Annotated in this window: 44 protein-coding genes and 1 pseudogene (1 of these 45 running past the window's edge); 18 read left to right on the top strand and 27 right to left on the bottom strand. The window is 72.4% G+C overall.

Annotated elements, in window-relative coordinates:
• On the bottom strand, positions 1-710 hold the 5' portion of the coding sequence (locus tag AB0958_RS10545) for an SDR family NAD(P)-dependent oxidoreductase (protein WP_366889961.1). 241 nt of this gene lie to the left of the window's left edge; only the first 710 of its 951 coding nucleotides appear in the window; the start codon lies at positions 708-710; its stop codon lies off the left edge, out of view.
• A gap of 255 nt (positions 711-965) precedes the next feature.
• Here AB0958_RS10545 and AB0958_RS10540 point away from each other — a divergent pair, with 255 nt between their 5' ends.
• Positions 966-1,229, top strand: coding sequence for a hypothetical protein (locus AB0958_RS10540; RefSeq protein WP_366889960.1), 264 nt, complete (start codon positions 966-968; stop codon positions 1,227-1,229).
• 66 nt (positions 1,230-1,295) lie between these two features.
• Here AB0958_RS10540 and AB0958_RS10535 read toward each other — a convergent pair whose 3' ends face one another.
• The 6 genes from AB0958_RS10535 to rsmI all read right to left on the bottom strand — a co-directional run bounded on the left by AB0958_RS10535 (position 1,296) and on the right by rsmI (position 8,057).
• Positions 1,296-2,249, bottom strand: a complete 954-nt coding sequence (locus AB0958_RS10535; RefSeq protein WP_366889959.1) for a 4-(cytidine 5'-diphospho)-2-C-methyl-D-erythritol kinase — start codon at positions 2,247-2,249, stop codon at positions 1,296-1,298.
• On the bottom strand, positions 2,246-3,163 hold the full coding sequence (gene rsmA, locus AB0958_RS10530) for a 16S rRNA (adenine(1518)-N(6)/adenine(1519)-N(6))-dimethyltransferase RsmA (protein WP_366889958.1): 918 nt from the start codon (positions 3,161-3,163) through the stop codon (positions 2,246-2,248). The genes AB0958_RS10535 and rsmA overlap by 4 nt, the downstream gene beginning before the upstream one ends.
• A 270-nt stretch (positions 3,164-3,433) precedes the next feature.
• Complete coding sequence (locus tag AB0958_RS10525; RefSeq protein WP_366890030.1) at positions 3,434-4,894, bottom strand: ubiquitin-like domain-containing protein; 1,461 nt, start codon at positions 4,892-4,894, stop codon at positions 3,434-3,436.
• Positions 4,895-5,363: 469 nt separating this feature from the next.
• The gene (locus AB0958_RS10520; protein ID WP_366889957.1) at positions 5,364-6,269 is read right to left on the bottom strand and encodes a TatD family hydrolase; all 906 of its coding nucleotides are present in this window, start codon (positions 6,267-6,269) and stop codon (positions 5,364-5,366) included.
• Positions 6,270-6,316: 47 nt separating this feature from the next.
• Positions 6,317-6,757: a hypothetical protein gene (locus tag AB0958_RS10515; protein WP_366889956.1), complete on the bottom strand. Its 441-nt coding sequence runs from the start codon at positions 6,755-6,757 to the stop codon at positions 6,317-6,319.
• 451 nt (positions 6,758-7,208) lie between these two features.
• The gene (rsmI, locus tag AB0958_RS10510) at positions 7,209-8,057 is read right to left on the bottom strand and encodes a 16S rRNA (cytidine(1402)-2'-O)-methyltransferase (RefSeq protein ID WP_366889955.1); all 849 of its coding nucleotides are present in this window, start codon (positions 8,055-8,057) and stop codon (positions 7,209-7,211) included.
• A 95-nt stretch (positions 8,058-8,152) separates the two neighbouring features.
• Between rsmI and AB0958_RS10505 the strand changes: the two genes are divergently transcribed.
• The 3 genes from AB0958_RS10505 to AB0958_RS10495 all read left to right on the top strand — a co-directional run bounded on the left by AB0958_RS10505 (position 8,153) and on the right by AB0958_RS10495 (position 13,453).
• Positions 8,153-9,931, top strand: a complete 1,779-nt coding sequence (locus AB0958_RS10505; RefSeq protein ID WP_366889954.1) for a phospholipid carrier-dependent glycosyltransferase — start codon at positions 8,153-8,155, stop codon at positions 9,929-9,931.
• A gap of 143 nt (positions 9,932-10,074) precedes the next feature.
• Positions 10,075-11,685, top strand: coding sequence for a penicillin-binding transpeptidase domain-containing protein (locus AB0958_RS10500; protein WP_366889953.1), 1,611 nt, complete (start codon positions 10,075-10,077; stop codon positions 11,683-11,685).
• Between the two features lie 97 nt (positions 11,686-11,782).
• Positions 11,783-13,453, top strand: a complete 1,671-nt coding sequence (locus AB0958_RS10495; protein WP_366889952.1) for a penicillin-binding transpeptidase domain-containing protein — start codon at positions 11,783-11,785, stop codon at positions 13,451-13,453.
• A 160-nt stretch (positions 13,454-13,613) separates the two neighbouring features.
• Here AB0958_RS10495 and AB0958_RS10490 read toward each other — a convergent pair whose 3' ends face one another.
• Both AB0958_RS10490 and AB0958_RS10485 read right to left on the bottom strand, forming a co-directional pair.
• Positions 13,614-14,615, bottom strand: a complete 1,002-nt coding sequence (locus tag AB0958_RS10490; protein WP_366889951.1) for a CorA family divalent cation transporter — start codon at positions 14,613-14,615, stop codon at positions 13,614-13,616.
• A 96-nt stretch (positions 14,616-14,711) separates the two neighbouring features.
• Positions 14,712-16,196 carry a PucR family transcriptional regulator gene (locus tag AB0958_RS10485; protein ID WP_366889950.1) on the bottom strand — a complete coding sequence of 495 codons (1,485 nt, stop codon included), beginning with the start codon at positions 16,194-16,196 and terminating at the stop codon, positions 14,712-14,714.
• A 111-nt stretch (positions 16,197-16,307) separates the two neighbouring features.
• On the opposite strand from AB0958_RS10485, the gene AB0958_RS10480 reads away from it, so the two are divergent.
• The 4 genes from AB0958_RS10480 to AB0958_RS10465 all read left to right on the top strand — a co-directional run bounded on the left by AB0958_RS10480 (position 16,308) and on the right by AB0958_RS10465 (position 21,473).
• Positions 16,308-16,766: a nucleoside deaminase gene (locus AB0958_RS10480; RefSeq protein WP_366889949.1), complete on the top strand. Its 459-nt coding sequence runs from the start codon at positions 16,308-16,310 to the stop codon at positions 16,764-16,766.
• Positions 16,759-17,742 carry a 2-oxoglutarate and iron-dependent oxygenase domain-containing protein gene (locus AB0958_RS10475; protein WP_366889948.1) on the top strand — a complete coding sequence of 328 codons (984 nt, stop codon included), beginning with the start codon at positions 16,759-16,761 and terminating at the stop codon, positions 17,740-17,742. The genes AB0958_RS10480 and AB0958_RS10475 overlap by 8 nt, the downstream gene beginning before the upstream one ends.
• A 93-nt stretch (positions 17,743-17,835) precedes the next feature.
• A complete protein-coding gene (locus AB0958_RS10470) occupies positions 17,836-19,926 on the top strand; it encodes a hypothetical protein (protein ID WP_366889947.1) in 2,091 nt (696 codons plus the stop codon).
• Positions 19,926-21,473, top strand: a complete 1,548-nt coding sequence (locus tag AB0958_RS10465) for a hypothetical protein (RefSeq protein ID WP_366889946.1) — start codon at positions 19,926-19,928, stop codon at positions 21,471-21,473. Before AB0958_RS10470 ends, AB0958_RS10465 begins: the two co-directional genes overlap by 1 nt.
• Positions 21,474-21,545: 72 nt before the next feature.
• On the opposite strand, the gene AB0958_RS10460 is transcribed toward AB0958_RS10465, so the two are convergent.
• The 8 genes from AB0958_RS10460 to hemL all read right to left on the bottom strand — a co-directional run bounded on the left by AB0958_RS10460 (position 21,546) and on the right by hemL (position 29,580).
• Positions 21,546-21,893, bottom strand: a complete 348-nt coding sequence (locus tag AB0958_RS10460; protein WP_366889945.1) for an SRPBCC family protein — start codon at positions 21,891-21,893, stop codon at positions 21,546-21,548.
• A 25-nt stretch (positions 21,894-21,918) separates the two neighbouring features.
• Positions 21,919-23,019: a c-type cytochrome biogenesis protein CcsB gene (gene ccsB, locus AB0958_RS10455; RefSeq protein WP_358981156.1), complete on the bottom strand. Its 1,101-nt coding sequence runs from the start codon at positions 23,017-23,019 to the stop codon at positions 21,919-21,921.
• Positions 23,016-24,740 carry a cytochrome c biogenesis protein ResB gene (locus tag AB0958_RS10450; RefSeq protein ID WP_366889944.1) on the bottom strand — a complete coding sequence of 575 codons (1,725 nt, stop codon included), beginning with the start codon at positions 24,738-24,740 and terminating at the stop codon, positions 23,016-23,018. Before AB0958_RS10450 ends, ccsB begins: the two co-directional genes overlap by 4 nt.
• A gap of 3 nt (positions 24,741-24,743) precedes the next feature.
• Positions 24,744-25,520, bottom strand: a complete 777-nt coding sequence (locus tag AB0958_RS10445; protein ID WP_366889943.1) for a cytochrome c biogenesis protein CcdA — start codon at positions 25,518-25,520, stop codon at positions 24,744-24,746.
• 1 nt (position 25,521) lies between these two features.
• Entirely contained in the window at positions 25,522-26,112 is a 591-nt protein-coding gene (locus AB0958_RS10440) for a TlpA disulfide reductase family protein (protein WP_366889941.1), read from the bottom strand.
• Positions 26,113-26,178: 66 nt separating this feature from the next.
• Positions 26,179-27,432: a hypothetical protein gene (locus AB0958_RS10435; protein ID WP_366889940.1), complete on the bottom strand. Its 1,254-nt coding sequence runs from the start codon at positions 27,430-27,432 to the stop codon at positions 26,179-26,181.
• Between the two features lie 133 nt (positions 27,433-27,565).
• Positions 27,566-28,255 carry a histidine phosphatase family protein gene (locus tag AB0958_RS10430; RefSeq protein ID WP_366889939.1) on the bottom strand — a complete coding sequence of 230 codons (690 nt, stop codon included), beginning with the start codon at positions 28,253-28,255 and terminating at the stop codon, positions 27,566-27,568.
• On the bottom strand, positions 28,252-29,580 hold the full coding sequence (hemL, locus tag AB0958_RS10425) for a glutamate-1-semialdehyde 2,1-aminomutase (protein WP_366889938.1): 1,329 nt from the start codon (positions 29,578-29,580) through the stop codon (positions 28,252-28,254). The genes AB0958_RS10430 and hemL overlap by 4 nt, the downstream gene beginning before the upstream one ends.
• A gap of 277 nt (positions 29,581-29,857) precedes the next feature.
• Here hemL and AB0958_RS10420 point away from each other — a divergent pair, with 277 nt between their 5' ends.
• Entirely contained in the window at positions 29,858-30,532 is a 675-nt protein-coding gene (locus tag AB0958_RS10420; protein ID WP_207921793.1) for a hypothetical protein, read from the top strand.
• Between the two features lie 66 nt (positions 30,533-30,598).
• Here AB0958_RS10420 and AB0958_RS10415 read toward each other — a convergent pair.
• Positions 30,599-30,838, bottom strand: a pseudogene (locus AB0958_RS10415) (site-specific integrase); the annotation flags it as partial.
• A 602-nt stretch (positions 30,839-31,440) separates the two neighbouring features.
• Between AB0958_RS10415 and AB0958_RS10410 the strand changes: the two are divergent.
• The 3 genes from AB0958_RS10410 to AB0958_RS10400 all read left to right on the top strand — a co-directional run bounded on the left by AB0958_RS10410 (position 31,441) and on the right by AB0958_RS10400 (position 34,411).
• On the top strand, positions 31,441-32,415 hold the full coding sequence (locus tag AB0958_RS10410) for an STAS domain-containing protein (RefSeq protein ID WP_366889937.1): 975 nt from the start codon (positions 31,441-31,443) through the stop codon (positions 32,413-32,415).
• A 160-nt stretch (positions 32,416-32,575) separates the two neighbouring features.
• Positions 32,576-33,088: a DUF5994 family protein gene (locus AB0958_RS10405; RefSeq protein ID WP_366889936.1), complete on the top strand. Its 513-nt coding sequence runs from the start codon at positions 32,576-32,578 to the stop codon at positions 33,086-33,088.
• Positions 33,089-33,217: 129 nt separating this feature from the next.
• Positions 33,218-34,411, top strand: a complete 1,194-nt coding sequence (locus AB0958_RS10400; protein ID WP_366889935.1) for a PP2C family protein-serine/threonine phosphatase — start codon at positions 33,218-33,220, stop codon at positions 34,409-34,411.
• A 445-nt stretch (positions 34,412-34,856) separates the two neighbouring features.
• On the opposite strand, the gene AB0958_RS10395 is transcribed toward AB0958_RS10400, so the two are convergent.
• Both AB0958_RS10395 and AB0958_RS10390 read right to left on the bottom strand, forming a co-directional pair.
• The gene (locus tag AB0958_RS10395; protein ID WP_366889934.1) at positions 34,857-36,314 is read right to left on the bottom strand and encodes an MFS transporter; all 1,458 of its coding nucleotides are present in this window, start codon (positions 36,312-36,314) and stop codon (positions 34,857-34,859) included.
• Entirely contained in the window at positions 36,311-36,919 is a 609-nt protein-coding gene (locus AB0958_RS10390) for a helix-turn-helix domain-containing protein (protein ID WP_366889933.1), read from the bottom strand. The genes AB0958_RS10395 and AB0958_RS10390 overlap by 4 nt, the downstream gene beginning before the upstream one ends.
• A 276-nt stretch (positions 36,920-37,195) precedes the next feature.
• Between AB0958_RS10390 and AB0958_RS10385 the strand changes: the two genes are divergently transcribed.
• Positions 37,196-37,789 (top strand): TIGR00730 family Rossman fold protein, encoded by a 594-nt coding sequence (locus AB0958_RS10385; RefSeq protein ID WP_366889932.1) that lies wholly within the window; start codon positions 37,196-37,198, stop codon positions 37,787-37,789.
• 77 nt (positions 37,790-37,866) lie between these two features.
• On the opposite strand, the gene AB0958_RS10380 is transcribed toward AB0958_RS10385, so the two are convergent.
• From AB0958_RS10380 to leuC, 6 genes are all read right to left on the bottom strand, one after another.
• Positions 37,867-39,117 (bottom strand): class I SAM-dependent methyltransferase, encoded by a 1,251-nt coding sequence (locus tag AB0958_RS10380; RefSeq protein ID WP_366889930.1) that lies wholly within the window; start codon positions 39,115-39,117, stop codon positions 37,867-37,869.
• Positions 39,101-43,126 (bottom strand): amino acid adenylation domain-containing protein, encoded by a 4,026-nt coding sequence (locus tag AB0958_RS10375; RefSeq protein WP_366889929.1) that lies wholly within the window; start codon positions 43,124-43,126, stop codon positions 39,101-39,103. The genes AB0958_RS10380 and AB0958_RS10375 overlap by 17 nt, the downstream gene beginning before the upstream one ends.
• Entirely contained in the window at positions 43,123-44,391 is a 1,269-nt protein-coding gene (locus tag AB0958_RS10370; protein ID WP_366889928.1) for a Zn-dependent hydrolase, read from the bottom strand. Before AB0958_RS10370 ends, AB0958_RS10375 begins: the two co-directional genes overlap by 4 nt.
• Positions 44,388-45,497 carry a branched-chain amino acid aminotransferase gene (locus tag AB0958_RS10365; protein ID WP_366889927.1) on the bottom strand — a complete coding sequence of 370 codons (1,110 nt, stop codon included), beginning with the start codon at positions 45,495-45,497 and terminating at the stop codon, positions 44,388-44,390. Before AB0958_RS10365 ends, AB0958_RS10370 begins: the two co-directional genes overlap by 4 nt.
• Positions 45,498-45,586: 89 nt before the next feature.
• Entirely contained in the window at positions 45,587-46,627 is a 1,041-nt protein-coding gene (leuD, locus tag AB0958_RS10360) for a 3-isopropylmalate dehydratase small subunit (RefSeq protein WP_366889925.1), read from the bottom strand.
• Positions 46,628-46,782: 155 nt separating this feature from the next.
• Positions 46,783-48,162 carry a 3-isopropylmalate dehydratase large subunit gene (gene leuC / locus AB0958_RS10355; protein WP_366890028.1) on the bottom strand — a complete coding sequence of 460 codons (1,380 nt, stop codon included), beginning with the start codon at positions 48,160-48,162 and terminating at the stop codon, positions 46,783-46,785.
• Positions 48,163-48,420: 258 nt separating this feature from the next.
• Here leuC and AB0958_RS10350 point away from each other — a divergent pair, with 258 nt between their 5' ends.
• A complete protein-coding gene (locus tag AB0958_RS10350; protein ID WP_366889924.1) occupies positions 48,421-49,416 on the top strand; it encodes a TauD/TfdA family dioxygenase in 996 nt (331 codons plus the stop codon).
• 307 nt (positions 49,417-49,723) lie between these two features.
• Here the strand turns inward: AB0958_RS10350 and AB0958_RS10345 are convergent, their stop codons facing one another.
• Positions 49,724-50,890 carry a pyruvate carboxyltransferase gene (locus tag AB0958_RS10345; protein ID WP_366889923.1) on the bottom strand — a complete coding sequence of 389 codons (1,167 nt, stop codon included), beginning with the start codon at positions 50,888-50,890 and terminating at the stop codon, positions 49,724-49,726.
• Between the two features lie 239 nt (positions 50,891-51,129).
• Here AB0958_RS10345 and AB0958_RS10340 point away from each other — a divergent pair, with 239 nt between their 5' ends.
• The 4 genes from AB0958_RS10340 to AB0958_RS10325 form a co-directional block, all read left to right on the top strand.
• Entirely contained in the window at positions 51,130-52,410 is a 1,281-nt protein-coding gene (locus AB0958_RS10340) for a glutamate synthase-related protein (protein ID WP_366889922.1), read from the top strand.
• Complete coding sequence (locus AB0958_RS10335; protein WP_358984878.1) at positions 52,388-52,612, top strand: MbtH family protein; 225 nt, start codon at positions 52,388-52,390, stop codon at positions 52,610-52,612. Before AB0958_RS10340 ends, AB0958_RS10335 begins: the two co-directional genes overlap by 23 nt.
• Entirely contained in the window at positions 52,609-54,426 is a 1,818-nt protein-coding gene (locus tag AB0958_RS10330) for an amino acid adenylation domain-containing protein (RefSeq protein ID WP_366889921.1), read from the top strand. The genes AB0958_RS10335 and AB0958_RS10330 overlap by 4 nt, the downstream gene beginning before the upstream one ends.
• A 75-nt stretch (positions 54,427-54,501) precedes the next feature.
• Positions 54,502-57,671, top strand: a 3,170-nt coding sequence (locus AB0958_RS10325) for an amino acid adenylation domain-containing protein (RefSeq protein WP_366889920.1), incomplete at its 3' end; no start/stop codon positions are given.

Below are 57,671 nucleotides of genomic sequence, written 5' to 3'. Positions count from 1 at the left end.
CCCAGCCGTGCGCCCGCCGTCCGCGTGTGCACGGGCGGCCGTGCGGGGGTGAGGGAGTCCAGCGCGCCGCCGGGATGGACCACCACGCTCGACACCGTGCTGCCGACGGCGCGCAGGCGGCGGTCGAGTTCGACGCCGAAGTACATCTGCGCCAGTTTGGAGCGCCCGTAGGTGCGCTTGGGCCGGTAGTCCACGCGGGACTGGAGGTCGTCCAGGTCGAGTCGCTCGGACTTCGCCGCGAAGCTGCCCATGGTCACGACGCGGGCCGCGGGCGCGGCCGACAGCAACGGCATCAGCCACCGGGTCAGAGCGAAGTGCCCGAGGTGGTTCGTGCCGAACATGAGCTCGTGGCCGTCCCCGGTCTCCTGGCGCGGGGGGTCGTCGAGCGCGACACCGGCGTTGTGGACCACCGCGTCGAGTCGTCCCGGCTCCAGTGACTCCACCGTCTCGCGGAGCGAGGGGAGGTCGGCGAGGTCCATCCGTACGGCCCGCACCCGCGCGCCGGCGACCCGCCCGCGTATCGAAGCCATGGCGTTCTCGGCCTTCGCCGGATTCCGGCTGCCGAGTACGACGGTCGCTCCGGTCGCCGCCAGCTGCTCCGCGACGAAGTACCCGATGCCGGCGTTGCCGCCGGTGACCAGGAAGACGCGGCCGTCGGCGCGCGGCAGGCGGTGGACGTTCCAGGGCGGGGTGGAGGATGCGGACGACATGGCGACGGGGCTCCCTTGCCGGGTGAGGTCGGCTGCGGCTGACTGCCGGGCAACTCGGTTCCCACGGTTCCAGCGGACGCCGACACGTCGCCTACAGATCACCTACAGCCCGGACGGACGGCGCCGACAGGGCTCAGGGCGGCGAGAACAACAAAGGTCGAAATCTGAGCGAATCTCGCGAATGGGGCAAAAGCTGCGCGTTACTCCGATACGTGCTCCCGTAGAGGTGATCCCGTACAGAACGGAGACAGCTCTATGGTGATCAAAAAGCTTCACGACATGGGCGTACGCAGCGAGCACGCCTACATCGCCGGCCTGGCGTCGATCGGGCTGAGCTTCGCCTCGTGGCTGACCAGCCTCCAAGCCGAGAAGGCCGGTGTCGAACGCGCCGACCGCTGGGGCATTTTCGTCGGCGAGTGGGCTCCCACCTTCATCGGTCTGGGCCTCGCCCTGTCCCACTACGAGCAGCAGGAGGGCACGCTGAGCGGATCCCTGCACGCCGTACGCCAGGCCGGCTGACCGGCACACCCACCCCGGTACGGTCCGGCCCCCGCCGGGCCACGCCGGGGTGCGCGGCGCCGGGGCTCACGCGCCGACCGGGGCGCCCGGGTCCTGCATGGGGGTCTTCGTGGGGGCCTGGGCAGGGGTGAGCACCCGCGCACCCGGTGCGGGGGACGTCGCCGTGCGTACCGCGCGGCAGGTGCCCGAGGCGCGCAGGGCCTCGGAGACCGCTGCCGCCCCCTCGGCGTCGCGGACCAGGAACGCCGTCGTGGGCCCGGAGCCGGAGACCAGCGCGGCGAGGGCACCGGCCGCCCTGCCGGTGTCGAGGGTGGCCGCGAGCTCCGGGAAGAGGGAGAGCGCGGCGGGCTGGAGGTCGTTGGAGACGGCGGCGGCGAGCGCGTCCGGGTCCCCCTTGGCGAGCGCGGCGAGGAGGTCGGCGGAGGCGACGGGCTGGGGGATGTCGTGGCCCTCGGCGAGCCGGTCGAACTCGCGGAAGACGGCCGGGGTGGACAGACCGCGCCCGGCCATCGCGAACACCCAGTGGAAGGTGCCGCCGACTTCAAGTGCGGTGAGGCGTTCACCGCGGCCGGTCCCCAGTGCGGCGCCGCCGACCAGGCTGAACGGCACGTCGCTGCCCAGCTCGGCGCAGATGGCGAGGAGTTCGTCGCGGGAGGCGCCGGCGCGCCAGAGCTCGTTGCACGCGAAGAGCGCGCCCGCCCCGTCGGCACTTCCCCCGGCCATGCCGCCGGCGACCGGGATGTCCTTGACGATGTGGATGTGCACGGCCGGTTCGACGCCGCGGCGGGCGGCGAGGGCGAGCGCGGCGCGCGCGGCGAGGTTGGTGCGGTCCAGGGGGACCTGGTCGGCGCCCGGACCCTCGCAGGTGATGCGCAGCTCGTCGGCGGGGGTGACCGTGACCTCGTCGTACAGGCCGACGGCGAGGAAGACGTTGGCGAGGTCGTGGAAGCCGTCCGGGCGGGCGGCGCCGACCGCGAGCTGGACGTTGACCTTGGCGGGCACGCGCACGGTGACGCTCACTTGCCGGACTCCTCTGCCTGGGACTCGGGGGACGCCGGGGGCGCCTCGGGGGCCGCGGGCGCGGACTCGGCGATTCTTGCGAACTCCGCCACCGTCAGGGACTCCCCGCGGGCCTGCGGCGAGACCCCCGCCGCGACCAGGGCCGCCTCGGCGTTCGCCGCGGACCCGGCCCAGCCGGCGAGCGCCGCCCGCAGGGTCTTGCGGCGCTGCGCGAACGCCGCGTCGACGACCGCGAAGACCTCTTTCCTGGACGCCTTCGTCTTCAGCGGCTCGGCGCGCCGGACGAGGGAGACCAGCCCGCTGTCGACGTTCGGCGCGGGCCAGAAGACGTTGCGGCCGATGGCACCGGCGCGCTTCACCTCGGCGTACCAGTTGGCCTTGACGGAGGGCACGCCGTACACCTTGTTGCCGGGCGCGGCGGCGAGCCGGTCGGCGACCTCGGACTGCACCATCACCAGCGTCCGCTCGATGCTGGGGAAGGTCTCCAGCATGTGGAGCAGGACGGGGACGGCGACGTTGTAGGGGAGGTTCGCGACGAGCGCGGTCGGCGGGGGCCCAGGCAACTCGGTGACGTGCATCGCGTCGGAGTGGACCAGCGCGAACCGGTCCGCGCGCGCCGGCATGCGCGCCGTGATCGTCGCGGGCAGGGCGCTCGCCAGGACGTCGTCGATCTCGACGGCGGTGACCCGGTCGGCGACCTCCAGGAGGGCGAGGGTGAGGGACCCGAGCCCCGGCCCGACCTCGACGACGACGTCGTCCGGGCGGACCTCGGCGGTGCGGACGATGCGGCGGACCGTGTTGGCGTCGATCACGAAGTTCTGGCCGCGCTGCTTGGTGGGGCGTACACCGAGCGCTGCCGCGAGCTCACGGATGTCGGCGGGGCCGAGGAGGGCGTCGGGGGTGGGGCTGCTCACGGGACAAGGGTACGGGCCGCCGGGGACGCCTCCCCCCGGTCACCCCAGTCAGCCCGGTCACCCCGGTCGCCCCGGATCAGCCCCGTCACCCCGATCACCCCGCGTCAGCCCCGTCACCCCGGGTCAGCCCCGTCACCCCGATCACGCCGGTCACCCCAGTCACGCCGGGTCAGTCCCGTCACCCCGATCACCCCGGGTCAGTCCCGTCACCCCGATCACGCCGGTCACCCCGGTCACCCCGGGTCTGTCACGTCACCCCGGTCACGCCGGTCACCCGTGCAGCCGGGCCCCGCAGTGCGGCCAGGGCGTGGAGCCGCGGCTCACGTACAGCTTCTTCGCCCGGAACGTCTGCTCGTCGGCCGGGGCGTCCTGCGGACGGCCGCTGCCGCCGAGGCTGTGCCAGGTGTGGGTGTCGAACTGGTACAGCCCGCCGTACGTCCCCGAGGGGTCCACCGCGTGGGGGCGGCCGCCGGACTCGCAGACGGCGAGCCCGTGCCAGTTCAGGCCGTCGGCGCCCTTGACCGAGTCGGGGTGCGGCTTGGTGCCCACCTTCACGAGCTGCGCGGTCGGTTCGCGCACCAGCTCGGACCACTCGCGGTGCGGCTTCTGCCGGACCCCGTTGACGGTCCGCAGGTAGTACGTGACCCGCCGCAGCCCGGGCCGCCCGGCTTGTTCGACCACCTCGGTGCCCTTGAACAGGCTCGGGTCCTGGGTCCGCCGCACATCGAACGGGATCACCTCCTCGCGCACCTCCTTGCTGCCCCTGACCCGCAGCACGGTCACGGTCTGCCCGTCGCGCGGGAAGCCGGTCGGCGGCACGGAGGTGGTGTCCTGGCCGTGCAGGGTGACGCCGGCCTCCTCGACGGCCTCGCCGACGGTCGCGGCGTTGGTGCGGATGGTGCGGGTCCGGCCGTCCGCCAGGACGGTGACGGTGCGCTCGGTGCGGACGTCGAGCGCCAGGCCGGCGCGCCCGATGCTCTGGGAGCGCGACGCCGACAGGTACGCGCCCTCGGCGCGCACCCCCAGCTGCCTCAGCGCCCCGTCGACCGTGCGCGCCGTCGTCCACACCTCGCGCGGTTCGCCGTCCAGAGTGAGCCGTACGGGACGGCCGTAGCGCACCGCGACCTCGTCGCCGCTGGCCAGGGCGGTGCCGGGGGCGGGCGCCACCACGTCGTGCACGCCCACGGGTACGCCCTGCTCGGCCAGCAGACCGGTGACGTCGTCGGCGAACGTGTGCAGGGTGCGCGGCCTGCCGTCGACGGTCAGTTCGATCGCCTTGTCCTTGGCGAGGAAGGCGGTGGTGCCGCCGGCGAGGAACACGACGACCAGCGCCTGGGGCAGCAGACGGCGGACGGCGGACTCCGGCCGCTGTCCGTACCGCGCCCTGCGCCGGCGTGCGGCACGCCGGCCTCCCACGGCGTGCGCGCCCGCCTCCCGCGCCTCGCCCTCCGGCCCGCGTCCGCCCTGCCGCGCGAACGCCGGCTCGCTCGCGTACCCGCGGGCCGCCGCCTGTCGACCGTCCGCCCGCACCTGCGTCTGGGCCTGAGCCCGTACCTGGGCCTGGGCTTGGGTCTGGGCCTGCGCCTGCGCCTGCGCCTGCGCCTGCGCCTGGGCATGGGCGCGTGCCTGAGCCCGTGTCTGCGCCCGCCCCTGCGTCGCCGACGCCGCCGACGGGACCGCCCCGGCCGCCGCCTCGTAGGCGGGCCGGTAGGTGTCGCCGCCGTAGGCCATGCCGTAGCCGAGGGTCTCGGCGTCGTACCTTGCCCGCACGCCCTGTGCGCGGTACACGTCCTGTGCGCCGTGCACGCCGGTCACACCCGGCGCTCCGTGGCCGCCGTACGTCCCGTAGGCACCGCGCACGCCGTGCACGGCGTGCGCCCCGGCAGTGCCGGGCGTGCCGTAGGCCCCGTACTCCCCGTGCGCGCCCCAGGCGCCGGGCGCCCGGTGGCCCCCCTGCGCCGGGGGTGTGCCGGCGGCGCCGTGCGCCCCTGACATGCCGTAGGGGTCGTACGCCTTTGGCGTCTCGTACTGCGATGCGCTCACGCCGACACGCTCCAGAGGGCCAGACGGGTCCGGATCGGGCCCCCAGAACCTAGCGGAGCTCCCGTCACTCTCCAAAGCGGCACGACTACGCACGGTCGCGACCGGATCCGAGCCGCAACCCGACGGTCGTTACACGCCAGTTATGATCGATATACCCTCAGTAGTCAAAGGCGCGGGCGGTGTTGGCGCCCAGGGCCGTCGCCAGGGCGTCCTCGCCGATTCCCCGCACGGCGGCCATCGCGCGCACCGTGACCGGAATGAGATATGGGGCGTTGGGCCGTCCGCGGTACGGCGCCGGGGTCAGGAAGGGCGCGTCGGTCTCCACCAGGAGGAGTTCGAGGGGGGCCACCGCCACCGCGTCCCGCAGGTTCTGGGCGTTCTTGAAGGTGACGTTGCCGGCGAAGGACATGAAGTAGCCCTCGCGGGCGCACTCCTCCGCCATCTCGGCGTCCCCGGAGTAGCAGTGGAAGACGGTCCGCTCCGGGGCGCCCTCCTCCTTGAGGATCCGCAGGACGTCGGCGTGGGCGTCGCGGTCGTGGATGACGAGGGTCTTGCCGTGCCGCTTGGCGATCTCGATGTGCGCGCGGAAGGAACGCTCCTGCGCGGCCTTGCCCCCGGGTCCGGTGCGGAAATGGTCCAGGCCGGTCTCGCCGACGCCCCGAACCTGGGGCAGCCCGGCCAGCCGGTCGATCTCGGCCAGCGCCTCGTCCAGCGCGGCGTCGCCGCCCGCGGTGCGCGCCCCCTGCCGGGACCAGCCGTCGGGGTCCCCGTGGACGATCCGCGGGGCCTCGTTGGGGTGCAGGGCCACGGTCGCGTGGACGTGCTCGTGGGCGGCCGCGGTGTCGGCCGCCCAGCGCGAGCCCTTGAGGTCGCAGCCGACCTGGACGACCGTCGTCACCCCCACCGACGCGGCCTTCGCGAGGGCCTCCTCGACGGTGCCGGACTGCATGTCGAGATGGGTGTGGGAGTCGGCGACCGGCACCCGGAGGGGTTCCGGCAGCGGCGGTGCCGCGTTCTTGTCGGACGTACCGGAGGCGCCGGTACCGGCGGCGTTCGAAGGCATGCCCCGATCCTACGGAAGGGGCATGCCCCGCCGGACCCGCGCCCGGGTCAGCTCGCCTTGCGCTGGAAGGGGTGCAGGAGATCGGACAGGTGCCAGTGGTGGTCCGCCTCGGCCCGTGCGGAGGCCTCCGTCGCCGCCGCCTCGGGTCCGGGCTCCGTACCGTCCTCCCCGGCCGGCCTGGGCCGCGGCGGCCGGTGCTGCTGCGACCGGTGGGCCGCGTTCTGCACCGACGAGACCTGGCCCGCACGCATGATCCGCACGACCTGTCCGTCGCAGTTCTGGCACGCGGGCCGGCTCAGCGGGGACGGCACCACGCGGCCGTTCGCCACGTACGTGACGAACTCGTGGTTGTCGGCGTCCGTGTGGTGCTCTATCTCGTACGACTGCTCCCAGCCGTGCCCGCACCGCATGCAGGCGAAGGAATACGACTCGTGGACGACGGCTGTGGCCGCACCACGGAGGCCGGTCTGCCCTGCGATCTCACTCATGCCAGCTCCTCTTGTCCGCTGGACAAGCACCCCCGGCGCGGGATTCCCCCCGGAATCCCATGGGGGTGAGGGACGGGTGCGTCCCTGCTGACCAGTGGACGCCTTCACCGGCGCGAATGCAGCAGGGCTGTCGAGTGTTGGAGGCGATTTGGACTTCACTTGCCGAATCGGCCTCGCGAAGGGGGGATTGCCTTTGCCTTTCCCCGCCTTGCTTTACCGTCCTGTGGGGCGCGCGCTCAGAGGAGAAGCTCCCTGCTCATAGGACTCATTTCCGCAGGTCAGGGGCGCACGCTCAAAGGAGAAGCGGCGCGCTCGGAGATCAACAGCGCCCCCTTGCGACACCGCTCACCGAAGCGCCCCTTTCAGGGGCGCGGGGAACTGCGCGACAAGCCCCCACCGGCCGGCACCCAACTACACGAAAGCAACCACGACGGCGCCCCAGAACCCCACCTCACCCCTCAACACGCTTCGCTGCGACCACGGCGTCGAAAACGACCCGCTTCGGAATTCCCGCCTCCACCGCCACCGCCGCGATCGCCTCCTTGCGCCGTTCCCCGGCCTCCTCCCGCACTCGCACCCGCCGCACCAGCTCCGCCGCGTCCAGCTCCTCGGGCCCTCGCTCCGGCGCGCCCTCCACCACCACGGTGATCTCGCCGCGCACCCCCTCGGCGGCCCACACCGCCAGCTCGGCCAGCGGGCCGCGGCGCACCTCCTCGTACGTCTTGGTCAGCTCACGGCAGACGGCGGCCCGGCGTTCGGCTCCGAAGACCTCGGCCATGGCGGCGAGCGTGTCGTCGAGGCGGTGCGGGGCCTCGAAGTAGACGAGGGTGCGGCGCTCCTCGGCGACCTCCTGGAGGCGGGAGCGGCGCTCGCCCGCCTTGCGGGGCAGGAAGCCCTCGAAGCAGAACCGGTCGACGGGCAGTCCGGAGAGCGCGAGCGCGGTGAGCACCGCCGACGGCCCCGGGACGGCGGTGACGCGGATCTCCTTCGCCACGGCCGCGGCGACCAGCCGGTAGCCGGGGTCGGAGACGGAGGGCATTCCGGCGTCGGTCACGAGCAGCACGCGCGCGCCGCCGACGAGTTCCTCGACCAGTTCGGGGGTGCGGGCGGCCTCGTTGCCCTCGAAGTACGACACCACGCGGCCCGTGGGCGTCACACCGAGCGCCTGGGTGAGCCACCGCAGCCGCCGGGTGTCCTCGGCCGCGATGACGTCGGCGCCGGTCAGCTCGGCCGCGAGCCGGGGCGGCGCGTCCGCGACGTCGCCGATGGGGGTGCCTGCGAGGACAAGGGTTCCAGTCACTCCCCCATCCTCCCAGCCCGGGCCGATCGCAAAGGAACCCACCGTGAAGACCCATTGCACGGGACTCACACAGAACGGTTCCCTACGATGGCGCGGTGACCAGTACCGCGTCCTCCACGGACACCCGGCAGGACCAGGCGGCGCCCGACCAGCGGCCGGCGTGGCAGCAGCGGCTGCGCCGGTTCGGCTATCCGCAGAGCCCGGCGCGCACGGCGGGCACCGCCGGCGGCAGAGGCGCCGAGGGCGCCGGTGTCGTCGACCGCCTGGTGCCGCCGTACGCGGAGCCCGGCTCGCGGCTGTGGCTCGCGCTGGGCGTGCCCCCGGTGCTCGCCGACCGGATCACGCGGTGGTCGGCCTGGGGCGGCCCGCTCCTGGTGACGCTGATGGCGGGCCTGCTGCGGTTCTGGAACCTGGGCAGCCCGAAGGCGGTGATATTCGACGAGACGTACTACGCGAAGGACGCGTGGGCGCTCGTCCACCGCGGTTTCGAGGTCAACTGGGACAAGAACGCCAACGACCTGATCCTCCAGTCGAACGGCCACCTGACGATCCCGGCGGACGCGGCGTACGTCGTGCACCCGCCGGTCGGCAAGTACGTCATCGGGCTCGGTGAGCTGATCTTCGGCTTCAACCCGTTCGGCTGGCGCTTCATGACGGCGCTGCTGGGCACGCTGAGCGTGCTGCTGCTGTGCCGGATCGGGCGCCGGATCTTCCGCTCGACGTTCCTGGGCTGCCTCGCGGGCGCGCTCATGGCGGTGGACGGCCTGCACTTCGTGATGAGCCGCACCTCGCTGCTCGACGGCGTGCTGATGTTCTTCGTGCTGGCCGCGTTCGGCTGTCTGGTCGTCGACCGGGACAGGTCGCGGGCGAGGCTCGCCGCCGCGCTGCCGCCGGACGCGGACGGCCGGATCCGTCCCGACGCGCGCGTGGCCGACGGTTTCCGCTTCGGCTGGCGCCCCTGGCGGTGGGCCGCGGGCCTGCTGCTCGGGCTCGCGATCGGCACCAAGTGGAACGGGCTCTACGTGCTGGCCGCGTTCTGCGTGATGGCGCTGTTGTGGGACGTGGGCGCCCGCCGGGTGGCCGGTGCCGCGCATCCGTACCGGGCGGTCCTGACGCACGACACGGGGATCACGTTCCTGGCGACGGTCCCGGTGGCGATCGCCGTCTACCTGACGTCCTGGATCGGCTGGATCCTCTCCCCCACGGACGGCACCGGCGGCTACTTCCGCAACTGGGCGGCCGGTGACGGCAAGGGCGGGGACTGGACGTTCCTGCCGGACTGGCTGCGCAGCCTGTGGCACTACGAGCACGAGGTGTACCTGTTCCACATCGGCCTGTCGTCGCCGCACACGTACATGTCGAACCCGTGGTCCTGGATCGTGCTGGGCCGCCCGGTGTCGTACTACTACGAGTCGCCGTCCCCCGGTGCGGACGGCTGCCCCTCGGACGCCGGTGAGAAGTGCGCCCGTGAGGTGCTCGCGATCGGCACGCCGCTGCTGTGGTGGGCGGCCTGTTTCGCGATCGCCTACGTCCTGTGGCGCTGGGCCTTCCGCCGGGACTGGCGGGCCGGTGCCATCGCCTGCGGCATCGCGGCCGGTTACCTGCCCTGGTTCATGTACCAGGAGCGCACGATCTTCCTCTTCTACGCCGTCGTCTTCGTGCCGTTCCTGTGTCTGACGGTGGCCATGATGATCGGCGCGATCGTCGGCCCGCCGGGCTCCAGCGACACCCGCAGGCTGGTCGGCGCCTCCGGTGCGGGCGTCCTGGTGCTGCTGATCGCCTGGAACTTCATCTACTTCTGGCCCCTGTACACGGGCACGGCGATCCCCATCGACTCCTGGCGTTCACGGATGTGGCTGGATACCTGGGTCTGAGACACATCCCTGATCCCCGTTCGGCCAACAATCGGTCAACCTCTGTCACGGGAAGCCCACCACGACCTACAGTGCGAGTCACGACCAGCTTTTGAACGCGTTCACAATATGCGGCAAAAGCACACGGGGAGGGATTTCGCGCCATGCGCAAGGGGGTCAAGGCCGCCGTCGTCGGCAGCGTCTGCACCGTCATGGTGGGCGGTGCGGGCTACGGCGCCTACAACGTGCTGTCGGCGCTCAGGGGCGACAGCACACCGGCCGTGCGGACCGGGCCGCCCACCGACGACGAGATCAAGGACACCACGCAGAAGTTCTTCACGGCCTGGGAGAAGGGCCGGTCGGTGGAGGCCGCGTCGTTCACGAACAACTCCGCCGACGCCGAACCGGTCCTCACCTCCTTCAGCGCCACCGCGCACATCAAGGACGTGCACATCACGCCCGGCGAGGCCCACGGCGCCACCGTGCCGTTCGGCGTCCGGGCGACCGTGACCTACGGCGGGAAGTCGAAGCCCCTCGCCTACCGGAGCTCCCTGCGGATCGTGCGCGGCCAGACCACGCACCGCGCGCTCGTCGACTGGCAGCCCTCCGTGGTCCATCCGCAGCTGCGGCGCGGCGACACCCTGGCCACCGGCGAGGCCGCGAGCCCGCCGATCGAGGCCGTCGACCGCGAGGGCAAGGTCCTCACCAAGGACGCGTACCCGTCGCTCGGTCCGGTCCTGGACGAGCTGCGCAGCCGGTACGGCGACAAGGCGGGCGGCACCCCGGGCGTGGAGCTGGTCGTCCACCACGCTTCCCAGGAGGCCGCCGACACCACGCTGCTGACCCTCGCCGAGGGCCGGGTGGGCAAGCTGCGCACCACGCTCGACGCGCGTGTGCAGGCGGCCGCCGAGACGGCGGTGACGAAGTACGCCGAGTCCTCCGTGGTGGCCGTCAAGCCGAGCACCGGCGAGGTGCTCGCGGTCGCCAACAACCGCGTGGACGGCTTCAACGCGGCCTTCCTCGGCGAGCTGGCACCCGGCTCCACCATGAAGATCATCAGCGCCGCCACCCTCATCGACACCGGCCTGACGACCTCGACCGGACCGGCGCCCTGTCCGCCCACGGCGACCTGGCAGAGCCAGACCTTCAGCAACCTCAAGGGGCTCCAGCCGGACGAGAAGGCCACCCTCTCGGACAGCTTCGCGCGCTCCTGCAACACGGCGTTCGTGAAGTACGCGGACTCGGTCCAGGTGGACTCGCTCACCAAGGAGGCCGAGGACCGCTTCGGGCTCGGGAGGAACAACTGGAAGGTCGGCATCCCGAGCTTCGACGGCCGGGTGCCCGCCTCCGGCGGCCCGGACACCGCGGCCAACCTGATCGGCCAGGGCCAGGTGCAGATGAGCCCGCTGAACATGGCCTCCGTCGCGGCGACCGCGATGACGGGCACCTTCCGGCAGCCGGTGCTCGTCCCGCAGAAGCTGGACGGGCGGGAACTGGCCACCGCCAAGGGTCTGTCGGCCGGTACGGCCGCACAGCTGCGCGCCATGATGAACCGCACCGCGATCAGCGGCACCGCGGCCGGTGTGATGCGCGGGCTGAGCGGCAGCATCGGCGCCAAGACGGGTTCGGCGGAGGTCGACGGGCAGTCCAGGTCGAACAGCTGGTTCGCCGGCTACCGCAACGACGTGGCCGCCGCGGCCATGACCCAGGACGGCGGGCACGGCATCGACGCGGCCGGTCCGATTGTCGCGAGTGTGCTACGGATCGGTGGCTGACGTCACTCCCCCAGGGCGGGACTCTAGGCTGATGCAGTCGTTGGGGAGCGTGAGGGCCACGGGGCGGCGGGGACCCTGGAAAGTGCGCGGAGGAACTGTGGGCAAGAGAAGGCGCGTCGCCGAGCGGCGGACGAAGAGACCCGCCGTCATCGGCGGGGTGATCGCCGTCGTCGTCGGCGCCGCCGGGTTGGGCGGCTACGCGCTGTACGACGGCGGGGCCGCCGCGGACGCGGCCTCCGGCACGGCCGACCACAAGGACGTCAGGACCGGCCCGCTGTCGGCGACCGAGGTGCGCACGACGGCCCGCACCTTCCTGGCCTCCTGGCAGCAGGGCAGGGTCACCCGGGCCGCCGCCGTCACGGACGACCCCGCGGCCTGCGTCAGGCTGCTCACCGGCTACGGCAAGGACGCCCACATCAAGGACGTCACCCTCACCGAGGGCACCCGCGCGGGCGCGAAGGTGCCGTTCTCGGTGAAGGCGACGGTGTCCTACAAGGGCGTCAGCAAGCCGCTGTCGTACTCCTCCTCGTTCACCGTCGTCCGGCGCACCAGCGACGGCAGGCCGCTGGTCGACTGGCACGCCTCCGTCGTCCACCCCGACCTCCAGGACGGCGACACCCTGGTCACCGGCGAGTCCGGCACCCCGCCCGTCACCGCCCTGGACCGCGACGGCGGGAAGATCACCACCGCCGCGTACCCGTCGCTGGGTTCGGTCCTCGACGGACTGCGCGAGAAGTTCGGCAAGAAGGCCGGCGGCAGGGCCGGCGTCGAACTGCGCGTGGTGCGCGGCAGGGCGTCCGAGAAGGCGAAGCTCTCCGACAAGACCCTCCTGGAGCTCAGCAAGGGCACCCCGGGCACGGTGCGGACCACGCTCAGCCCGACCCTCCAGGCGGCCGCCGAGAAGCAGGTCATGACCCGGAAGAACGCCTCGGTCGTCATGGTGCGCCCCTCGACCGGCGAGATCCTCGCGGTCGCCAACTCCAGCCACGGCTTCAACGTCGCCTTCCAGGGCTCCCTGGCCCCCGGGTCCACCATGAAGATCATCACCTCGACGATGCTCTTCGAGAAGAACCTGATCACCCCGGACGCGTCGCACCCCTGCCCGAAGACGTACAAGCTCGCCGGGTGGACCTTCCACAACGACGACGACTCCGAGATCAAGAAGGGCACGTTCAAGCTGAGCTTCGGCGCCTCCTGCAACAACGCCTTCATCGACTTCGCGCCGAAGCTCTCCGACAGCGACCTGACCACCGAGGCCCAGCAGGTCTACGGCCTCGGCATGGACAACTGGGCCATCGGCGTGCCGACCTTCGACGGCTCGATCCCGGTGCAGAGCGGCGCGCAGATGGGCGCCTCGCTGATCGGGCAGGGCGGGGTGCGGATGAACCCGCTGAACATGGCGTCGGTGGCGGCCACGGTCGAGACCGGCACCTTCCACCAGCCGTACCTGGTCGCGCCGAGCGTCGACAACCGGACGCTCGCCAAGGCCTCGCGCACGATGTCCGCGAAGACCCAGTCCGAGCTGAAGGAGGTCATGTCCTACACGGCGACGTACGGCACCGCGGCCAAGGCGATGGCCGGGCTCGGACCCGACTACGGCGCCAAGACGGGCTCGGCCGAGGTCGACGGGCAGAAGAAGCCGAACGGCTGGTTCACCGCCTACAAGGGCGACCTGGCGGCCGCGGGCGTGGTCCAGGCCGGCGGCCACGGCGGCGACACGGCGGGTCCGATCGTGGCGGCGCTGCTGAAGCTGGGATCGTCCCTCTAGGGCCCTTCTGATGGATCTCCGTGGGGGAAGGAGCGGCGTTCGGTGCGTGCGATCGGCGTGCGGGGTGGCGGTCATGTGGCGGAGCCACCTGGCCCGCCACCCCGTGCGTCGAGCGTGCGTGCCGGGCGTCGCGACGCCGCGGAGATCCATCAGAAGGGCCCTAGTCGTCCCGCAGCCGGCGCCAGATCCGGCTGCGGTGCAGCAGGAAGAGCGAGCCGACGACGGCGAGCAGCTGGAGGCCCACGGCGAGCAGCCAGAACTCGTCCCTGGTCTCCAGCCGGTTCGTCAGGAACGCGAAGTTCATGCCGAAGAACCCGGTCAGGAACGACAGGGGCAGGAAGATGACGGACACGATGGCCAGCCGGTTGATCACGCCGTTCTGTTCGCCCGCGACCAGGGACCCGTAACTGGCGAAGGCCCGGCGGGTGGCGTCCTGGAGGGCCTCGATGTCCGCGAGGACCAGGCGCCCCGCCCGCTGGAACTCCTGGGCGAGCCGCTGCCGTTCCACCGGGAAGTCACGGCTCATCATCCTGCGGGTGATCACCTCGTCGATGCCCTGGAGGTAGGGCAGCAGCGCGTGGTGCAGGACGGCGGAGTGGCGGCGCAGCTGGGACAGCCGGTAGACCTGCTCGGGGCGCCGCGCCTCGAACATGTCGTCCTCCAGCTCCTCCACCTGGAGCAGCGCGTGCACCGCGGCCCGGCGGAACGTCGTGAGCGCCTCCTGGAGCATCAGGAACAGCGTGGCCACGGGGTCGTGCGGGCGTTCCCGGCGGACCTGGGCGGTGACGGCCCGCTCCAGCCCGGCCCGGCGGCCCCAGTGGACGATCACCAGGTAGCGGTCGGAGGCCAGGGCGTGCACGTACGCGACCCCGCCCTCATGGACCACCGGCACGACGAACCCGGCGGTGTCGCCCAGGAACTCGGCCCGCGGCGACGCGTCCTGCCGGCCGAACCACTCCAGGTCGGAGTCGTCCAGTCCGAGCCGCCGGAGCACCGGCTCCGGCCCCGGCCCCGCCTCCTCGGGCAGTTCGACACCGAGGAGCAGGAACGGCTCCGTGGCGAGGCGGTGGCGTGCCTCGGCAACGGAGATGCTCGCGGTGTCCCCGTCCGGCACCGCCACCACCGTCACGATCATCGCGTCACCGCCGGTCCCGTGGCCCACGCACCCAGCCTGTGCGCGGCGGACGCGGCACGCACCCGGATGCGCTCGGCTGCCGCGCGGGGCTGCCTCGAACGGGTGAGGTCGCGGGCCGGTCCCTCAGGCCACCGTGCGCAGCCCCCTTGGCCGGGCCGCGCCCGTCCCCCGGACCACCCGGTGGGCGCAGGCCGCCGTCAGCAGTTCCCCCAGCAGGTCCGGGTCGTCGATCTCCAGGCCGAGCAGCGACTCGATGCGCTCCAGCCGCTGGTAGAGGGACTGGCGGCCGATGTGCAGGAGGGCGGCCGTGCGGGTCGGGGAGCAGCCGTGGCGCAGATGCACCTCCAGGGTGCGGACCAGGTCGCTGGCGTGTGCCGCCTCCCAGGCCAGCAACGGTCCCAGGGTGCCCTGGACCAGGGCGGCGAGGCGGTCCCGGTTGGCGGCGATCCCACCTCGGGTCAGCTCGCGCTCCAGCGCCAGGGCACGGGCGGACGTCACCGACGGTCCGTCCGCCGCACCGGGTTCGGCGGGCGCCACGGTCAGCGCGAGCTCCAGGGTCGTACGGGCCGCGCGCAGGGTCTCGCTCCAGTGCAACCAGCCGTCCCCGACATCCACCGCGTGTCCGACGGCGACGGTGACCCTGGGCGCGCCGGCGCCCCCGGAGCCGGCACCCCGCCCAAAAACCGCACCGCGACCGGAAGCGGCACCACGCTCGGATGCCGCACCACGCCCGGAGCCGGCACCCGGCCCAGAAGCCTCACCACGCCCCGAAACCGCACGACCGCCGGGAGCCGCACCACGCCCGGAGTCGACGCCGAGCTCAGAGGGGGCCGCCGGCCCGGAGGGGTCGTTGCGGTGGGGGATGGCGGCTGCGCGGAAGGCTTCCTGGACGGTGCGGACCGGGTCGGCGGCCGTACCCCGTCCGGCGGCCGGCAGCGCGAGCAGTGCGAGGACGTCTCCGGGGAAGGCGGCCCGGAGCACCGGGACCCCGCCCAGCAGTCGTACCGCCCGGTCCACGGCGCCGGTCTCCCGCGGTCCGTGCACCGACACCCCGACGAGGCGCGCCCCCGGCCCCGGCCGGAACCCGGCGAGCGCCGCGCGGGCGTCCACCTCCGGCTGGTTGAGTGCGGCCCGGTCGGCCAGGTCGGCCAGCAGGGCCGCCGTGTGGTCGTCGCCCCGGGGCCGGTCCGCCGACCGCCCGGACAGCCCGCGCGCGACGATCGCGCGGTTGGCAGCCTCCGTGATCCGGACGAAGGGCACGACCCGGTGCAGGGCCAGCAGGGGCAGGCCGAGCCGGCGGGCCTCCTCGGTCACCTCCGCGGGCATGGCCGGCAGGGCCCGGCCGACCTCCACCGCGAGACCGGCCGCGCCGCGTGCGGTCAGTTCCCGGACGTAGCGGCGGCGGACCTCCTCGGCCGTGTCGGTCAGCCCGAAGCCGTTGGTGAGCAGCAGCTCGCCGCCGTCCAGGAAGTTGGCGCCCTCGTAGACCTCGCTCGAGTGGACCCAGCGGACCGGCCGGTCGAGGGCGTCCTCTCCGGCGAGCAGTTCGGGCCGGGCCGCCAGCACCAGATCGAGGGCCAGGACTTCGCGGAGGGTGAGTGCGGGCACGGGGTCCTCCAGGGCGCGGAGAGCGGCGCTGACATTTCGTCCGGCTGCGGGTTGCCCGGAGAGTACTTTCCGCACGTTGCCCCGGTGTTTCGGCCACAGGAGAGTGAAGTCATGAAGCCTTTGGACCAGGACCAGGCCCGCGCCTGGCTCGGCACCGCGGTGGCCGAGGCCCGCGCCGGACTCGCCGAGGGAGGCATCCCCATCGGGGCGGCGCTCTACGGCGCCGACGGCGAACCGCTCGGCCGCGGGCACAACCGGCGCGTCCAGGACGGCGACCCGTCCATGCACGCCGAGACGGCCGCCTTCCGCGCGGCGGGACGGCAGCGGACGTACCGGGGCACCACCATGGTGACCACCCTGTCGCCCTGCTGGTACTGCTCCGGCCTGGTCCGCCAGTTCGGCATCTCCCGGGTCGTGATCGGCGAGGCGGCCACCTTCCACGGCGGCCACGACTGGCTCGCCGAGCACGGGGTGCAGATCGTCCTGCTGGACGACCCGGAGTGCGTCGGACTGATGCGGGACTTCATCGACACCCACCCGGCTCTGTGGAACGAGGACATCGGTGAGTAGCACGAGTTCCGGCTCCGGCCCCCGCATCCCCACCATCGACCTGCGCCCCTGGCTGGACGGCGACGAGGCCGGCCGGCAGGAGACCGCCCGGACCGTCGACGCGGCCCTCCAGACCGCCGGTTTCCTGCTCGTCACCGGCCACGGGGTCGCCCCGGAGCTGCGCGCCGCGGTACGGGCGGCCGCCCGCGCGTTCTTCGCGCTGCCCACAGAGGCCAAGCAGAGGTACGAGGCGAAGGTCGGCGGACGCGGCTGGCTCGGGCCGGGCGCGGAGGCCAACGGCTACTCCGAGGGCACCGAGACCCCGCCGGACCTGAAGGAGTCGCTGACCTTCGCGACCCACGAACCCTTCGCGGACCCGGTGGTCAACGCCGAGTGGTACGCGCCCAACGTGTGGCCGGCCGAGATCCCCGAACTGCGCCCGCTCTGCGAGGAGTACCTGGAGCGGATGGCGGAGCTGGAGAAGGAGCTGCTGTCCCTGCTGGGGTACGCGCTCGGCCTGGAACGGGACTTCTTCTCCCGGCACATGGACCATCCGACGTACGGCTTCAACATCAACTGGTACCCGGGAACGGACGTCGTCGGCGAGCCCGCAGCCGGGCAGTTCCGGATCGGCCCGCACACCGACTTCGGCACGGTGACCATCCTGGACCGGCAGGCCGGCAAGGGCGGGCTCCAGGTCCACACCGACGAGGGCGGCTGGGAGGACGCCCCCTACGACCCGGCGGCCTTCACCATCAACATCGGCGACCTGATGGCCCGTTGGACGGGCGACCGCTGGCGCTCCGGCCGCCACCGGGTGCTCCCCCCGCCCGCCGACGCCCCCACCGAGGAGCTGATGTCCCTCGTCTACTTCGGCGAGTGCACCCCGGGCACGACCGTCGAGTCCGTTCCGGCGCCGGTCGGACGGGTGACGTATCCACCGGTGGACTCGCACGTCTACCTGAGGGACAAACTCGACTCGATCACCGTCGGCTGATCCCACCGGGCCCGTTTCGTGACCCAACAGCCACCACGCGATCTGGCCTGAAGCAACTTCCCCTTTCTACACTTGCGTCGAGGGGGGACTGCCTTGCACAGACGGTTGCACGGGCGTGGAGCGCTGTTCGACGTCGAGCCGGCCGGGCTCGTGCCGAGAATCGTCGGGTTACGGCCGTACCACCACCGTGCCCATCCCGTCGAAGACCCCGGCGAGGTGCCGTTCGTCGTGCTGACCGGGGCGCGCGGGCTCGGCAAGAGCGCGGTGCTCGGCGAGTTGCGCGACGCCTACCAGGGGCACACCCCGGTCGCGCTGGCCGACTGCGCGGACCCGCAGTTCGCGGCGCCGCCCGCCGAGCGGCCCGCCGAGTCCTGGTCGCCGCTCGCGCAGGCGCTGCTGGTCGTCGCCGAACAGCTCGCCGAACCGGTGACGGGCGCCGGCCGGATCACCTTCCCCCGGCTGATGTCCGGCCTGGTCGCGGTGGCCGCCGGGGGCTGGGGCGACGCCGACTCGGAGCGGATCAGGCGCGAGGTGGAGCGGATCCTGCTGCTGGGCGAGAACGGCTCGTGGATCAGCGGGTTCGCGGGACGGTGGGCCGGGAAGGTCGCGGCGAAGGTGGTCGCCGCCGCGACCGGCACCGGACCACTGGTCTCCGGAGCCATCGAGGCCACCCTGGAGTCGGTCGCCGAGGGGTTCAGCAGCCGCCGCCAGCAGAAGGCGTCCGTCTGGTACCGCGCCTACCCCAACGCGGGCGGCCACGCCCAGCGCGGGCTGATCCTGCTCTCCGGGCACTTCCGGGCGGGCGGCACCTCCCGCGAACACGCCGAGCGGTATCTGGTGCGCGCCCTGCTCGCCGACCTGACGGAGGCCTACGCGGGGGTGCTGCCGCGCATGCGGCGGCTCGGCCGCCCGCTGGTGCTGCTGGACAACGTGGGGACCGGGCCGGGGCCCGGCCTGCTGGACGCGGTGCTGCGGGACCGCGCCGACGGCGTCACCGACCACGTGGCGTTCGTCGCCGGACTGCGCGGCGACGGCCGGGAGCTGCTGCGCCACGGCGCCCGGCGGGAGCTGGCCGAGGTCGCCCGGCGCACCGGATGGACACCGGACGCGGCGGCGCCGTCCTCCCGGGCGCTGCTGGTCGCCCTCCCGCCGCTCACCCCGGACGACACCCTGCACCTCGTGGACACCCCGGACGCGCCCCGGCTCCCGCAGGCCGTGCACCGGCTGACCGGCGGCAACCCGCTGGGCGTCACCCTGCTCGCCGAGACCGCCGCGCAGCACCCGGACCGGACCGGCGCGCTCGGCGAACTGCTCACCGCCGGCGTACGGCTGACCGACGAGGGCCCGGCCGCCCCCGCCTACCTCCAGCTCCTCGACCGGCTGGTCCCCGCCGACCGCCTCGACGAACTCACCGTCCTGGCCGCCGCCCACGACCACGACTCGGCGTGCGTGCTGGCCGCCGCGCTGCTCCCGGACGACTTCGGTCCCGCGGACGTACGGGCGTTGCAGAGCCGGCTCGTCCTGGAGGGGCTGCCCGTGGTGCCCGGCCAGTTCGTCGGCGACCCCTTCGTGCGCACCCTCCTGCTCCTGCGGCTGCACCTGCGGGACGCCGACCACGCCGGCTGGCGCACCGCCCACACGACGCTGGCCGGGCACTACGCGGAACTCCTCGGCACCGACCGCCTCGCCCGCTTCCGGCTGCACCACCAGCTGGCCCTGGGCAGGACCGAGCCCGCGGTCGCCCACCTCCGCGACGGCTTCGCGCTCCTGGACGCCCGCGACTGGCTGGACACCCTGCGCTTCATCGCCTCCGCGCCCTACTTCCACGCCCATGACGCCGAGGGGCGCGACTTCACCGGCCGCGGCGACCGGCGCACCGCGGTGGCCCTGGGCCGCACGGACGCCGACCAGCGGGTGCCGGACGGCGTGGACGCCGCACTCCACCTGCGGGTACGGCGGTTGCTGCACGCGGTGTGGCAGCTCGCCGATCCCCTGGTGCTGCCCGACCCGAAGGTGGCCGACCGGCTCCGCTTCGAGCTGGAGCAGCTGTCCAACCTGCGGCCGGCCGGCAACGCGCTGCTGTGGCGGGCCTCCCGGGACTGGCCGGCCGCCGCGCTCGCGGGCCGCCCGCTCGCGGAACCGGACGACGACGAGGGCGACGACGAGCGGAGCGGGGTGGCGTGATGGCGGGGCGGGGCGTGGGCACGTGGTTGCGTGAAGGCGTCTGGGAGATCCCGCTGCGCCGGTATCTGGCCCTGCTGGTGGCGGCCGGACTGGTCGCCGCGCTGGTCGTCGGGGTGCGTACGGTCACCCACGACGACCGCTCCTGCGCACCGGGGGTGGCCAGACCCGAGGGCAGCACCGAATGCGTGGGCGTGGCGACGACCGCGTTCGACTTCGGGCACCCACAGCTGCGGCCCACCGTGCGGGCCATCGCCCGCGAGAACGCCCGCCTGAAGGCCGGGAGTTACGTCACGGTCGCGGTGATGCTGCCGTACACCTCGACGGCGGCGGCCAGTCTCACCGACATCCAGCACGAACTCCAGGGCGCCTACCTCGCCCAGTACCAGGCCAACCACGACTCCAACGGCGAGGCCCCGGCGATCCGGCTGGTCCTCGCCAACCCCGGTGCCACCAGCCAGTACTGGCAGGAGATGGTGACCCGGCTGGCCGGCATGACCGGCGGGACGGACCGGCTGCGGGCCGTCGCGGGCGTCGGACAGAGCACCGACAACAACAAGAGGGCCGTCAGGGAGCTGACCCGGCTCGGCATCCCGGTGGTCGGCTCCTCCATCACCGCCGACGACCTCGCCGACGGGCAGGACGGCAAGGACCCCTACCCCGGTCTCGCGCGGGTGTCGCCGACCAACACCGACGAGGCCCGTGCCCTGGCCTCGTTCGCCAAGGTCAGCGCCGGACGGGCACTCCTGGTGTACGACAGGCCGGGCGACCCGTACACGCGCACCCTCCAGAAGTCCTTCCTGACCCTGCTCAAGGGTTCGCCGTACGAACCGCAGCCGTTCACCCCGCCGGCCGACCGCAGCCAGGAGGGGACGACGGCGAACACGTTCCGGCAGATCACCAACCTGATCTGCGACACCTCGCGGACCACCGACACGATCCTGTTCGCCGGGCGGCACACGCAGCTGCGGCAGTTCATCAACGCGCTGGGCGGACGGGGCTGCCAGGACCGCAGGTTCACGGTGCTGACGGGGGACGAGGGGTCGTACCTGACCGGGGAGGCCCGTCTGAACCGGGCCGCTCTCGGGCCCACCCTGTCGGTGCGCTACACCGCCCTCGCCCATCCCGACGCGTGGGGCCCGGGCAGCCCGAGGACGGGCGGTTCGGCCGCCGGCATGGCGACGCTGGACGCGCTGCTGAAGAGCGCGGAGAAGTCGCCGGTGGGGCCGATCGGGCCGGTGGCGCTGGAGGACGGACAGCTGATCATCGCGTACGACGCGATGCGGCTCGCGGTGCACGGGATCCGGCAGGCGGTGCCGGAGGGGCGGGCCGTGCCGGCGCTGGCCGATGTGGGGTTGCAGTGGCCGCAGGTGAAGGGGTCGCTGCGGGTGGACGGGGCGAGTGGGTGGATCTGCCTCGACGTGCACGGGAATCCGTACGACAAGGCGGTGCCGATCGTGGAGTTGCGGGCGGCGGGGGGGTCGCGGTTCGTGACCGTTGCCTGGCCGGAGGGGAAGCCGCCGGGGGCGGAGTGTTTGCCGCCGTCGTGAGCTGCGGGTTCGGTGGGGGCTTGTCGCGCAGTTCCCCGCGCCCCTAGAGGGGCGCTTCGGCTCGCGTCTGTCTCAAGAGGCCAGGGAATCACGCAGGCGCTCGAAACGGGCTCGCCAGGTCTGCTCCGACTCGGCCTCGCCCTCGTGCGTGAAGCGCAGGATGCTGCCCGTCTCCCCGTCGGGTTCCAGGTGGAAGCGGATTCTGCCGCCGGGGTCGACCGTGTACTCGGCGACGCGGTCGACGTCCCAGGCCGTGATCGTGCCGGTACCCAGGTCGCCCAGGGTGACCGTGCCGCCCAGTCTCGGTTGCAGGACGTCCGTGGGGGTGAACCAGGTGGCCAGGCCCTCCGGGGTGGAGAGGCTCGGCCAGACCTGGTCCATCGGCCTCGGCAGTCGTATCAGCAGCTGGAGGACGGCCATGGGACCAGTGTGGCCCCTCAGTGACTCAGACGCCCGCGTACGAGTGCTTGCCGGTCACGAAGATGTTGACGCCGTAGTAGTTGAACAGCCAGCAGCCGAAGGCGATCATCGCCAGGTAGGCGGCCTTGCGGCCCTTCCAGCCGGCGGTGGCGCGGGCGTGCAGGTAGCAGGCGTAGGCGACCCAGGTGATGAAGGACCAGGTCTCCTTGGGGTCCCAGTTCCAGTACCGGCCCCAGGCGCTGCCCGCCCAGATCGCGCCCGCGATGATCGTGAAGGTCCAGAGGGGGAAGACGGCCGCGTTGACGCGGTACGCGAACTTGTCGAGGGACGCCGAGGCGGGCAGGCGCTCCAGGACCGAGGTGGCGAAGCTGCCGGGCTTGCCGCCGTTCTCCAGCTTGTTCTCGTAGGAGTCCTTGAAGAGGTACAGGATCGTGGCCACCGCGCCCACGTAGAAGACCGCGCCGCAGAAGATCGCCGTCGAGACGTGGATGTACAGCCAGTACGAGTGCAGGGCCGGGACCAGCGGCTCGCTCGCCGTGTAGAGGACGGTGACGGCGAGGCCGAGGTCGAGCAGGACCGTGGTGATCAGGAAGAGGCCGAGCCAGCGGACGTTCTTCTTCAGGGCCAGCAGGGTCAGGTAGACGGCGACCGCGACCGTGGAGAACGTGATGTTGAACTCGTACATGTTGCCCCACGGCGCCCGCTGCACGGAGGCCGCCCGGGTGATCACACCCGCCAGCTCCACCAGGAAGGCGAGGACCGTGAGGGAGATCGCGATCCGGCCGTAGAGGTCACCCTGCTCGTCGCCGCCGTGGGCGCCGGGGCCGTCCGGGACGTCCCGGGAGCCGGCCGCGGCGCGGACGACGACCTTCGGGCGCTCCAGCACCGCGGTGCCGCCGGCCTGCTTGACCGTGACGGCGGGGCCGGTGCGCTTCGCCTCCGCCGTGCTCGTGAGCGCGTTGGCGGTGCGCGCGACCCGGCTGCGGCTGCCCAGCAGCCACTCGAAGATGTAGGCGAAGAAGGCCAGTGTGTAGACGGCCATCGAGGAGTAGATGAGCGTGTTGCTCATGCTCGCGAGATGCTCGTTGGTCGCGCTGGCGAGCACGGTTGCGGCGGCTGAAGTCATCGCTTCTCAGGCCCTTCGGCAGGTACGACTTCGGGGTCGGGGGATGTGACGGGTTGGACGTCCTCGGGGTCGGGGGCCCCGGGCGCCTGGTCGTACAGGAGGCCGGCGAGGTCGCCCAGCTCCTCGGGCACCTTCGCGGACTCGCTACGGCCGAGACCGGCCATCTCGACCACGGTGACGCCGTCGGGGCCCGGCACCGCGCGCACCCAGACGCGGCGGCGCTGGATGAACAGGGAGGCGGCCAGGCCGAAGATCGCGGCGAGGGCGCCGGCGAGCGCCCAGCCGCTGCCGGGCTCCTGGACGATCTCGAAGCCGGCCCATTCCTTGACGCCCTTCTCGAACGTCACGGAACCGGCGCCGTTCGGCAGCTGCATGGTCTGGCCGGGCCTGAGGTTGTCGCGGAACTGCGCCCCCTTGGAGTCCTTGAACTCCTTCATGTGGGACTTGTCCAGCTGGTACACGCTCTGCGGGATGCCCGAGTCGACCCCGAGGTCACCGTGGTACGGCGTCAGGTTCAGCACCGGGTTGTCCAGCGCCGGGAAGCTGGACAGGACGGAGGAGCCGCCGCCGTAGGTGGGCAGGAAGAACAGGGAGATGCCGAGCTGCTCGCTGACGTTCTGGGCGTTCTTGTAGCCGTCCATCACCTTGAGCACGCCCTGGGAGGTGATGTTGCCGTCCAACGGGAGCAGCGGCACCGCGTCGCGGTAGACGACGTCGCCCTTGCCGTCGCGGACCGTGATGACGGGCGCGTAGCCGTGGCTGACGAGGTAGACCTTGGCGTCGTCGATGTGCAGCGGCTGGTTCACCTTGACGGTGGTCCGCTTCGACTTGCCGTACGCACCGTCGACGTAGTCGATGTCGGCGCTGAAGGTGGTCGGGGTGCCCTTGCTGGGGCCGCTGGTCTGGTAGCCGGCGCTGAAGTTGCGCAGGTGGAAGCTGAACGGCACCAGGTCGTCGGTGCTGAACATCGAACCGGACTTGAAGTCGTCGTACTGGATGATCGAGTTGGCGAACCCGTCGCCCTCGACGACCAGCTTGGTGCCGTCCGACTTGTACATCTGGCCGGAGGCGAAGGCGATCAGGAGGACGATCAGCGCGACGTGGAAGACCAGGTTGCCGAACTCGCGGACGTAGCCCTTCTCGGCGGCGACCGCGTCCCCGGCGATGTGCGAGCGGAAGCGCCGCTTCTTCAGCAGCCCGAGCGCGGCCTCGCGGACCTCCTCCGGCGCCGCGGCGGTGCGCCAGGTCGTGTAGGCGGGGAGCCGGTTCAGCCGCTTCGGGGCGCCCGGCGGGCGGCCGCGCAGCTGGCCCACGAACTGCCAGGCGCGCGGGATGATGCAGCCGACGAGGGAGACGAACAGCAGGATGTAGATCGCCGAGAACCACACCGAGCTGTAGACGTGGAAGAGGCCGAGCTTCTCGTAGACCGGCGCCAGCGTCTTGTGGGCCTTCTGGAAGTCGGCCACCTTGTTGATGTCGGCGCCGGTCTGCGGGATCAGCGAGCCCGGGATCGCGCCCAGCGACAGCAGCAGGAGCAGCAGCAGGGCGACGCGCATCGAGGTCAGCTGGCGCCAGAACCAGCGGGCCCAGCCGACCGGGCCGAGGCCGGGGACGACGGGCGGCTCGACCGGGGCGGTGGAGAGCTGCGAGCCCGCCTCGCCGAGGTCCGGCTCGGCGTTCTCACCGGTGTGGTCGGTGTGCTCGGTGTCGGTCTTGCTCATCGATCAGATCCCCACAGTGAAGCCGGCGGACCAGGACTGCATGTCCTGCACGAGACTGTCCCAGACACCCGTCAGCAGCAGCAGACCGGTCACGATCATCATCGTGCCGCCGATCCGCATCACCCATACGTAATGCCGCTTGACCCATCCGAAGGCGCCGAGCGCTTTCCGGAAGGCGATCGCGGTGAGCACGAAGGGCACACCGAGACCCAGGCAGTAGGCGACGGTCAGTATGGCACCGCGGCCCGCGCTGCCCTGCTGTGAGGACAGGCTCAGTACGGCAGCGAGCGTCGGGCCGATGCACGGGGTCCACCCGATCCCGAAGAGCGCGCCGAGCAGGGGCGCCCCGACCAGGCCAGCCACCGGTCGCCGGTGGAAGCGGAACTCGCGCTGGGTGAACCAGGGCATCAGGCCCATGAAGAACAGGCCCATGGCGATCATCAGGACGCCGAGCACCTTGTTGAGAGTGCCGGACTGCTCCTGGAGGTCCTGGCCGAAGTAGCCGAACAGGGCCCCGCTCGACACGAACACAACGGTGAAGCCGAGTACGAAGAGCGCGGCGCCGGACGCCATCCGGCCACGCCGGGCCTCCGCCAGGTCGGTACCGGCGACCCCCGTCACATAGGAGAGGTATCCGGGCACGAGCGGCAGCACGCACGGCGAGAAGAAGGAGACGAGCCCGCCGAGCAGGGCGACCGGCAGCGCGAGGAGCAGCGCGCCGTTCATGACGGTCGTGTTCGGTCCGTCCGTCGCGGCCGCGACGGTGAGGAGTGCGCTCACGTCACTTCTCCGCGACGACCGGCTTGAGCATCTTCAGCAGGTTCTCCTCGCTGAGCGCCGCCAGTGAGCGCGCCGCGACGTTCCCCTGCCGGTCGAGTACCAGGGTGGAGGGGATGGCCTGCGGGTTGAGCGTGCCCTTCTTGAAGCGGAGCATCAGCTTGCCCGTCGGGTCGTACAGGCTCGGGTAGTCGATGCCGTTCTGCTTCTCGAAGGCGACCGCGGAACCGGTGCTGGTGTCACGGGTGTTGATGCCGACGAACTGGACGCCCTTGTTCGCGTACGCCTTGGAGACGGAGGCGAAGTAGGGCGCCTCGGCGCGGCAGGGGCTGCACCAGGACCCCCACACGTTGATGACGACGACCTTGCCCTTGTAGCTCGCGACGTCCAGCGTGCTGCCGTCGATGGTCTTGCCGGACAGGTCGGGGGCCGCCGCGCGGTGTCCCTTCGCGACCGTGTCGATGCCGTTCTTGCCGGTGACGAAGTTGGTGTTGCCGCCTCCGCCGGAAGTGCCGCCGTTGCCGCACGCGGACAGGGTCAGGGCCGTCGCGGCAGCCATGGCGCCGAGCAGGAGGGCGCGGCTACGGGTACTCATGTGAAAAGTTTCGCATGCCCGTTCTGGGGATCTTGCGCACCCCCCTTGGTCCGGGAAAGGCCCTTTTCAGGCGGCGGTTCCCTGCTTGAGGAAGCCCTTCCAGCCGCCCGCGGGGCGCTGCCCCACGTCCAGGGTGCGCAGCTTGGCCAGGACCTCGGGCTTCTGTACGTCGATCCAGTCCACGAACTGCCGGAAGGAGACCATCCGCACGTCGGCGCCCTTCTCCTTCTCCCGGGCGATGTGCTTGAAGGCCTCCTCGACGGAGTCCATGTAGATGCCGCCGTTCCAGTGCTCGAAGTGGTTGCCTATGAAGAACGGCGCCCGGTTTGTCGTGTATGCCCGCTCGAATCCCGCTATGTACGCCTGGGCCGACTGCTTGCGCCAGGCCGGGTAGTTGTAGGCCGGGGCCTTGGTCGAGTTGACCGACTGGTTGGCGAGCATGTTGTAGTCCATGGACAGGACCTCGAAGCTGCGGCCGGGGAACGGCACCTGCTGGAGCGGCAGGTCCCAGATGCCGAGCTTCTTCTGGGGCCAGACCTGACGGCCGCCGGGCGAGGAGGCGTCGTAGCGCCAGCCCAGCTGGCGGGCGGTGGGCAGCAGGTTGTTCTGGCCGAGGAGACAGGGCGTACGGCCGCCGACCAGCTCCTTGTCGTAGTCGAAGGGGAGCGCGGGCAGGTCGGTCCAGCCGGTGTTGGTCCGCCACTCCTTCACGAACGCCTTCGCCTGCCGTATCTCGCTGAGCCACTGCTTGGGCGTCCAGTTGCCGACGGTGCCGTGGCCGGAGCAGAAGTGGCCGTTGAAGTGGGTGCCTATCTCGTGCCCCTCGAGCCAGGCGCGGCGGACGTTGGTGAGCGTCGACTTGATGTGCTCGTCGGTGAGGTAGCCGATGTCGGAGGCGCCGCGGGGGTTGTTCGGGGGCTCGTAGAGCCGCTTCTTCGACTCGGGGAGCAGGTAGAGACCCGAGAGGAAGAAGGTCATGGACGCGCCGTGCTGCTTCGCCAGGTCGAGGAAGCGCGGGAAGAGGCCGTTGCCGACCTCGCCCGCACCGTCCCAGGAGAAGATCACGAACTGCGGCGGCGTCTGGCCGGGTTCCAGCGGCTCGGGGGCGGCGGGCTGGTGGGGCTGCTTGCCCGTGCGGGAGGTGGAGCCGTCGCCGATGGGGTGGGCGGTCGCGGTGGGCTTCTGCGAGGGCTGGTCGCCGGAACCGCCGGCGTGGTTCCGGCCGTCCGACGGTGCCTGCGTGCCACAGGCGGTGAGGCCGAGTCCGGCCGCGGCGCCCGCGCCGACGCCGAGTAGTCCCCTTCGGGTGAAGGTCCGCATGGTTCCCCGATTCGTCACGTCCTCTGGTGGTCACCCACTCAGAGGGCGCGACGAACGGGGCGGTTCCGAAAGGAACCGCATATTTTAAGACTAATTTCATGCAGCAAGGTTTGAGGGCTCGTGCACGAGCACCTCACGCCCCGAAGGCTTTGCCCTGCCCCTGCCCCTGCCCCGGCTGGGCCCCGGCCCTCAGGTGGACCGGCACCAGATCGATCGCGGGCTCGCTGTACCCGACGGAGATGATCCGGTCGCCCTCGTACGTGAACGTCGTCAGGGACGCCAGGGTGCACTGCCGCTTGCGCGGGTCGTGCCACAGCCGGCGCTTCTCCACGTACGACCGCAGGATCCAGATCGGCAGCTGGTGGCTGACCAGCACGGCCTCATGGCCGCGCGCCCGGTCCCGGGCCGCGTCCAGCGCGCCCTTCATCCGCACGACCTGCTCGACGTACGGCTCGCCCCAGGACGGCTTGAACGGGTTGACCAGGTACTTCCAGTTGGCGGGGTTCTTCAGCGCCCCGTCGCCGACCCCGAAGGTCTTGCCCTGGAAGATGTTCTCCGCCTCGATCAGCCGCCCGTCCGTGGCCAGGTCGAGGCCGTGCGCCTTGGCGATCGGGGTCGCGGTCTCCTGCGCCCGCTCCAGCGGGGACGCGACGACGTGGACGACGTCCCGGGACGAGAGGTGCTCGGCGACCCGGTCGGCCATCTGCCGCCCCAGCTCGGAGAGGTGGTAGCCGGGAAGTCTCCCGTACAGCACCCCCTGCGGGTTCTCGACCTCGCCGTGCCGCATCACGTGGACGACGGTGATGTCCTGCTGCTCGCTCATGCTGCCGTGGCCTCCGCGGCCGCTCGGGCCGCCGCCGGGAGGGCGTCGGCGATCTTCTGGATGGCCCGGTCGTCGTGGGCCGTGGAGACGAACCAGGACTCGAAGGACGACGGCGGCAGGTAGACGCCGTGGGAGAGGAGGGAGTGGAAGAACGCCGTGAACCGGAAGGAGTCCTGGCGGCGCGCGTCCTCGTAGTTGCGCACCGGGCGGTTGGTGAAGAAGACGGAGAACATGTTGGAGGCGGTCTGAAGCTGGTGCGCGACGCCCTCCTTGCTCAGCGCCTCGGTGACCAGCGCCTGGATCTGCTCGGAGACGGAGTCGACCTTGGCGTAGGCCGCGTCGTCGAGCAGTCGCAGCTGGGCGAGCCCGGCGGCGGTGGCGACGGGGTTCCCGGAGAGGGTGCCGGCCTGGTAGACGGGGCCGGCCGGGGCGAGGTGCGCCATGACGTCCGCCCGGCCGCCGAAGGCGGCGGCGGGGAACCCGCCTCCCATCACCTTGCCGAAGGTCATCAGGTCGGGGACCACGCCGTCGACCCCGAACCAGCCGGCCCGGCTGGTCCGGAACCCGGTCATGACCTCGTCGGAGATGTAGAGCGCGCCGTTCTCCCGGCAGGCGTTCTTGAGCCCCTGGTTGAACCCGGGCCCCGGCGGCACGACGCCCATGTTCCCCGGCGAGGCCTCGGTGATCACGCAGGCGATCTCACCGGGGTGCCGGTGGAAGGCCTCCTGGACGGCTTCGAGATCGTTGTACGGCAGCACGATCGTGTCCCCGGCCTGCGCACCGGTGACACCGGGCGTGTCGGGGAGCGCGAAGGTGGCCACGCCGGAGCCGGCGGCGGCGAGCAGGCTGTCGACGTGCCCGTGGTAGCAGCCGGCGAACTTGATCACCTTGGTGCGCCGGGTGAAGCCGCGGGCGAGCCGGATGGCGGACATGGTCGCCTCCGTGCCGCTGCTGACCAGCCGCACCTGCTCCAGGGGCTCGATCCGGGCGACCATCTCCTCCGCGAGGGCGACCTCGCCCTCACCGGGCGTGCCGAAGGAGGTCCCGCGGGCGACCGCCTCCTGGACGGCGGCGATGACCTCGGGGTGCGAGTGCCCCAGGATCATCGGCCCCCAGGAACACACGAGGTCGACGTACTCCCGCCCGTCGGCGTCGGTGAGGTAGGCGCCCTTGCCGGACACCATGAAACGGGGGGTGCCGCCGACGGCGCGGAAGGCGCGCACCGGCGAGTTCACGCCGCCGGGCGTGACGGCGGAGGCGCGGTCGAAGAGCGCCTGTGAGACGGGCGCGTCGTAGGGATAGGGCGTTTCGCTCTGTGCACTCATGACGTGCGACTTCTCCGACTTCTCGGACTCCGGTTGCTCGTGACCTCCTCAGGGTAGGCCGAGGTGGCTGTTCTCCCCGCAGGGGTCGGGGCATCTGCGAGACTGTGATCCGATACACCCAGCTCGTCCGGTACGCAGGTGGCCGGAGGCTGTAAAGATCCTGCGGACTGGTGTTTCGACGCACGTTTCGGCGGGCGGCCGTGGGGGAGGTCACTGACACGATGATCGGGTTGCGCGGCGGGGGCCACGCGTCCTAGAAAAGCAGTCGGGTGGAGATATGCATCGCGGTGGCGGACTGGGCGAGGGGACGGATGACCTGGGTCCTCGACGTGCCCGGCAGGGAAGGCACCGGCGCGACGCGGAGGAAGCGGCGGAAGCAGCACGTCGGGAACAGGGCGGCGTACCGGGTGAGTCCGATCGGCGTGATCGACGTATGGATCAGCGGGACCAGAGGGCCCGGCGGATCGATCGCGGAATCGACCGTCCCGAGACCGGGAGCAGGAATGGTGGTCGGGTGGGGGTGACGTACAAGTACTTCGGCGCACCGGACGGCGCGACCGCGGCCCGTGTCCCGATCTCCATGCGTCCCGAGGAACTCGGCGGCGACGAGCTCGGCATGAACGGCATGTTCACGAAGATCAAGCCGGAGACGATGGCCGCGATGGTGCTGACGGGCATCGAAGGCGTGCCGCTGCACAAGGTGCCCCCGCTGGAGCTGGTCGTCCTGCACCCCGACTACGCGGTGGTCAAGCTCCCCATGACGGTGGTCGACCCCCTGCGCGGCGTGGGCGAGGAAGCGGTCGGCGCGGCGGCCTTCATCTGGTCGACGGTCCCGGACCGGGGCGGCCCGAGGGACGCGTTCAACGTGTACCAACTGCTGCACGAGTGGCAGGACTTCAGCCATCGGTTGCATGAGGCGGGACATCAGCCTTATTGCCTTGTGTGGCCCTGACCTGGGGTTTCAGGGGATTCGGGCGGGGTTTCTGACCCCGCCCTCGTCATGTGCGGAGAGAGGCCGTCAAGCGGCCAGGGCACATTGAGGGCACTTGGGTTTCGCCGGGGGCACTGATGTGCCCTGAGTGCCGGGCCGGTCGTCCCCGCCTTCGGCCTCGGCTTCTGCGAAGACGAAGACGTCGTCGATCGCCTTGCGGGTGCGGGTCTCGCTGGACGGCAGCAGATGCGTGTACGTCCGCAGCGTGAAGCCCGGGTCCGAGTGGCCGAGGTACTCGGAGAGCGCTTTGATGCTCTCCCCCGCGTCCGGGACCGCATCCTTCTGGCGTGGGACGTTTCGCTCGGATGGGTTCGGAGACCCGGTGAGCGGAGGTCGCGTCGCGTGCGGGTTCGGAAGTGAGCTGGCATTCAATTCGTCCACCCGCTCTGCCGTCCGGCTTCGATCGCGGGCGGCAGCGCTGTGCTGTGTTCAGGGAACTGCGCGGCGGCCAGTGCTGGTCCCGGAGCCGGCGCGCATCCTGTGGCACCTGCCGCGACAGGTCAGGGGCGGGGTGGCACCCTGCCGCGACAGGTCAGGGGCGGGGTGGCACCCTGCCGCGACAGGTCAGGGGCGGGGTGGCACCCCTGCCCTTACCCCGTCGGCCCTCGGCTGTGAGGTGCGCGTCCTTCGACGCAGCCGCTTCCGGTTGCGGCCGACGTACGGTTGAAGTACCGAGGGCATCACGCACTCCGGCCCCCACACCGGGTCGTCCTCGGGGAGAGACGAGTGAATCCGAGCCGCCCTCGTGGTCGGCGCGGAGACGGGTCGGCACCATGTCCGCCGCGGTCGAAACAACTCAGCGAGCTCATCACGGCAGGAGCCGCGCTGAGCGCCCGCGCAGGTCCGCGACCCCGCCGAGGAGAGACGTGGTGGCCCTTTCCCGGCTGGACATCCATCGGCGGAACCGAGGAGAGCGAACGCTCGTCACGCTTGCCGGCGACATCGGGCCGACCACCACGCCGCTGCTACGGGCCGCAGTGGAGCAGTGTCTGCTGGACGGCGTCACCGAGATCGACCTCGACCTGACCACGGTCGGCTCCTGCGACGCCAGGGGCTTGGACGTGCTCCTGTCGGCAGCACGGCGCGCGGGCCGGGTCCACGCTCGCCTGCGGCTGCACCATCCGTGCGCTCAGATCGCCCGGCTCCTCGATGCCACCGGATCGACTTCGCTGCTCCTTACGGCCCCCGTGAGTTCCGTGCCGCCCACCGCATCCGGCGACCTCATGAGTACCGCGACGCGGGCGCCCGAGGACCCCGCTCGTCGGCCGGACCAGCCCGTCCTCAGGGACGGTATCCGCCTTCGCCGACTGACCCGCTGGCAGGCGGAAGACATGCGCGAGGACATCGCCGACCTGGCTGCGGAGTCCGTCGCGGGCACCGTCGGAGAGGCATACCACGACCGCGGAGACTTCCTGCACCGCTTGGCGGTCACCGCCCACCGCCCCGGCTTCGCCCTGCTGGTCGCCGAGACGACGGTGCTGGTCGGTTGCGCCTTCGGTTTTCCGGCGGGCTCTGACGGCTCCGACGGCCGGCAGGGGTGCGGAACGCTCCAGGAAATCATCCAGCGGCTCACTTCCCGGGCACGGTTCGTCGTCCTCACCCAGGTCGTGGCCCATCCGCACGCTCAACACCGCGACATCGCCCGCCGGCTGCAACAGCGTCTGCTCACAGACCTGCACTCCTCCCTCGGGGTCACCCTGCTGCATCCTGCCGACCAGGCAGGACAAGCCGCCTTCTCGTCCTGGGGCTGGCAGAACATGGGGGAGGTCGTGGGGCTGCACGGCGCCGCCGCCCCCTGCGTGCTGACCTTGTCCGCCGAAGGACAGCCCTTGGCACGCCGGTGATGCGGCAGTGCGATGGCTGCGCGCCACACCGCCTGCCACAGCCGGGAGTAATCTGAGACATACCGAGAACTTCCGGGCGCACGATGACGGCGGCGCCGTTCCCGGCGAGTGACACGACACGGGCAGCCGGAAACCGCACGGCCCGGAACGGGATCGCACGATGAACGCCATCACAGAGCCCGCCGAGGCTACGGCACCAGGTGACGGACACTCCTACCGCATGCCCTTGCCCCGGCTGCGCCTCACGCCGGACGTCAGCCATGGCCCGCTGGACGGCGCATGGTGGCCGCGCTGCGACGCACTGGAACTGGAGCTGCCCGTACTGGTCGGCTCCTTGGATCCGGGCATCGGCACCATCACCCGCGTGACCGTGGGGACGGCCGCTTGGCCCGATGCCCCGCAGGAGGTGATGGCACCCGGCCACGTGATCGAGGTGGTGCTGACCGATTCCGCCGCCGAGGCGCATGCCGTCACCGTGGACTGCGGCACCGTGGGGCGCTGGGAACTGCTGGTGATCCCCCCGGACGAGCCGGCCCGAGTGGCCACCCGGCTGCTGACCGCTGCTGCCGACCCCGCGAACCCCCTGTCGGCTCCGCGCCTGCTGGCACTCGCCGAGAGCGGCCTCGACGGACAGGACACATGGGAGTCGGAAGGAGGAGCCGGACCCAGCTGAGCAACCCGGCCGGCTCCGACCGACCGGCGGGCCGGGCATCCACGACCGCATGATGGAGCCATGGCACCGACAGATCCGTTGTCATCCCGGCACGCCCCCGCCCGAAGTGTGACCGCGGAAGGTGAGGCGATGACAGCAGGACGGCGCCCGGACCGATCCGAAAGCCTCGGGGAAGCGCTCCTCGGAAAGATCCTCGACAGCGCACACGAACTCCCGCCCCATCTCATCGGGCCCCTGGTCGCCGACGTGGTGGACCGGCTCGGTGGCCGCCGTCCGCAGGTGCTGTTGCAGGACTACGGCCAGTTGGTGCTCGTACCGCTGCCCGGTGAGGGACTCACCGGCGGGGAACCCCAGGTGATCGACGACTCCGAGGCGGGCCGCTGCTTTCTCGACGCCGTCCCTGTCGAGGTGCCCCAGGAGGACGGCGTCCGGGTCCATCTGCCCTTGCTGGACGGCGGTGACCAGGTGGGGGTCATGGCGGTGACGCTGGACAGCGTCGATGACGACGACCGCCGCCTGCTGCTCAGAATCTCCGGCCTGGTGGCCGACCTTCTGGTGACCAAGCACGGCTATTCCGACCTGTTCTTCGACGTCCGACGCGATGAGGGGATGAGCGTCGCCGCGGAGATCCAGTGGTCCCTGCTGCCACCGCTGGCCATGATCATGCCCCGGGTCGCCGTCGCCGGGATCCTGGAACCCGCCTACGACGTGGGCGGCGACAGCTTCGACTACGCGCTGAACGGCGACGTCCTCCACGTGGTCATGATCGACGCGATGGGGCACGGACTGGACGCGGCCACGATGGCCACCGTGGCCATCGGCGCCTACCGCCACGCCCGCCGCGCCGGCATCGGGCTGTCGGAGATCTACGCGTTCATGGACCGCGCCGTGGCCGAGCAGTTCGGTCCCGAGCATTTCGTCACCGTGCAGATGCTGCAGCTGGACACAACGACGGGACGGGTGCAGTGGGTCAACGCCGGACACCCACCGCCGATCCTCGTCCGTGGCCACCGCGTCGCGCAGCGTCTGGTCGCCCCGACGACCCTTCCCGTCGGCCTGGGTGGTTCGGAGCCTCGGGTGAGCGAGCTGGGGCTGGTGCCCGGGGACCGCGTCCTCTGCTTCACCGACGGAGTGGTCGAGGAACACAAGAGCGGCGGGGAGGAGTTCGGGGAGGACCAGCTGATCGACTGTGTGAACCATCTGCAGAGGACCGGCCGCGGGGTCCGGGCGGTCACGCGCTCCCTGTCCCACACACTCAAACGGGCTCGGGGCGGACAGACCAGCGACGACGCGACGCTGCTCATGGTGGAGTGGCGCGGCTGACCTCTCGTCCCCGCCGTCCGTCACCGTTGCGCGGCGGCAGGTACCGCACATCCGTGCGGCCACTGCCCCTGCGGGTGTCGCACACGAGGTGCGTCGGCAGTGCAGGCGACCACGGCCACGCAGGGGGAGCGACTCGGCCGCTCCACGGCTCAACTCAGGGACGTTCCAGGGCACATCCAGGGCACATGAGCCTGGGAAACGGCGTTGACCCGTGAGAACTACCGAGAGGAGTTTTCCCAGGTCAACGTATATTTCCCCGCGAAACCGCAGGTCAGCCCCCTCCCGCCCCCAATCGCTGCACGAGTGGCAGGACTTCTCACACCGGCTGCATGAGGCGGGGCACCAGCCGTATTGCTTGGTGTGGCCGTGAGCTGAGTTTCCTCCCGAGGTGGGCGGCCGAGGTCTTCGGGCCTCGCCCTTTTTGGTGGTGGTACGGGCCGCGGTGCTATCCGTGCGGGTCGGGCAGCGGTGCCTGCGCGGGGGCGGGGGGCGTGGCGGTCGCCGGGGTCTCCGGGGTGTTGCGGGCGCCCAGTACGAGCAGGGCCATCAGGCCGGCGGCCAGGTAGAGCACGGCCTGCGCGTTCAGCAGCGGTACCGGGCCCAGGCGGTCGGCGAGCAGGCCCGCGAGGGCCATGCCGATGGCCTGCGCGCCGTTGGACACGGTGTAGAAGGAGCCGAGTGCCCGGCCCAGGTGGTCGGCGGGGACCCGCTGCTGGACCATCCCGAGCACCCCGGCGTAGTAGACGCCACCGGGCAGGCCCACCACGGCGAACAGGGCGACGTACACGCCGAAGGCGGTCGTGACCATCGGCGCGTTCCAGATCAGCAGCGCCAGTCCGGAGAAGGACAGCGCTCCCCAGGTGATCAGCGGCCTCGGGTGCACGCGGGTGCCCAGGAAGCCCAGCGCCAGGCCGCCCGCGATGCCGCCGATGCCCTGGATGCTGCGCAGCAGGCCGATCTCGGCGTCGGTGCCGTGCAGGGTGGTGGCGACGAAGACGACGAACAGAACGACGAACAGGCCCTGGCCTACGGCGCAGAGGATGGCCGCGAGGAAGGACACGCGCAGGCGGCGGTCGCCGGTGATCACCGCGACGCCTTCGCGCCAGTGCCGGAACATCCGGCCGGGGCCCGCGGCAGCCGCAGGGTCGGTCGCCTCGGCGCGCTGGGCCCTCTCGTCGGCCGCCGGGCCCGCGGACGTCGACGTGGACATCGGTCCCGCCGGCGCGCTCCCTGTCGCGGTCGCCTCCGACCCGGGCCTGACCGGCGCGCGTTCGGGCCGACGGATCCGGCTGACCACCCCGGCCGTCAGGAGCAGGCCGATGACCGAGCCCGCCGCCACCGGGCGCAGTCCCCCGGCGACCACGATGCCGCCGAGCAGACTGCCGCCCAGGCGGCCGAGGTTGGAGTTCAGGACGACCAGGTTGCTGGCCGCCGCGCTCTGCCCGGGCTCCACGAGGTCGGGCAGCAGCGCGTTCTTCGACGTCAGGACGAACTGTGCGCACACCGCGCGCCCCGCGATCACCGCGTAGACGAGCCACAACTGGTCGCCGGAGGTGACCGGAAGGAGGAGGGCCGCCAGGGCCGCGTGCAGCAGCGTGCAGACGAGCAGCAGCCTCTTGCGGTCGTACCGGTCCGCGGCGATCCCGGCGAGGGAGCCGACGAGGACGCCCGGGGCGAGTTCGATCAGGAAGGCGACGGACGTCGTCATCGCCGACTCGGTCATGCGGTAGACGAAGATCGGGATGGCGGTGACCAGCATCCAGTCGATCGTGTCGTCGAGCAGCCCGGCCGCCCATAAGGTGCGGAAGCGCGGGTTGCGTATCGGGGAGTTCGCGGAGTTCCGCAGGGACTCGGCGGTACCGGCGGACGCGGTCCGCTTCCTCCGGCGCAGTTCGGGGGTCAACTCTGCTCCTTGGGCCGGCGGAACGCCTGGACGCTGAAGCTGATCTCGGCCGCGTCGGGCGGCACGTCACGGCGGTTGGCGATGATGTACGGGCGTACCAGCAGGTCGATCACCGAGGTCAGGTGGAGGAGTTCGTCCGGCGTGAGGGCGAGTGCGTAGGAGTCGAACACCGCCGCCCGCTGCCACGGCTCCTCCAGTGAGGCGAAGTCGGCGAGGAAGTGCCGCACGAGGCGGGTGAGTTCGCCCAGCTCGGCCCCGACGACCGCCGAGTGGGCGGCGAGCGACTCGGGGCCCTGGCCGTCCGGCAGGAAGTCGAAACCGGTGGCGACCGCGCGCCACGGCCGGTCGCGGGCGTCGGAGCCGTCCTCCGCCTCGACGCGCTCCACGAGTCCGTACCGGTGGAGCAGGCGGAGGTGGTAGCTGCAGTTGGAGGCCGAGTCGTCGACCGCCTCCGCGCAGCGGCTCGCGGTGTCCGGTCCCTTGCGCATGAGGTGGTGCAGCAGGCGAAGGCGCAGGGGGTGCGCGAAGGCTCCCAGGACGCGCACATCGGTGATCGGGACCCGTCCGGGACCGGCAACGGAGTTCGCTCGGGATGTGAAAGACATCTTTCAATACTGCGCCGGGATGCCATCGGGCGCAAGGCGTCACCCTCGGGACACGGCCACATCGGCGCCCTTTTGGGGTGATGTGCCCCTGTTCGCTCGCGCCAGAACCAGGGCTTTCGCCCGACTTGAAATATATATTTCACTGCGTGGAAACGACCGGACGACGTGGGGTCCTCCCCCTCGGGTGGAAATATGCCGGTGCGCAGCGAGATTCCCGGGGAATTCCTCTAGCCTGCCGAAGAGAACCCGACCACCGTCTTAGGAAGGGAATTCAACATGGCTTTTCCCACATCGAGCTCGCGGCGCGTCGGCGTGCTCTGCGGTTCGCGCGGCGGCCGTACGCCGCACTACGTGGAGACGGCGACCGCGCTCGGCGAGGGGCTCGGGCTCCGTGGTGCCGATCTGGTCTACGGTGCGGGCGGCGCCGGCGTCATGGGCGCCGTCTCCCAGGCCGCGCACCGGTCCGGAGCCAAGGTGACCGGGGTGATCCCGCACGCGCTGCACGAGCGCGAGCGGGCGGTCGAGGCGTGCGGCGAGATCTTCGTGGTGCCCAGCATGCACGAGCGCAAGGCGCTGATGTACCGGCTGTCGGACGCGTTCCTGGTGCTGCCGGGTGGATTCGGCACGCTCGACGAGCTGATGGAGGTGGCTACCTGGAACCAGTTGGGATATCACCGGAAGCCGATTGTCCTCGTCGATGTCCGGGAATTCTTCCAGCCGCTGATATCAATGCTGGACCGCATGTGCGAGGAAGGTTTCTTCACACCCCGGGAACGTTCCATCGTCAAGGTCGCCGACACTCCGGATGCGGCGCTCGACCTGCTGGGACTCCCCCGCCCGGCGCCCGTGACCCAGATGGCCCCCGCCTGAGCGGGAGGAAGGGCAAGGGGGTGGGCCCCACACCGGTCGGTGTGGGGCCCACCCCCTTGCCTCCCGTCCGCGGACGCCTACGCTCCCGACGGGGCTGACACGGCCCGCAGATGCGGGAACGACGGGGTGGTGAGCCGGATGCGCAGGTCGCGCAGTTCGTCGCGGTCCGGCACTCCGCCGCGGTCGGTGAGCAGCTCACGGACCGTGCGTTCGCCGTCCGCCACGTCCGGCAGCCACGGCACGACCGGCGCGGGGCCGGCGACCAGTGGCTGGGGGGCGTCCAGCGGCTGGTAGCCGCCCGCGCGTCCCATCACCCACACCCGCTCGCTCGTCGTCACGGGGACGAACGCGGTGTCCAGGAACGCCTCGTCGCGGTCCGACTCGCGCAGGGCGGGCCACGGGTTGTCCGTGCGGCGCAGGTAGAACCACAGGAGCGGGCTTCGGTCGACGCTCAGCGCCTGGGTGACCTGCCAGCGCTCCACCTCGGTCAACCTGTCGGTCTGGCGCCTGAGTTGTGCGTCGCCGCAGGGCACCCGCCAGTCGTACAGGTCGAGGCCGGTGGCGAGCGGGCTGGCGCAGGGTGCCTCCAGGGCGAGCCCGGCCGCGCCTGCCGTCTCGTGCAGGGTACGGACGGTGAAGTTGCGCTCGCAGGGGTTGAGCCAGCTGTCCGCGAACTGCTCCTCCGGCTCCCCGAGGTCGGCGCGCAGCTGGCGGGTGAGTTCGCTGTCGCGGGTGAGGGAGCCGGCGACGCGGCGGGCGAACCAGAGGTCCTGTTCGCGTCCGAGCAGCCGCATCGCCTCCTGGAACGCGGTGATCTCGCGCCGGTGGTAGGCGTTGTAGACCATGAGTTCCAGGACGCCGGTCGGTTTCAGGGCGGCGGCGAGGCGGCCGAGGAGCATCCCGGGGTCGGGGTGGTGGTGGATCACCCCGGTGCACACGACGTAGTCGAACTCCTCCCGGTACGGCGCGTCGCTTATGCCCTCCTCGCGCAGGGTCAGGTTGGTCGCGCCGATCTGGTCACGTGCGGTGCGGCACAGGTCCAGGGAGTCCGTGGAGACGTCGCTGCCGACGACCTCGGCGGCGGGGAAGCGCAGGGCGACGATCAGCGCCTGGTTGACGCCGCAGCCGGGCACCCACACGCGGGCGTCACGCGGCAGGCGCCGGTGGGTGAAGTCACCCAGCTCCTGTGCGAGCAGGTCGGGATGGAGAGCCGGGTCGTCGGGTGCGGTGAGACGGGTGGCGTGCCAGGGGTAGGGGAACTCGGAGTAGAACTCGCCGATGATCTGTTCGGCTTCCGTGCCGGCGGCCCTGTCAGCGTGCGTGGTCATCGCGTGCCTTCCCTCCCCGGGCGATCAGTTCCCGCAGCGCCGCCGCCGAGGAGGCCGCGGCGGGCAGTTGCATCATTCCCAGGTGGTCGCCGCCCACCTGGATGTGCTTGACCGGTCCCCCGGCGTGCTCCTGCCACTGCGCCACGAGGAGGATCTGGTCGTCGCCGTCCTTCTCCTGGGAGGTCAGGACGGTCATCGGGCCGTCGTAGAAGCCGACTTCGTAACCGCCGAGCGTCTCGAGCTGGCGTTGCCAGATGAGCAGCACGTCCTGGGGGAAGAGGGAGTAGTCGCGGCAGGTGGCGGGGTCGATGCCCATGGCCTGGAACAGGTCGCCGCGCAGCACCGCCTGGAACTCCGTCTCCCGCTCCTCGTCGTCTGCCAGACCCAGCCTGGTCCGGATACGGCGCAGTTGGCGTACATAGCCGCGCCAGCGGGTGTTCTCGTGCGGGGTGGAAGGGTCGAGCAGCACCAGGTGGGCGACGTCCCCGCCGAGCGCGCGGAGCTGCCGGGCGGTCTCGAACGCGGTGACCCCGCCCGCCGACCAGCCGACCACGTTGACCGGACCGGACACGGTGTCGTGGATCTCCGCGGCGTAGCGGGCGGCGGTGTCCTCCAGGCGGTCGTCGCCGTCGGGGTCCTCGCCGCGCAGTGCCCCGAGGGTGAGCCCGTACAGCGGTCCCTCGCCGCGCAGGATCTCGACGATGTGGCGGTAGCAGAAGACCGTGCCGCCCAGGGGGTGGACGAACACCGTGGGCACGCCGTCGCCGTCGGGGGCGAGCGGCGCCAGGCTGCGGCCGCCGCCGGACGGCTGCGCGGTCTCGCCGAGCGCGGCGGCGATCCCGGCGACCGTCGGGTCCTGGAGGAAGCGGGCGAAGGTGAGCTGGGCGCCGAGCAGGCCGCGCAGGCGGGCGACCACGGTCAGGACGAGCAGGGAGTTGCCGCCGAGGCCGAAGAAGTTGTCGTCCGGGCCGAACGCGTCGGGGGCGAGGCCCAGGACCTCCGCCCACGCCCGGGTGACGGCTTCCTCGGCGGGCGTGCGCGGGCCGCGGGGCGCGCCGGTGGCCCCGCCGCCCCACTCGGGCTCGGGCAGGGCCGCCCGGTCGACCTTGCCGTTGGCGTTGAGCGGAATGGCCGCGAGCTCCAGGATCCGGGCGGGCACGAGATGCGCGGGCAGGGTGCGGGCGAGTTCGGCGCGCAGGGCGGCGGCGTCGAAGGCACTGCCCGGCTCCGGCACGACGTGCGCGACCAGGGCGGGGGCGCCGGCGGGCGTGTCGGCGGTGACCACGAGGGCCTGGCGGACGCCGGGGGCCGCGACGAGGGCGGCCTCGACCTCCCCCGGTTCGACCCGGTAACCGTTGATCTTGACCTGGTGGTCGGACCTGCCGAGGAACTCCGCCTGCCCGTCGGGCAGCCAGCGGCCGAGGTCGCCGGTGCGGTAGAGCCGTGCGCCGGGCGGGCCGTACGGGTCGTCGACGAACCGCTCGGCCGTGGCAGCGGGCCGGTTCGCGTAGCCGCGGGCGACGCAGGCCCCGCCGATGTGGATCTCGCCGACGACACCGGGTGGCACGGGTGCGCCGTCGCCGTCCAGGACGTGGAGCGTCGTGTTGGGGATGGGCCGTCCGATGGGCAGGGTGGCCGGTGCGTCGGCCTCGCGCGCTCCCGGGGCGGCGGGGGGCGGTATCTCGTACGCGCTGTTGGCCACGGTCGCCTCGGTCGGTCCGTACTCGTTGAGCAGCGGTATGTCGGGGGCGAGCGCGCGCCAGGCGGCGAGGGCCGCGGGCGGGAACGCGTCGGCGCCGACGACGAGCAGCCGGGCCAGGCCGCGGGCCTGCGCGGGGGTGAGCTGGGCGGTGAGCAGTTCCAGATGGCCCGGGGTCAGCTTGATGAAACTGTAGGGGGCTCCGCCCGCGAGGACCTCGCCGAGGCGGTCCGGCGGAAGACCGTCCGGGGCCAGGGCGACGGACTGGCCGGTGAGCAGGGGGGTGTACAGGTCGGGCACCACCATGTCGAAGGCCATGGAGGAGAAGAGCGGGGCACCGCCGTCGCCCTCGGCCGCGTACCGGCTCACGCACCAGGCGAGGAAGTTGGCGAGCCCGCGGTGCTCCACGAGCACGCCCTTGGGCCTGCCGGTCGAGCCGGAGGTGTGGATGACGTACGCGAGCGCGCCGGCGTCCGGCCCTCCGGGCAGGTCGCTCTCGGCGTGGGCGGCGACGGCGGGCCACGCCTCGTCGAGCACGACCACGTCGCCGCCGAGGGCCGCGGCCCGTCCTGCCAGGGCCGACTCGGTGACGACCAGGCGCGCGTCGGTGTCCTCGACGACGAAGGCCAGCCGGGGGTCGGGGAAGGCCGGGTCGAGCGGTACGTACGCGGCGCCGGCCTTCCACACGGCGAGGCAGGCGACGACGAGGTCCGGCGAGCGGCGCAGGAGCAGCGCGACCCGGTCGTGCGCGGCCACCCCCTGGTCCACCAGGTAGCGGGCCAGCCGGTTGGCCCGGCCGTTCAGCTCCGCGTACGTCAACGTACGCGTCCCCTCGCCGAGTTCGCGTACGGCCACGGCCTCGGGGGTGCGGCGGACCTGTTCTTCGAAGAGCCGGTGCGCGCACCGGTCATCGAACGGGGCGCTGCCTCCGTCGGCGAACCGCTCCAGCACCTCGGCGCGGCGGTGCTCCGGCATGACGGGCAGGTCGGTGAGGGGGGTGTCGGGCGTCGCGAGGGCGCGGTCGAGCAGCGCGGTGAAGCCTTCGGCCAGCGCGCGGGCGCCGGTGGCGTCGCAGACGGCGGTGCGGTAGGTGAACTCGCCGGTCAGGCCCTCGGCGTCGGGCCTCAGCACGAGCATCAGGTCGGTCTTGGGCGCGTGGTCGGGGAAGGGGAACGCGGTCGCCGCGCAGCCGGGCAGGCGCAGGGCGGGCGCCGTGTCGTGGTCGAGTTCGAAGAACACGTTGAACAGCGGGTTGCGCAGCCCGGAGGAGGCGGCGGTGCGCACGGTGTCCAGGACGTCCTCGAACGGCACCCGTACGTGCTCGAAGGCGTCGAGCACGGTGTCGGTCACCGTGTCCGTGGCGTCCCGGAAGGTGAGGTCCGCCCGGACGCCGGTGCGCAGGGCGAGGGTGTTGAACAGGGGGCCGACGGCCTGGCGCGCTTCCTCGGTCAGCCGGGTGGACGCGGTCGTGCCGACGGTGACCTCCTCGGTGCGGCACAGCCGCGCGAGCAGGGCGGCGTACGCGGTGAGCAGGACGGCGTAGCGCGTGGTGTGCGCCTCGCGGGCGTACGCGTCGACCCGCCGGACCAGGGGCGCGGACAACGCGAAGCGGTGTCCGGCCCCGTCGCGGTCCGTGCGACCGGGGGTACCGGTCAGGGGCAGCGCCAGGGGCAGCGCGCCGTCGAGGCGACGGCTCCAGTAGGCGAGTCCTTCGGCCTGTTCCTCCTCGGAGACCGTGGCGTGGCGGAAGTACTCGGGGGTGTCGTCGGACGGGAACGGCCGCGGGGCCGGCTGCGTCGCCGGGGACGGGCCGGCGCCGGTGCGGTGCGCATAGGCGCGGCTCCAGGCGTCGTACAGGATCTGCACGGAGTCGCCGTCGCAGACGGCGTGGTGCAGGTGGAGTGCGACGACGTGGTCCTCGGGGCCGAGGCGTACCAGCATGGCGCGCAGCAGGGGGCCGTTCTCCAGGTCGAAGGGGACGCGTGCGGCGGCGGCGACGCGGTCCCGCGCGGTGTCCTCGGCGGTGGTCGCGGGCAGGGTGCCGAGGTCGGTCTCCGCAAGCGGGGCGGCGAGGTCCGGATCGGCCACCAGGGAGAGGCCGTTGTGGCCGTAGCGCGCGAAACGGGAGCGCAGCAGGGGTTGTTCGGCGAGTACGTCGCCGAGTGCGGCGCGCAGTGCGCTCCGGTCCAGGGGCCCGGTCAGTCGTACGGCGGTGGAGACGGTGAACTCGGAGCCGATCGGGTCGAGTTGGGAGGCCAGCCACATGCCCCGCTGGATGGGGTGGGCGGGCTGCCGGGTCGCGGTGGTCATGACGTCGTTCCCTCCAGGAGGGCGCAGCCGAGCAGGACGTCGGCGCCCCGGACGAGGTCGGCGGGCGCGGTGCGTTCGTAGGGGACGTGGCTCGCGCCCTCCTCGCTGGGCACGAAGATCATGCCGGTGGGGGCGATGCGGGCCATCCACTGGGCGTCGTGTCCGGCCCCGCTGGGCAGGGTGAGGCTGGACAGGCCGAGGGCGTCGGTGGCGCGGCGCACGGTGTCCCGCCGGTCCGGGTCGCAGGGGGTGGGGCTCACCCGTTGCACCTCGGTGACGTCGACGCAGGTTCCGGTGGCTCGGGCGGCGTCTTCGCCCAGGACCCGCAGCCGGTCGAGGCCGGCCTCCAGGTTGTCCTCGGACATGTCGCGCAGGTCGACGACGAGCGTGGCCCCACCCGGGACGACGTTCCACGCGCCGGGCGAGACCCGGCAGTCGCCGACGGTGGCGACCCTGACCACGCCGTCGGTGCCGGTGAGTCCGGGGACGCCGACGGTGATCCGGGCCGCGGCGAGCAGCGCGTCGTGGCGGTCGGCCATGGGGGTGGTGCCCGCGTGGTTGGCCTGGCCCCGGACGGTGACCTCGGCGGTGAGGCGCCCGGAGATGCCCTCGACGATGCCGATCTCGGCGCCGGAGCCGATGAGCACCGGCCCCTGTTCTATGTGCAGTTCGAGGTAGGCGGCGACGGAGCCGGCGCTCCGCCGGACGTCGTCGACGCGCAGGCTGTCGCCTCCGGCGGCGTCCAGGACCTGGGCGAGCGGGCGGTCCTCCCCGGCGACGGGCAGTTCCAGTTCGCCGGGGGTGAGGCAGCCGGCGACGGCGCGGGAGCCGAACATGGCGGGGGTGCCGGTGGTGCCCTCCTCGTTGCTGAACGCCATCACCGTCAGCGGCCGGTCGAGCGGGGTGCCGCGTTCGTGCAGCGTGCGGGCGGCCTCGACGGCCGCGAGGACGCCGTACGCCCCGTCGTAGGCGCCGCCGCCGGGGACGGTGTCGAGGTGGGAGCCGAGCACCAGCGTCGGGGCGTCCGGGTCGCGGCCCGGACGCGTGCCGACGAGGTTGGCGGCGGCGTCCACGTGGACCGTGAGTCCGGCCTCGCGCATCAGCCCGGCCACGAACTCCTGTCCCTTGACGTCCTCGTGGGTGAAGGCGCGACGCGTCACGCCGCCGTCGCCGGTCGCACCGATGGCGCGCAGCCGCTCCAGGGTGTCCAGCAGCCGGGCCGCGTCGACGCGCGCCGGACTGAGCGAGGTGGTGGTCGTGGTCATCGCCGTGCCCCTGTCGTCGTGGAGTGCCGCCAGCCGTGGACGTCGGGGATCAGCCCGTGGTGGTGGGCGAGCAGCCGCTCCTTGACGGCGCTGGTGACGGGTCCCGTGGTGCCGTCTCCGACGGTCCACTCGCGGTCGCCGTCGCGGACGCGTCCGACGGCCGTGACGACGGCGGCCGTGCCGCACCCGAACGTCTCGGTGATCAGTCCCGACGCGCACCCCTCGCGCCATTCGTCCAGGGCCACGGGCTCCTCACTGACGCGGTGGCCGAGTTCGGTGGCGACGGCGATGACCGAGTCGCGGGTGATGCCGGGCAGGAAGTTGCCGTTCAGCGGCGGGGTGACGACGGTGAGGTCGTCGCCGCTGCCGCGTACGAAGAACAGGTTGGCGCTGCCCATCTCCTCCACCCAGCGGCGCTCCACGGCGTCCAGCCACACCACCTGCTGGCAGCCGGCCCGGCCGGCGGCGAGCTGGGCGGGCATGGTGGGCGCGTAGTTGCCGGGTGTCTTGGCGCTTCCCGTCCCGCCGGGGAAGGCACGGGCGTAGTCGCGGCAGACCCACGCGCAGACGCCGTCGGGGCTGTCCCCGAAGTAGCTGCCGATCAGGAAGGAGATGACGACGACGGTGTACTCGCGGGCGGGGCGCGGCACCACGTTGGCCTCGGAGGCGAACATGTACGGCCGCAGGTACAGGCTGTACCCGGGGCGGTCCGGGACGACGTCGGTGTTCGCCTCGACGAGCCGGTCCAGGGCGTCGACGAAGAGGTCGTCGGGCAGCTCGGGCATGGCCAGGCGGCGGGCCGAGCTCCGGAAGCGACGGGCGTGGTCGCGGGGCCGGAAGACGGCGAAGGAGCCGTCGGGCTGGCGGTGCGCCTTGAGCCCTTCGATGATGGACTGGCCGTAGTTGAGCGCGGCGGTCGCCGGGGAGACGGACAGGTTCTCGTGCGGGCCGAGCCGGGGCGCGGTCCAGCCGTCGTCCTCGGTCCACCGCAGCGTCACCATGTGCGGGGTGAAGTCGCCTATCTCCGCCTTCCCGATGCCGGACTCGCCCGGCGAGGTCGCGCCGGCGGCGTGAGTGGGTGCGGGTGCGGCACTGCTGACGGTCATCTGGTGGTCCTCACGTGCTCGGTTGCTGGCAGAGGTCCTGAGGGGCGGGCGTGACGCGGGGTGCGGGGTGCGTCGACAGCGGTGGGTGATCAGAAGTTGAGGACGAACAGGAACGAGTCGCGGCGCGTGAACAGCCCGTCCCGGCCGAACTCGAAGATCTCGGCGAACCGGTGGGCCTGCTCCCGGCCGTTGGTGAGATGGCCGCTGAAGGTCCCGTCGACCGCCAGGGCGCCGTCGCTCAGGAGGACCCGGGAGAGCGTGTGCGTCCCGTCGGCGACGGTGCGCTCGGCGCGGTAGTAGGCCTCGATGGCGTCGCGGCCGACCAGCGCGGGGCTGCCGGGCCGGTGGTAGACGGCGTCCTCGTGGAAGAGGGCCGCGAAGCCGGCGAAGTCGCCCTCGTCGATGCGGCGGTACAGGGCGTGGACGCGGTCCTCGGGTGACATGGGCGCCTCCTGGGCGGGGTGGGCGCGGCGCGGACCGGCCGCCGGGAAGCGGGCCGTGGTCGTCGGGGTGGGGGCCCGGTGTGTCTCGTACGCGCGCACGTCGTCCTCGTGGTGGAGGGTGGCGCCGATGGCGTCCTGGCCGCGCAGCAGCCGGATCTGGGTGTCGGCGTCGAGAGCGAAGGGCTGGACGATTCCCGCAACGGTGACGGTGAGGTCCGCCAGGTCCACGCGGACCTCGGTGGCCGGGTCGGCGTCGACGGCCCGCCAGACGGCGTCGACGAAGCTCTGCGGCACCGTGACGGCGTAAAGCCCGTTGAACCAGGCGTTGGCGCGGAAGATGTCCCCGAACCGGGGTGAGAGGACCACGCGGATGCCGTGTTCGGCCAGCGCCCAGACGGCGGCCTCGCGCGAGGAGCCGGTGCCGAAGTTCTCGGCGGCGACGATCACGCTGGCGCCGCGGTGGCGGGGGTCGTCGAGGACGAAGCCGGAGTCGTCGGCCCGCCGGTCGGCGAACAGGCCGGCGGCGAAGCCGGTCCGCTCGGTGTTGGTGCAGAAGCGTGCCGGGATGATCTGGTCGGTGTCCACGTCGCGTACGCGCAGCGGGACCGCGGTCCCCACGTGTACGCCGGCGGGCGGGCAGGCCGTGGGAGCGGTGGCCGGGGGCGGGGCCGAAGTCGTCGGCGTCATCGCCGTCTCCTCTCCTCGTCGGTCGGGTCCTCGGGTGGGTCGTAGGGGTGGGTCGTAGGGGTGGGTCGTAGGGGTGGTGGTGCGCGCGGCGACCGGAGCGGTGTGCCGGCCGGCGCCACCGTGAGGTCACGCTCCAGGCAGGCGCCGCTCGTCCGTCACAGGTCGTCGGGGCTCGCGATCCGGCCGCGTACGGCGGTGGCCGCGGCGACCGCGGGCGAGACGAGGTGGGTGCGCGATCCGGTGCCCTGGCGGCCCTCGAAGTTGCGGTTGGTGGTGGAGGCGCAGCGGGTCCCGGGGGCGAGCCGGTCCTCGCCCAGGCCGACGCACATGGAACAGCCCGGCGCGGCCCGGAAGTCGGCCCCGGCCCGGGCGAAGATCTCGTCCAGGCCCTCCGCGACCGCCTCGGCGCGCACCCGGGCCGAGCCGGGCACCACCACGGTGTCCACCCGGACCCGGCGGCCCCGCAGCACGGCGGCGGCGGCCCGCAGGTCCTCGATCCGGCTGTTGGTGCAGGAGCCGATGAAGACGGTGTCGACGGCGATGTCGCGTACGGCGGTGCCGGGGGTCAGGGCCATGTAGTCCAGGGCGCGGCGGGCGGCGGACGCCTCGGCCGCGTCGCCCAGCTCGCCCGGGTCGGGCACCCGGCCGTCCAACGGCACGCTCTGGGCCGGGTTGGTGCCCCACGAGACGCGGGGCAGGACGGCCGCGCCGTCCAGGGTGACCTCACGGTCGAAGACCGCGTCGTCGTCCCCGGCCGGCGCGAGGCCGTCGAAGCGCCCGGCGTCGCGGGGGGCGGCCCGGCGCAGGTAGTCCCGGGTGACCTCGTCCGGTGCCACGATCCCGGCCCGTGCGCCCATCTCGACGGCCATGTTGCACAGCGTCATCCGGCCTTCCATGGACAGCGCCCGCACGGCCTCGCCGCGGAACTCCACCACGTGGCCCTGCGCGCCGGCCGAGCCGACCCGGTGGATCACCGCGAGGGCCAGGTCCTTGGCCGTGCTGCCCGCGGGCAGGGTGCCGGTCACCGTGACGGCCATGTCCTTGGGGCGGGCCAGGGCGAGGGTCTGGGTGGCCAGGACGTGCTCGACCTGGCTGGTGCCGATACCGAGGGCCAGCGCGCCGAACGCCCCCAGGGTCGTGGTGTGCGAGTCGCAGCAGACGACCGTCATCCCTGGCCGCACCAGGCCGAGTTCGGGTCCGATGACGTGCACGATGCCCTGCGAGGCACTGCCGAGCCGGTGCATCGGGATACGGAACTCCGCGCAGTTGCGGGCCATGGTCCGCCGCTGGAGCCGCCGTGCCGCGTCCGGGTCGACGTGGTCGACGGCGCGCGTGGGGGTGCTGTGGTCCTCTGTGCCCAGGGTGAGGTCCGGACGGCGTACGGTGCGGCCGGCGTCGCGCAACCCGGTGAAGGCCTGGGGGGTGTTCACCTCGTGCAGCAGGTGGAGGTCGATGTAGAGCAGGTCGTTGCCGGCCTTGGTCCGGCGCACGACGTGCTCGCGCCACACCTTCGCCGCGAGTGTCCGGGGGGACACGTCCGCGGCCGTCGTCACGGATGACACAGCTGGGGCCGTTGCCTGGGGTGACACGGCGGACACCTCCGCATTCCTGGTGATCGTCTCGTCCGGGGCCCTCGTGGTCCCCTCGCCCGGTTGTCCGGCGTTCCGGCCCATCGAAACACCGGGGTCGAGACCCGGGAATCGACAGCCGTGATGAACTCGCTAACCCGAGGGTGGAGTTCGCTCGGCCGCCCGACCGATGAATCGCGCGGGTCGCGGGCGCAGCATGGCGGAATGGAACCGATTCACGTACTCACCCCGGACCAGCGCGACGAACTGACCGCCGTGCTCGGCGCCGTGCCAGGGAATCCGTACCGGGACCACCGGGAATTCGTCGCGGGTGTGGCGGAGGTCGACGCCCCGCCGTTCCTCGTGGAAGTCTGCGAGCGCGTCCGGCAGGACCGGCTGAGCGGCGTCAGTGAAGCCCACGTGCTGCGCAACTGCCCCGTCGACCCGCACATCCCCGACCTCGACCTCGACGACCCGGTCGCCGACAAGTACCGCAAGAAGACCACCTTCGTCGGTGAGGCGTTCCTCGCCCTGGTCGCCCGGCTCACCGGAACACCGCTCATGGCGTACGGCAGCAGGAACAACGGGGACTTCTTCACCGACGTCATCGCGATCAACAAGTACAGCGGCATGCAGACGGGGTTCAGCGACAGCGAGCTGCCCTTCCACAACGACCGCACCGCGCACTGGGCGCGGGCCGACCACATCGCTCTGCTGGGCATGCGCTGCCCGCAGGACGAGGTCATCTACACGACGTTCGTCAGCGGGCGTGCCCTGCTGCGGTATCTGTCGGACGAGGACCAGGAGATCCTGCGGCAGCCGTACTTCACGACCTCGTTCGATGTCTTCTCCCGGGCCACCAACAGCACGCAGCGGTCTTCCGGGGCGCACCCGATCCTGGAGGGCGACCATTCGATCCGCTACCTGGAGACGACGACGACCGTGCTGCCCGACGCCCCCGGCGAGGCCAAGGACGCGCTGCTGGCCATGAAGAACGCCCTGGTCGTCGCCGAGAAGCAGCGCCATCGCCTGTGCGACGGGGACCTGTTGCTCTTCGCCAACCAGGACGGGCTGCACAGCCGGGACCGCATCGAGATCCTGGACGCGGACCGGGCCGCCACACGCTGGCTGCTGAAGACGTACGCGTTCCGCGACCAGGCGAGGGCGGACTCGTTCACGGGCCGCTGGAAGGACGGGGTGCCGGGGCTCATAGACGACTGACACGCCGGCCCGCCCCGCGCGGGACCCCGGGCGGCTCGTCGCCGACGACGGGCCGCCCACGCACGCACCCGCACCCGCACCCGTGCCCACGCACGCGCCCGCACCCGTGCCCGTGCCCGCACCCGTGCCCGCGCAGAGCATGGCAGCTGGGCCCGGCCTCGTACGAAGATGCACCAAGGTGTACGAAGGGTCACGTAGACGCGCGAAGGCCGCTCCGAGCACGACGAGGGCGGCCCGGCACGACGAGGGCGGTGGGAGCCGGACCGTGAGGTCCGGCTCCCACCGCCCTCGTGCGCGGCGTTGCGTCTCAGTGCGCCGCCCCGACGGTGAGCAGTTCGTCGGCGAGCCTGCGCCGCAGGACCGAGATGTCCTCGCAGTCGCCGCCGACGCGTTCGGTGATGTGCCGGCGGTAGAGCGCCTCCATCCGGTCGTCGTCGACGTCCACCCGCATGTTCTCCAGCAGGTGGCGCAGCACCGAGCGGCCGGAGTGGCGGGCGATGAGCAGGGAGCGCTCGCGGCCGAAGCGGTCGGGTTCCACGAACTCGTACGTGGCGGGGTCCCGCAGTATCCCCGCCTGGTGGATACCGGCGGCGCTGCCGAAGGCGTACGTCCCGAAGATCGCCTTGTTGCGCGGCTGGTCCAGCCCGATGATGCCGCGCAGCGCCTCGTACACGCCGTACATGGCCACGGTGTCGATGTCGGTGTACAGGCCCAGCGAGTCGCTCTTGTACGACAGGAGCGCGACGAGTTCCTCCAGGGCGGCGTTGCCCGCGCGCTCCCCGATGCCGCCGACCGTGGTCTGCACGCCGTCGGCCCCGGCCTGGAGGCCCGCGAGGGTGTTGGCCGTGGAGAGCCCGAAGTCCTCGTGGCAGTGGGTGAACACGCTGATGGGCGGTGGTGTCCAGGAGCGGACCTTGCCCATGAGCTCGCCGTACTCGGCCGGGGTCATGCAGCCGGAGGTGTCGGCCGCCACGACGCAGGTGATGCCGGCGTCCACGCCCGCCTCGATCTGGGCGCGCAGCAGTTCGTCCGAGCCGCGCGAGGCGTCCTCCAGCGCGAGCGAGATGTACGGCACGCCCATCCGGCGGGCGTGGGTGACGCACTCGACGATCTCGTCGATGGACTCCTTGCGGGAGATGCGGCGCTTGCGGTCGAGGTGCAGCTCGCTGGAGGTGGCGAGGATCTGCACCTCGTGGTTGCGGGTGCCGCCGGCGGCCACCGCGCAGTCGATGTCGGAGCGCACGGCGCGGCAGAACGTGGTGAACCGGGCGCGGGTGAGGTGGCGGGAGATCAGCCGGGTGGCCTCCATCTCCGCGGGTGAGGAGGCGGGGAAGCCGGTCTCGACGACGTCGACCCCGAGTGCCTCGATCCGCAGCGCGAGTTCCAGTTTTTCCTGCGGTTTCATGGAATTGCACGGCGCCTGTTCGCCGTCCCGCAGAGTGGTGTCGAAAATGGAAACTCGACGTTTTTCCATCGGTAGCCCCTTTCGCGGCCTTCCAGATATCCTCATCGAGCCACGGACACCGAGAGACGGTCAATCATTCTCACGCCCAACTCCCTCCACCGGGGGCGGAGATGGCTCCCTCTCCAGGTACGGTTCCGAGCGGTTTCCGGGAAACTTCCGACCGGAAGTTCCGGGTGGGTCCGCGCCGCGGACTACGTTGGTGTCCACCCTTTGCGACGGGATCTCACATTCCATTACGGGAGGCCCGCATGAGCGGCATGCTGCGCGCGCCAGGATTTCCGGAGGCCGCCGTGCGCCATCGCGCGCGCACGGGTGTCGAGGCGGCTTTTCCGCCGCTCGACGGCTATGGCGCGACGCTCTACGGCAGTGGCTGGTCCGGGCCGGGGCACGACGATCCGCTGGAGCGGCTGCGGCTGCTCCCCCCGGTGTTCATGGAGCAGCGCCTGGAGAAACTGATCGACCTCGGGCGCGAGCCGATGCCGTCGGACGTGTCCCTGGAGACCGTGATCGGCGGATTTCCGTCCCGGCTCCCCTTCTACGTCTCGGCGTTCGGGTCGACCGCCGCGGCCCGCGGCGACCTGGGTACCTCGCTCGGGCGGCAGGCGGCCCGGCTGGGCATCCCGCTGGTCGTCGGCGAGAACGTGGTGCCGGTCATCGGCTACGGCCGCCTCGGGGCACAGCCCGCCAGGGCGCTGCTGGCCCGGATCGAGGCGTACGGAGAGGAGGGCGACGGCCGCCACGGCGGGATCGTGGTGCAGCAGAGCACCGAGGACGCCGACGCGGAGGTGTGGAACCTGGTCTACAGCGACCCGGCCGCCCAGCCGTTCCTCGAAGCGGGGCGGCTGGCCTTCGAGTTGAAGACCGGTCAGGGCGCGAAGCCGGGCCTGGGCGGGATGACGCTGATGGACGGCGAGGCCGCGGCGGCGGTGGCGGAGCAGTACGCGCTGCTGCCGATTCCCGGCGACGGCCGGACGCTGCGGGCCTCCAGCCCCGGTACGTACACGGAGGAGATCCTGCGCCAGCAGATCAACCTGATGCGCAACAACTACCCGCGGGCCCGGGTGTGGGTGAAGCTCCACCCGGGCCGGGACGTCGGCGCGGCCGCCCGGGTGGCCTGGGCGGCCGGCGCGGACAGCGTCACGGTGGACGGCGCCGAGGGGGGCACGGGCTGGGCACCGGGCGGTTTCCTCGACCACGTGGGACTGCCGCTCCTCGACTGCCTGCTGGCCGTCGGCGACGGCCCGGGGTGCCTGCTCGCGGGGGGCCGGATCTGGGAAGGGACCCGGGCGGTGAAGTGCCTGGCGCTCGGGGCGCGGGGGGTGGGCCTGGGCCGGGCCGCGCTGGTCGCCGCCGACGAGGACCCCGAGGAGGGGCTGCTGAGGCTGGCGGCCTGCCTGGATCTGGAGGTGCGCATGCTGATCAGCGCCCTCGGCAAGTACGACACGACCGCGGTGAACAGGGACGACGTCGGCCCGCTGCCGACCGTACGGAAGGAAGAGGTGCCCCATGGCGAATCCGTTCGAGGATGACTCGGCCCCCTATCTGGTGCTCGTCAACGACCAGGGGCGGCACTCGCTGTGGCCCGACGGCATCCGGGTGCCGGACGGCTGGCGCGTGGTGCTCACACGCCGGGACCGGGCCGCCTGCCTGGAGTACGTGGACCGCCACTTCACCGTGGTGGCGCCCCGGCCGGGCGAGCCGGCCGCCACCGGATCGGGGCCGGGACGGTGACCGCCCGCACGCTCCCCGCGCTCGTCGCCGCTCAGGCGGAGCGGACTCCGCACGCCACCGCAGTCGTCTCCGACCAGGTCACCCTTGACTACGCGGAGCTGTGGCGCCGGGTCCGTGAACTGGCCGGGGTCCTGCGCCAGGACGGCATCGGCCCGGGCAGTGTGGTGGCGGTCCGCCTGGACCGCTCCCCCGACCTGGTGGTCGCCCTGCTCGGCGTGCTGACCGCCGGCGCGGCGTATCTGCCGCTGGAGAAGGACACCCCCGCGCAGCGTGCCGCGCTGATCCTGGAGGAGGCGGCGCCGGACCGGGTCCTGACCACGCTCCCCGCGGCGTCCCCCGCGGGGACGGCCCCGGCGGCCGAGGTGGTGCGCGCGCACCCCGATGACCCCGCCTACCTCATCTACACGTCCGGTTCCACCGGCCGCCCCAAGGGCGTCGTGGTGCGCCAGGAGGCCATCGCCCGGCATCTGCGGTGGATGCGGGAGGCCGTCCCGCTGGCGGCCGACGACCGGGTGCTGGTGAAGACACCGGTGGGCTTCGACGTGTCCACGTACGAGTACTTCTGGCCGCTGATCTGCGGCGCCGCCCTGGTCGTCGCGCCACCGGGCCTGGAGCGCGAGCCGCACGGCCTCGCCGCGCTCGTCGCGCACCGGGGCGTGACGACGATCCAGTTCGTCCCCTCGATGCTGCGCCTGTTCCTGGACGCGGACGTCGCGGTCCACTGCCGGGGGCTGCGGCGGATCATCTGCATCGGCGAGGCGCTGCCCGTGTCGCTGCGCGACCGCTGCCTGGCCCTGCTCGGCGCCGAGTTGCACAACCTGTACGGGCCGACCGAGGTGACGGTGGCGGCCACGGCGTGGCCCTGCCGCCCCGGCGCGGACCCGGACAGCGTGCCGATCGGCGTCCCGGTCGCGGACACCGGTGCACACGTGCTCGACGAGCGGCTCGATCCGGTGCCCGTCGGGGTGACGGGCGAGCTGTACCTCTCGGGCGTGCAACTCGCCGAGGGGTATCTGGCGCGTCCGGGTCAGACGGCGGAGCGCTTCGTGGCCAATCCGCTGGGTCCGCCCGGCTCGCGTCTCTACCGCACCGGCGATCTCGCGCGCCGACGGGCCGACGGAGCACTGGAGTTCATCGGCCGGACCGACGGGCAGGTGAAGTTCCGGGGCCGGCGCGTCGAGCTCGGCGAGATCGAGGCGGTGCTGTGCACCCACCCGGCCGTGACCCAGGCGGCGGTCGTCCTCGCCGGGCCGCAGGACGGCGACCGGTGGCTGGCCTGCTTCGTCGTACCCGCGCCGGGCGTGCCCGTACCCGAGCCGCACGCCCTGGGCACGCACCTGCGGGACTCGCTCCCGGACGCGCTGGTGCCCACGGCCTGGGCGGTCCTGGAGCGGGTGCCCCTGACCGGCAACGGCAAGCTCGACCGGGCGGCGCTGCCGGAGCCGCCGCGCCCCGGCACGGCACCCGTCACGCCGGCGGCCGCCACCGCGGCGGCCGCCGACGAGGTGACGGCCTGGCTGTGCGGCGCGACCGACGAGGTGCTGCGGCGCCCGGCGGGCGACGCGACGCCGGGGCACTCCTTCGTCGGCCTGGGCGGCGACAGCATGGCGGCGATGCGGCTGGTGAACCGGGCCCGCGCGCGGGGCCTCGCGCTCACCGTGGCCGATGTCGTCGGATCGGCCACGCTGGCCGAAGTCGCCGCTTCGGTGGGCACGCCGGCACCGGCGCCCGGCACCGCCGCGGAGCCGGAGCTGCTGCCCGACCTGGATCCCGGCGAGTACGCCTCCTTGGCCGCGCAGCTCTCGCGCGGCTGACCGCCACCAGGCCCGGGGTCCCCCGCGCGGGCGGCCCCGGGCCTGGCCCCCGATCCGTCCCTGAGCGGAGGACAGATGTCAGCACCGGCCATCGACGAAATACTCCCCCTCACCCCTCTTCAGGAGGGCATCCTGTTCCACTCCCTGGCGGAGGACGGGGCGCGCGGGCTCTACGTCGCGCAGTACACCGTCCCGCTGGAGGGCCCGCTGGACGAGGCACGGCTGCGCGACGCGGTACGGCGGACGCTGGTGCGCCACCCCAATCTGCGGGCCCGCATCCACCACCGGGCCAACGGACAGCCCGTGCAGGTCGTCCCCCGAGACGTGGAGCCGCACTGGTCGGTGGCCGGCCCGGACGACGGCGAGGCCGTGCTGCGCGCCGCGCGCACCGGCGGCGTCGGCGTCGAGGGCGGCCCGCTGATCCGTTTCGACCTGGTGCGCGACGGCGCCGACCGGTACCGTCTGGCGGTCACCGCGCACCACTGCGTGCTGGACGGCTGGAGCGCCTCCGTGCTGCTGCGCGAGGTCCTGGCCGGGTACGCCGGCGAGGACCTCGCGCCACCGGTGCCGTACCGCGGTTTCCTCGGCTGGCTCGCCGGGCGCGACCGGGCGGCCGCCGAGCGGGCCTGGCGGGAGGAGCTGGCGGACGCGCCGCCGACGCTGCTCGCGCCGGAGTCAGGCGGGACGGCCGCGCGCTGGGCGACGGTCGTGCGGGAGCTCTCACCCGCGCAAACCGCCGAACTCGGCGGGAGGATGCGGAGCTTGAACGCCACCCTCACGACGGCCGTCCAGGCCGCGTGGGCGCTGGTGCTGGCGCGCCACACCGACCGGGACGACGTCACGTTCGGCTCCGTCCTCAGCGGCCGCCCGGCCGAACTGGACGGCGTCGAGGACATGGTGGGCATGCTCGTCAACACGGTGCCCGTGCGGGTCCGGACGGGCGCCTCGGCGACCCTGGCCGACCTGCTCGCCGACGTACGGGCGCGACGGCTGGCGCTGGCCCCGCACGACCACGTGGGCCTGGGCGACGCGGCCAGGGCCGCCGGCGTGGACGGGCCGCTGCTCGACACGACGGTGACCGTGGAGGCGGTGCCCGACGTACCGCCGCGAAGCCGGGACGTGGGCGGACTGCGGGTCGGCGGGGTCGGCTGCGAGGAGACGGCGCACTACCCGGTGACGGTGGTGGTGACGCCCGGGGAGCGCCTCTCGGTGCGGTTGCACCACGACACGAGCCGCGTGCCGGCGGCTGTCGCGCGCGTCCTGGCCACCCAGCTGACGCGGGTGCTCGGCGTGATCGCGGACGATCCCCGCGCGCGCCCCGGTGACATCGAGCCGTGTGACGCGCAGGAGGCCGGGCGGATGCTGGACGCGGGCAGGGGCGAACGCTTTCCGCTCCCCCGGCGTCCGTGCGTGCACACGGTGTTCGCCGAACAGGCCGCCCGCGAACCGGACGCGACCGCACTGGTCTTCGAGGGCGAGCGCGTCTCCTACGGTGAACTGGACCGGCACGCGAACCGGTTGGCCCACCACCTGATCGGCCTCGGGATCGGCCGCGGCGACTGGGTGGGGGTGCGCCTGGAGCGCGGCCCACGCCTGGTGACGGCCCTCCTCGCGGCCCTCAAGTCGGGTGCCGCCTATGTGTTGCTGGACCCGGACTTCCCCGGCGCGCGGGCCGCCGAGTGCGTACGGGCGACCGGCTGCCGGACCGTGGTGAGCGACCGCCCCTTGCCGGACGAGGTGGCGCAGCGGGACGGCCCGCGTCTCGTACGGATCGACGATCCGCGTCTCGAGGGGGCGCCCGGGACCGATCCGGGGACGCCGGTCGACGGCGAGGATCCCGCCTGCGTGCTGTTCACCTCGGGGTCGCAGGGGCGGCCCAAGGGTGTGGTGGCGCCGCACCGGGCGCTCGTCGGCAGCCTGCTGGGGCAGGCGTTCGCGCGGGTGACGCCGTCGGACGTCGTGCTCCAGTGCTCGCCGATGTCCTGGGACGCCTTCGCCTTCGAGCTGCTGTCCGCGCTGTTCGCGGGCGCCACGTGCGTCCTTCAGCCGGGCGGGGCGCCCGAGCCGGAGGTGGCCGTGCGGCTGATGGGCGAACACCGCGTCACCGTGGCCCATTTCTCCTCCAGCCTCCTGAACTTCCTGGTGGACACCCACCCTTCGGCGTTCGACACGGTCCGGCTCGTCCTGACCGGCGGCGAGGCCGCCTCCCCCGGACACCTGGAGCGCCTGCTGCGCCGCCGCCCCGGGCTGACCCTGGTCAACGCCTACTCGCCGCTGGAGTGCATGATGGTCACCGTCTTCCGGAGGGTGACCCTGGAGGACTGCCTCGACGGCTCCGTCCCCCTCGGCGGACCGGTCGCCAACAAGCACTTCTACGTCCTCGACGACCGCCTGCGGGTGCTGCCGCCCGGCATGGTGGGCGAGGTGTACCTCGGCGGTGTGGGCGAGGCGCACGGCTACCTGGGCGAGGCCCGGCTGACGGCCGAACGCTTCGTGGCCGACCCCTACGGGCCGCCCGGCTCGCGCATGTACCGCTCCGGGGACCTGGCCCGGTGGCGCGCCGACGGGGCCGTGGAGTACCTGGGCAGGCGCGACGACCAGGTGAAGCTGCGCGGCTTCCGGATCGAGCCCTCGGAGGTGGAGACGGCGCTGGCCCGGCACCCGGGGATCTCCGGGGCCCGGGTGCTGGTGCGCACCGAGGGGCCGGGTGACCAGCGGCTCGTCGCCTACGTGGTGCCGCACGGCGGTACGCCTCCGGAGCCGGTGGAGCTGCGCGCGCACGCGGCCGCCGCACTGCCCGAGCACCTGCGGCCGGTGGCGTACGTGACGCTGGAGCGGTTCCCCACGACGCCCAACGGGAAGCTGGACCGCCGGGCGCTGCCCGCTCCGGAGTACGGCTCGGCGGCCGCGTCCTCGCCGGCTCCGGACGATCCCGTACGGGCGCGGCTGTGCGTGTTGTTCGCCGAGGTGCTGGGCGTCGAACGGGTCGGTGTGGACGACGACTTCTTCCGTCTGGGCGGCCACTCGATCCTGGCGCTGCGTCTGCTGAGCCGCATCAGGGCTGAGTTCGGCCACGAGGTGCGGCTGCGCACGCTGCTGCGCCGTCCGTCCGTGGCCGGCGTGGCCGGTGCACTGGCGGCGGCGCCGGGCACGGGGCCGGCCCGGGCGCCGAACGCACGGCCCATACGGCGTCCGAGCGCATCGTCATCTCGACCGAGCAGGACGCGCTGGCCGACGCCTGACCC

The organism is Streptomyces sp. NPDC006655, from assembly GCF_040703965.1.
Lineage (GTDB): Bacteria > Actinomycetota > Actinomycetes > Streptomycetales > Streptomycetaceae > Streptomyces.
The sequence above is the reverse complement of the archived record's forward strand: the minus strand, read 5'-3'. Positions and strand labels throughout refer to the sequence as shown.

Bases quoted from the DNA above. Each gene is read 5' to 3' on its own strand.
- AB0958_RS10540 (WP_366889960.1), top strand. From the start codon at position 966: ATGGTGATCAAAAAGCTTCACGACATGGGCGTACGCAGCGAGCACGCC.
- AB0958_RS10525 (WP_366890030.1), bottom strand. From the start codon at position 4,894: ATGGCCTACGGCGGCGACACCTACCGGCCCGCCTACGAGGCGGCGGCC.
- AB0958_RS10520 (WP_366889957.1), bottom strand. From the start codon at position 6,269: ATGCCTTCGAACGCCGCCGGTACCGGCGCCTCCGGTACGTCCGACAAG.
- AB0958_RS10515 (WP_366889956.1), bottom strand. From the start codon at position 6,757: ATGAGTGAGATCGCAGGGCAGACCGGCCTCCGTGGTGCGGCCACAGCC.
- AB0958_RS10500 (WP_366889953.1), top strand. From the start codon at position 10,075: ATGCGCAAGGGGGTCAAGGCCGCCGTCGTCGGCAGCGTCTGCACCGTC.
- AB0958_RS10480 (WP_366889949.1), top strand. From the start codon at position 16,308: ATGAAGCCTTTGGACCAGGACCAGGCCCGCGCCTGGCTCGGCACCGCG.
- AB0958_RS10465 (WP_366889946.1), top strand. From the start codon at position 19,926: ATGGCGGGGCGGGGCGTGGGCACGTGGTTGCGTGAAGGCGTCTGGGAG.
- AB0958_RS10460 (WP_366889945.1), bottom strand. From the start codon at position 21,893: ATGGCCGTCCTCCAGCTGCTGATACGACTGCCGAGGCCGATGGACCAG.
- ccsB (WP_358981156.1), bottom strand. From the start codon at position 23,019: ATGACTTCAGCCGCCGCAACCGTGCTCGCCAGCGCGACCAACGAGCAT.
- AB0958_RS10450 (WP_366889944.1), bottom strand. From the start codon at position 24,740: ATGAGCAAGACCGACACCGAGCACACCGACCACACCGGTGAGAACGCC.
- AB0958_RS10440 (WP_366889941.1), bottom strand. From the start codon at position 26,112: ATGAGTACCCGTAGCCGCGCCCTCCTGCTCGGCGCCATGGCTGCCGCG.
- AB0958_RS10435 (WP_366889940.1), bottom strand. From the start codon at position 27,432: ATGCGGACCTTCACCCGAAGGGGACTACTCGGCGTCGGCGCGGGCGCC.
- AB0958_RS10430 (WP_366889939.1), bottom strand. From the start codon at position 28,255: ATGAGCGAGCAGCAGGACATCACCGTCGTCCACGTGATGCGGCACGGC.
- hemL (WP_366889938.1), bottom strand. From the start codon at position 29,580: ATGAGTGCACAGAGCGAAACGCCCTATCCCTACGACGCGCCCGTCTCA.
- AB0958_RS10420 (WP_207921793.1), top strand. From the start codon at position 29,858: ATGCATCGCGGTGGCGGACTGGGCGAGGGGACGGATGACCTGGGTCCT.
- AB0958_RS10405 (WP_366889936.1), top strand. From the start codon at position 32,576: ATGAACGCCATCACAGAGCCCGCCGAGGCTACGGCACCAGGTGACGGA.
- AB0958_RS10400 (WP_366889935.1), top strand. From the start codon at position 33,218: ATGACAGCAGGACGGCGCCCGGACCGATCCGAAAGCCTCGGGGAAGCG.
- AB0958_RS10390 (WP_366889933.1), bottom strand. From the start codon at position 36,919: ATGTCTTTCACATCCCGAGCGAACTCCGTTGCCGGTCCCGGACGGGTC.
- AB0958_RS10385 (WP_366889932.1), top strand. From the start codon at position 37,196: ATGGCTTTTCCCACATCGAGCTCGCGGCGCGTCGGCGTGCTCTGCGGT.
- AB0958_RS10380 (WP_366889930.1), bottom strand. From the start codon at position 39,117: ATGACCACGCACGCTGACAGGGCCGCCGGCACGGAAGCCGAACAGATC.
- AB0958_RS10375 (WP_366889929.1), bottom strand. From the start codon at position 43,126: ATGACCACCGCGACCCGGCAGCCCGCCCACCCCATCCAGCGGGGCATG.
- AB0958_RS10370 (WP_366889928.1), bottom strand. From the start codon at position 44,391: ATGACCACGACCACCACCTCGCTCAGTCCGGCGCGCGTCGACGCGGCC.
- AB0958_RS10365 (WP_366889927.1), bottom strand. From the start codon at position 45,497: ATGACCGTCAGCAGTGCCGCACCCGCACCCACTCACGCCGCCGGCGCG.
- leuD (WP_366889925.1), bottom strand. From the start codon at position 46,627: ATGACGCCGACGACTTCGGCCCCGCCCCCGGCCACCGCTCCCACGGCC.
- AB0958_RS10350 (WP_366889924.1), top strand. From the start codon at position 48,421: ATGGAACCGATTCACGTACTCACCCCGGACCAGCGCGACGAACTGACC.
- AB0958_RS10345 (WP_366889923.1), bottom strand. From the start codon at position 50,890: ATGGAAAAACGTCGAGTTTCCATTTTCGACACCACTCTGCGGGACGGC.
- AB0958_RS10340 (WP_366889922.1), top strand. From the start codon at position 51,130: ATGAGCGGCATGCTGCGCGCGCCAGGATTTCCGGAGGCCGCCGTGCGC.
- AB0958_RS10335 (WP_358984878.1), top strand. From the start codon at position 52,388: ATGGCGAATCCGTTCGAGGATGACTCGGCCCCCTATCTGGTGCTCGTC.